Below are 56,154 nucleotides of genomic sequence, written 5' to 3'. Positions count from 1 at the left end.
TGGGTGATCTCCTGCGATTGCGCAAGGCTCGCGGCATGGGCGCGGAAGCGCTCCAGCCCGAACAATTCGGCGCGAATCGGCTGCTCGTCATTCCATGGTTGATCCCAGACGCGCTGCGCCAGCAGCGCGGGCCATAACATCCTCACCAAATCCCTGACCTCTCAGTGAGCCGTTGCTCGCAAATCGTGATGCGCGCACAACGCCTGCGGGCCGGATCGGTTCCACCTTCACTCCTGCCTGTAATGTAGGCAGGCAAAACAAGACCCGGCTCACTTGGAGCCGGGCCGGCAATCACAGGAGATTGCCCGAAGCCGTCACACCGAGAGCAGGCTCTCCAGCTGGTCCATCACCCGGGGGTCGGCGTCCCTGTGCGTGCTGAAGATGCTGGCATACATGGTGATGTCGTCCTGCATGGCGGGATGGGTGGAGCGGGTCAGGCCCAGTTCCGCCATGCGGAAGACGGGCACAGGCACATGCGTGAGGGGTTCGCCGCTGCCGTGGATGGGGCCGGGATAAAGCCCCTCGGACCATTCGCGCACCACCTTGTGGCGGAGCTTGCGCGCGGTGAGGTAGCGGAGGGCCGCCTCGCCGATCGGCGTGTGCGGGCACGGCAGGTCCACCAGCAGCGGCACATCGCTGCGGGGCGGTGCGCCATCGCCGCCATAGGTGCCCCAGGCGAAGGGAATGGCGGAGGCCTTGGGCGCATTCTCCTCATAGTCGAAGAGGAAGCGCGCCACCGTTGGGAGTTCCCGCGTCTCGAAGCGCAGCTTCAGATTGTCGGAGGAGTCGACAACCGAATAGCGGTTCTCCAGCACCCTGCCCGCTTCGCCACTTTGGTCCTGCAGGAAGATGGCAAGATCGGGCGCAAGCCCGATCGCCTCCCGCCGGTCTGCGGGCGTGAGGCGGATGCGCCCCATTTCCTCCAGCATGGCGAGCGCCGACTCGCAAAGCTGCAGGGCCTGCTTGCCGGCCTCGGTCAGCACCATGCGGTTGCCGACGCGCTTGATCAGGTCGATGCCGACGATGTCCTCGAACTTGTTCACCTGCAGGCTCACCGCCGGCTGGGTGATGCCATGGGCGCGCGCCACGTCGGTGAAGTTGAGGGTGCGCAGGACATCGGTGACGATGCTCAGCGTGCGGAAGTTGATATTGCTTGCAACCATGGCATCTCCTTTGAGATGGAACAGAAGTGAAAACTGGACGCAGGTACACCTGATAGAAAGTTGGAACGAAACACAGGCAGACGGGCAGTTGGGGGGGGGGGAAGGTGCGCTGGGCTTATCGCGTCACAGCGCCATCCGGCAGGTCATTGAGCGGCCGGGAAGCATCGTCACTCGCGTCGGGGAAATGCCGGGCGTAGGACGGACAAAGGGATCGGATGGCACTCATCAGGACGGCGCCGAGGGCATCCACGTCGGAAGCGGCAAAGAATTCGCGGTGGCTGAAGACACCGCCGTGCACCAGCAGGGGTTCCTGCAGCTGCGGATGGGTGGTGGGTACGAGCTTGAGGCGCTCGAGCTGGAACTCCGGCACAAGCGCATGGACGGGGCCTGCCTCTGCATTGGCATGGACCGGCAGGTACACGCCTTCCGGCTGCTCCCGCATGATCGTGAAAGGAACGTTCGCCTTGCGGAGCAGTGCAACCGCAGCCCGGTGAATAGGGTGACCTTTGGGCGGAAGATCGACCTGGACGACATCCTGACGCTTCTGCGGGCGCAACCGGCTTGACTGGCTGATCGCCCAGACGAGCGGCATTGTGACGTGTTCCACGTCCGCCGCTTCGTAGTCATGGATATAGCGCACCGCCAGCCCGAGCAGCTTCTCTTCGAAGCGGTTCCTCAGGTTGGCGGACGTATCAAGCACGATGCGGCGCTGCTGCACCGGAGGCTTCCGGCCGGCGAAGTGGATCTGCAGCACCGCGAAGAAATCCGGCGCAAGGCCGATCACTTCCCGCGATGTGAGCATGTCCGTCTTGAGATTTTCAATGCGCTCCAGCAGGCCGATGATGTCACGGGCCAAGGTCATTGCCTTGCGGCCCGGCTCGGTCAGACCGAGCTTGCCATCGACCCTGGAGAGGAGATCGATCCCCAGCGCCTTCTGGAGCTTTTCAAACTGCTGCCGGACAGAATGAGGATCGGCGCTGTTCTTGCGCGCGGTTTCGGCAACGTCCAGGTTACCCAGGACGTCCGTTGCAATCATGAGTGTCCGCGCACTTATACTTTTCAGAGAGTCATTCACTTTGCATTGGCCTCGCAAGTTGATTTCTCTCTGCGGTATTTATGAGAATTTGTCCTAGTGACGCGCACGAGAAAATAGCCGGCATCGGCATAGGCCTTTTCCAAAGCTGCTGCCGCATCGAACAGAGCCGCCACGGACTGGTTCCTGCCGACGACCGCCTTGCGGGCTGCGGCATTCGCATCGGCCAGTTCGTCGAAGGCGCCGTCGATCCGGAGATCGGACGGGGTCAGGAACACCTTCTCTGCCCCGGGCGGGGCCTTGAGCGCGGCAGCGGAGCTCAGTTCATAGGTCGAAGGCCTGGTCGACGTCTCGGGTGCGAAGGTCTTGGGAATGTCGAGCTTCGGAACCTTTTCCGCAGCGCGGACCGGACCCATCACGATGCCCACGGCGAAGAACGCAGCAAGGGTCAGGATGAACAGCCCATAGCCGAACGTGGACAAGAAGGAACCGGAGCGCCGCAACAGACCGTCAACACGCGCGGCCGCGCAGTCCCGATTCGAAGGGCGGAGAAAGCCGCTCGAATTCAAGCAACGGTCAAGACCACGGCCTTTCCGATTGACGTTCAACGCACGACCTCCACACTCGCCCCGCACGGCGATTAGAGTCCTGCTTGCCGAGACAATCGCTAATCCGCAAATGACCCGCGATAGAAATTCACTGGTGAAGTCGCAGAGGTAAACTGCTGGTAAATAACCCGATCTCGGCAAAGTGGAGGCGGACGGCATGGCACGCGCTCCATCAGCCGGACGAGAGCATCAGGGGGGCATTGTCCGTGGGCTTTGCGGCCTGTTCCCGGGTCTGGTTCTTCTGCTGCCAGACCTTGAAGCGCTGCAGGGTGGGCGCGCCACTGAATTCGGCATGGATTCGCCGGAGCAGGTTCTCCGGGACCGGCCGGCCGAAGTTGAAGCCCTGGATTTCCTGGCAGCCGGAGGTCTTGGCAAATTCGAGCTGGGCGTCGGTTTCCACACCCTCGGCCAGGACGGGAACGCTGAGCGCCGCACCCAGGCCAACAACCGCCTTGAAAATGGCATCGGCGCGCTGGTTGCTGCCGGTGAGCTGGATAAAGGAGCCGTCGACCTTGATGCGGTCGAAGGGGAAGGTGTTGAGCAACGACAGCGAGGAATAGCCTGTGCCGAAGTCGTCCATGGCAATCGAGATGCCGAGCGCCTTCAACTGGCGGAGATTGTGAAGCGCGCGGTTGAGGTCGTGCACGAGGGCGGTTTCCGTCACCTCAAGCTCGAGGCGGGCGGGCGAGATGCCGATTTCGAGCAGCGTCTTTCGCACCTGCGTCACCACCTGCGGCAGGCAGATGGCGCGGGCCGAGATGTTCACGGCGAGGCGCGGCAGCCAGGCATTCTCCGCGAGCAGTTCGCAGGCGCGGCGCAGCACCCACTTGTCGATTTCGATGACGAGGCCGTTTTCCTCGGCAACCGGGATGAAGTGTGCGGGCGAAACCAGGCCGCGCTTCGGGCTGTTCCAGCGGAGCAGCGCCTCGAAGCCGGTGAGCGCACCCGAGCTGCAGATGAACTGCGGCTGCAGGTCGAGGCTCATTTCGCTGTTGTGGATGGCGTGGCGCACATCATGGGCCAGCGTGCGGCGGTCGCGCACGTATTCATCCATGCTGGCGTCGAAGAAGCAGATCGACATCTCCTGCTCCGACTTGCCGCGGTACATGGCGAGGTCGGCGTTGGCGAGGAGTTCCTGGCGGCTGCTGCCGTGGTCGGGGTAAAGTGCCACGCCGAGCGTCACGCTCGCCTCGATCACCTTGTCGTCCCAACGGAGCGTCATGTTGAGGCTGGTGACCACGCGCTGGGCCAGTTCATGGGCCTTCTCGCGGGTGCTGTTGAGCTGCACCAGAACGAATTCGTCACCGCCGAGACGGGCGCCGAATTCGCCTTCCTTCAGCACGTCCTTGATATTGGCCGCAGCCTGGCGGAGGATGTGGTCGCCGGCGGCATGGCCGAAGAGGTCGTTCACTTCCTTGAAGCGGTTGAAGTCGAAGAGCAGCAGGGCAACCTGGCTCTTGTCGCGTCGCGCGCCTTCCAGGCATTCGTCGAGATAGGTGTTGAACGACAGGCGGTTGGGGAGACCGGTGAGGCCGTCCTGCATGGCGATGGCGCGGATCCGCTCTTCGGCGCGCTCGCGTTCGCGCAGGTCGTTGACGCGGTCGGTCACATCATGGAGTGTCAGGATCGAGCCGCCATCGTGCAGCGGCGTGATGTGGGATTCGAGGACCACCGAACCCACCACAATGTCCGTCTGCTTCGAGGCGTAGGCAAGATCGATGAGCTGCTGGCGCGCACCCGGATGATCGCCGATCGCCATCTTGGCGAAATTGGCCATCTGGCCGTTCCACAGTGTTTCGGCACCGGCAGCGTCGCGGACGCTGATCCCTGACTTGGTATTCTTCAGGATCGTCTGAAGCAGGCGCTGGCGGTCGGCATGCGCCATGGCATAGCGGACCGAGCGGTCGAGAACGTCCGCCGTGATGGCGGTCTTCGGAATGAAGTCCGACGAGCCGGCCTGGAGGGCGGCGTTGTCGACGAGATGATCCGAGATGCCGGTCAGGAGGATGATCGGCGTATCGATGCCGGCGGCGCGCACGCTCTTGATGAAGTCGACACCGGTGACGACACCCAGCCGATAGTCGCTGAAGATCACGTCGAAGGTGTTGTTCGACAGCTCGACAAGGGCCTGCAGCGACGACGACGCCGTGGTGATCGCGTAACGTGTACGCGTCACTTCTTGCAGCGCTTCGGTGATGAGGTAGATGTCGTCCTCATCATCGTCCACGATCAGCAATTTCACGGTCGTGACTGGAAGCATGCCGGTTGCCTCGCCTCTCCTCCCCTAGGGAAGGATCAGGCAATCTTCCGTTCAGCCGGGGCTTCGCCAAGATTGACGTTCTTGGCAAGAAGCAGTTTGCGGATGTCGCCGAGCTTACGAAGCCCTGAGATTTCCGGCATGGTGAAACGCACGTGATAGGCGCTTTCCATGGCGAAGATCACCTCGATGTGGCGGAGCGAATCCCACTTGGGGGTGTTCTGCGCATTCGATTCCTCATTCAAGGTCGAGGGATCGACGCCGAGAACCTTTCCGATCAGGTCATAGAGTTGCATGGTGTGGTCCTTCCTTCAAAAACGCGGGATCAGCGGAAAATGATGTTGCGGACGGCTTCGGGCCAGCGCTTCTCGTCGAAGCCGTGCTGGGTGAAGGCCGCAAGCACCCAGCGCTCGATGCCGAGGCCGACGCAGCCCGTCTGGGCCGGCTCGCCGTTGGCGGTGGTGAAGCCGAAACGCTTGCCGAAGAAGTTGCCGTGCAGGTTGATCGAGCCGCAGGCCAGCATCTTTTGGCTGCCGTCGTTCGAGAGCGCCGGGATCTTGATCTCGTTCTTCACTTCCTGGGCGGCCTGCCAGAACTTCTTGGCGGCGGAAACAGTGGCGAAGAACGGGTCGGTGGCGGTCTGCACCTGGCAGTCGATGTCGATGAAGGAAGCAAGCTCCTCGACGATCGGCAGCGACTTCTTGCGCACGTCGCGGACGAAGTCCTCATCACCCACGAAGACGAGTTCGCGGACGTTGAATTCATAGAGGCGGTCGAGGCCGTTGATGTTGCGCGATTCATAGCGGAAGACGCGGCCGAGCCAGGTGAAGCACTGGCCTTCCTTGAAGCTCTGGCCCGTAAGTGTGGGATAGGCCGGGAAGCAGGCCGCCGGATTGAGGCACATGCCGTCGATGTGGATGTGATCCTGCTTGGGGAGCAGTGCCCCTTCCGAGCAGGAATTGGCGAGGCGGAATTCCTCGATCGCGTCGAAGTCCTCGATCACGTTGCCGACGAAGGTCACGGCATTGGGGTGCGAGTCGAAGTAGCCGCACTTGTGCAGCGTGTCGGCGTCGATCATCGCCGGGAAATGGGCATCCTTGGCGCCCAGCGCCGAAGCGTAGAGTTCGCCGGCCTTGTCGTTGATCAGCTTGGCAAGCTTGAGGACCGGACCCGAATAGGCCACCTGCCCCTTGCCGTAGTCATGCATCCAGCCGCGCTTGACGAGTTCGTCATTGACGCCGCGGAAGTAAGGGCCCGTATCCTTGCGCTTGGTGTCGACGAAGACCTTGATCTCGAAGCCCGACACCTGCTTCACCATCACTTCGAGGAAGCGCTTGGCCTTGGCTTCGACCTCGGCGAGATCGGCACCGGCCTTGCAGAGCACGCGGGCGGTCTTGCCGTCCTGCACGAAGATGCGGTCGATGAACGGCGAGACGAAGACCGATTCCTTTTCGATGTCACCGGCGATTTCGCTGTCGACTTCGCGCGGGAGCGGAACCGAGATCTCGTTGAAGGCGTGGTTATGCGTGTTCATGACGTGCCGTCCTTGTTAGAATTTGTAGTAGAGGAAGCCCGAGCTCGACCCGATCGACGTGATGCCGATGGTGAAGACGCAGGCGGTGATGAGGGAGACGCTGAACGAGGGGCGCCAGGCGACGAGGCCGGCAGCCTGTTCGGCATCTTCCGGTTTGGTATCCACGACAGGCCACTCGTGATGGAGGATCTGCTGGGTGTTGGGCAGCAGCAGGGTCACGGCACCCATGATGACGATCATGGACATGGCGGTTGCCGTATCGATGGAGATCAGCTCCGCGCCGGGCACGACGTGGAAAATGCCCCACATCTGGCCAAGCATGGCGATTGCGGTGGGAACGTCGGGGGCACGGAACATGACGAGGCCCGAGACGACCATCGCCATGGTGATGAGCCAGGCCAGCGGCGTGGGCAGCTTGACCTTGGAGAATTCGCGCCAGCCCAGGAAGGTGGCGATGGCGAGGCCGTGCATCACGCCGTAGACCACGTAGGTCCAGCCCGAGCCGTGCCAGACGCCGGCGACCAGGAAGGTGCCGATCGACGGAATGGCGGCGACGAGCAGATAGCGGCCGAACTTGCCGACGCGGGAGGCCATGCTCTTGCGCATGCCCCACATGGCGAGGCCTGAATAGACATAGGCCGTGAAGAAGCGCGTCATGGTCATGTGCCAGCGGCGCCAGAAATCGGAAATGTTGGTCGCCTTGAACGGCGAGTCGAAGTTGAGCGGCAGCTTGATGCCGAAGATGGTGGCAAGGCCGATCGCCATGTCGGAATAGCCCGAGAAGTCGAAGTAGAGCTGGAGCGCATAGCAGAGCGCACCGATCCAGGCGGTGCCCGCATCCACGGCCATGCCGGAATGCACGCTGCCGAACACCTTGTCGGCGAAGGGGGCGATGGCATCGGCCATCACGACCTTCTTGAAAAGGCCCATGGCGAACATGGTGAGGCCGATCAGCACGCGCTTGGGATCAAAGGCGCGGGGGCCCGGGCCGGAGAGCTGTTCCATCATTTCCCGCTGCATGACGAGCGGGCCTGCCGTCACCGCCGGGAAGAAGGCCGTGAAGACGAGGTAGCGGGCGAAATCATGCTTGATGAGCTGGCCGTTGTAGCTGTCGATCAGGTAGCCGATCTGCACGAAGGTGAAGAACGAGACGCCGAGCGGAACGGCGATGTCCATATGGCCGATGGAGGTATGGGCCGCCTGGTTGAGGACATCGATGAAGAAGTTGGTGTACTTCAGGTAGCCCAGCATGCCGAGGTTGGCGATGATGGCGCCCAGCAGCAGGTTGCGCGACACCTTGGGGTGGGCGGTGAGGCAGGACAGCACATTGCCCACCGTGAAGTTGAAGATCATCGAGATCAGCAATACCAGCAGCAGCTGGGCGCCGAACATCGCGTAGAAGACCAGCGACGACACACCAAGCACGGTGATCGCCCACTGGCGGCCGCCGATGCGGCTGGCCAGCACATAGACCGCGTAGACGGCCGGCAAGAAGACGAAGATGAACTGCAGCGAGGTGAAGGACATCAGTGCTGGCCCTCCCGGGCTTCAAGCGCAATGAACTGGTCCCAGACGTGCTGCAGGCACTTCGGATTGGAATGTTCGGCATCGATGTATTCGTCGGCGGTGCAGCCCACCTCATGGGGATTGAAGCTGCCGAAGACCGGGATGCCGCGTTCGGCGGCGATGCGGCGCGTGAGGTCGTCGAGGCGCTTCAGACCCTTCATGTAGTCGGTATCCTGCACGCGATCGTAGAAGACCGGGTTGAAGGGCGGCTGCACGAAGTAGACCTTGACGTCCTTCTGCTGCAGGAAGTCGAGCACCTTGCCGAAGGCGGCGACGCCCTGGGCGTCGATCTTTGGCGGATCGTTGATGGCGGCCTCGGCGAACTTGTTGGCTTCGCGGCGGGCGCGCTCGGGCGTGAAGATGTTCTTGTGGTCCTGCGACCAGAGAATGGAGCCATCGGGCAGAAGCACGTCGAGTGACTGGAAGTGGCTCTCGTCGGTGGCGTGCGGGTGTTCCACCGCATTGTGCCAGCGGGTGACATTGTCGAAGAGCATGGGCAGAGAGATCAGGGCCCGGGTGCGGTCATAGGGCGCCGTCTTCAGGTAGCTTTCGGGCTCAAGGCCAAGGCGCTTTGCCATGGCGCGGTAGGCCGGAATGCCTGGCTCCCACAGATAGTCCTTGCGGGCGTCCACTGGCGTGAACTGCTTGTCGCGGATGCTGAAGATGAGCTTGTGGGGCAGCTTGTCATGCTTGACCAGGAGCTCGACCATGCCGAGCAGGTCCTCCCAGTAGTCACGATGGATATGTGCGTTGAAGATGTCCCTGCCCTTCAGCAGCTCCTTGTGGGACTCCTGCCAGTGGCTGGCGCCAATGATGATGATGTCGGGCGTCTTGGTCATTCGCGCGAGCTGGGCGTCGCGGAGCGCACGGATGTTCAGGTTGAGATCGAAGACCGCATAGTTGAGGCCCTTGGCGTGGGCATCGGCGGCGGGAAGCATGCCGCCGGTGGCGTACATCTCGGGCGCATAGGCCTTGTTGGCGACGCTGGTTGCAAAGAGACCTGCCAGGGTTGCGGCTACAAAGGCGATGGCATAGCGGAGCGAACCCGCCTTGCGTGCAATTGCCGAACGCCGTTCCGGCACATCAGCAGCCGGCATTTCAATGGCTGCAGCAGCCGCGGCAATTACCTGTTCCGACTCGGGTTTTTGACCCTCGGCCGCCACGTTGCCACTGCGGAAAGCACGAATGAGGTCCTGTCCGGATTGGGCCCCATTTCCAAAACCTGCCGTTACGCCACTCACAATTAATCCCCTAGTCCTGTCGCTAAGGTCGTAACACCGGGCTTTCTAAACAACTGTAAAGCGCAAGGATTTTAGGCATTTGCACTCGCAGGTTTCGGAATCACGGTTTACAAAAGCCTACTTAAACCTGGGGTAGACGGAAGCACCGAGGGCACCGCCGGCCGTCCCTCAGGACGCTGGCGATGCCCTCGAAAACGATGAGCTGTGCGTGGTGTCAGGCGGCGGGCGCGAGCGCTGGTGCCGCCTTGGGCTGGCGGCCAAGCAGCAGGCTGAAGGCCAGCGGCGCCAGGAAGATCGGGATCTGGGAGACACCGACATATTCAGACGTCGCGTGCCCGGCCATGCCGGAGAGGAGCACGAAGCCCAGGCCGACGTTGCGGAAGCCGCTGACGATGCTGGCGGTGAGGCTGTCGTTCATGCCCTGGCGGAACATGACCACGGCGGTGAGATAGGCCATGCCGGCGCCGAGCAACGTGACGATCACCAGATACATCACGAAACGCTGGGGATCATGCCAGAGCAGATCGCGGGCGGGGCCGACAATGCCAAGCCCGAAGATGATGAGGGCAGCAATGGTGGTGCGGCGCGAGGCGCTTTCGACCGAATTCACGACCTTCGCAGGCAGCTTGTGCACCACGCCCATGTAGACAAGGAAAAGGCCGAGCGGCAGCACCAGGAAGTGCATGCAGCGGGCGACGAACTCCATCACGTCGATATCGACGTCAGCATGGAGCACCAGGGTGAAGAAGATGAAGTAGGAGACCGGCATCAGGAAGGTGGAGAGCACCATGCACTGCAGGGCCTTCTGCTTGTTCACCTGAAGCAGCTCGGCAAAGGTGGGCGAGGCAAAGAGCGAGCCGGCCGATGCCGTGGTCACCAGCAACAGGGTAATATTGCTGTCGATGCGGGCAAGGTGCGCCGCCGAGACGATGAGTGCCGGCAGAACCAGCAACTGCCAGAGCACGATCTGCCAGACCTTGGCATCCAGGCTGAACACCTCTTCGCCTTCCATGCGGCCCATGGGCAGGAGGGACATGATGATGAGGATGAGAAGGCTGGGTGACGTGAAGGGGGCCATTTTTTCCGAAAGGCCCGGCACCGTGAAACCTGCGAGAATGGTGATCGCCAAAAGCCAGCAGGCGATGGTTCTTTCCCGTTGCGACAGCATCTTGTTCTTCCAACTCAACTGAACGGGGGAGACGGCTGCGCCACGTTGCACGCGTTCGCCCCCGCGATACAAACTTTCTGCTTTATCGGTGAAAATCGTTAAAGTTCGAGAAACAAATCAAAATCATCTCAGGTTGCAATTTTTCACGGTTCATTCACGGCTTAGCTGTATCAGTTGCCGGACTTATGGGGGACTGACGTGCAGCAAGACATTACCGCCTTGCACAAGAATGCGGACGAAAATAGCGGTCTTTTTCGGGCCGTACAGCAACAGAACGGCAACGAGATTGCCGATCTCTTCGCTGGGGCCGACGTCGGCCTGGCGCTGTTTGACGCCAACCTCCACTTGCTGGCCTGCAACGAATTGTACCGCACGCTTTGCGGCTACCTCAGCAACGACCTGAAATCGGGCGTTGAGCTGCAGCAGCTCATGGCCACCACCTTCCGCCGCCTCAACGTGCCGGCGGACGAAATTCCCGGCAAGGTGTCGCGCATCATCGAGCGCCTGGTTCCGGGCACGGCCTACAGCTTCCGCTACACCGCGCCGAGCGGCAGCATCGTCGAAATCCGCCGCCGCCGCCTGCCCAACGGCACGGTGGTCGAAACGGCCCGCCAGATCGACGCGCCCGCGTCGGACATGGACATCAACACGCAGTATGAGATGATTGCCGAGCAGTCGCGCTCGCGCCTCATGCATGCCCTTGACGTGATGGCCGACGGCTTCGCGCTCTATGACGCGAACGACCGCATCGTTCTCTACAACCGCAAGTATGTGGACTACAGCCCCTTCGCCGCCGACATCATCATGCCGGGCGTGCCGAAGGAGGAAATCCTCCGCGTCTCCACCATGCGCGGCGCCTTCGTGCTCAACGGCATGTCGCCCGATGAATACATCAAGTGGCGCCTCGAGAAGCATCGCAATCCGAACGAGCCGATCGAAGTGCAGCTTTCGGACGGCCGCTGGCTGCTGATCACCGAAAAGCGCACCAATGACGGCGGCGTGGTCGGCACCCGCTCCGATATCACCGAACTCAAGCAGCGCGAAATGGAGATGCTCCGCATTTCCCAGCAGCTGCATGCCCGCAACCTGCAGTTCGACACCGCCCTCACCAACATGGTGCAGGGCCTCTGCATGTTCGACCGGAACCAGAAGCTGATCGTCGTCAACAAGCGCTATCTCGAAATGTACGGCTTCTCCGCCGACGTGGTGAAGCCCGGCATCTCGCTCCGCGAACTGATGCAGTACTCGGTGAGCCTCGGCAACTACACCGCCGAAGAAGCCGAACGCGCACTTGCCGAACGGAATGACCCCAACCAGTTGAGCCGCCGCAGCGTCATCAAGCAGCGCCTGAAGGACGGCCGCGTCATCGCGGTGCTGAACGAGCCGATGGCCGACGGCGGCACCATCGCCACCTACCAGGACATCACCGAAATCGAGCGCAGCGCGTCAATGATGCTGGAATACACGCGCAAGCTCGAACATTCGAACCGCGAACTCGTCGACTTTGCCTATGTCGCCTCGCACGACCTGCAGGAACCGCTGCGCAAGATCGAGGCCTTCGGTGAACGTCTCGTCAGCCGCTACGCCAACCTCCTGCCCGACGACGGCCGCATGTTCATTGACCGCATGCAGAATGCCGCCGGCCGCATGCGCAAGCTGATCAACGACCTGCTCTCCTATTCGCGCGTCACCACCGACGCCAAGGGCTTCCAGAAGGCCTCGCTCTCCAAGATCCTCACGGAAGTGGTTTCCGACCTGCAGATCCGAATCGAGGAAACGGACGCGACCGTGGAGTTCGGCGATCTGCCGGTGATCGATTGCGAACCGATGCAGATGCGCCAGCTCATGCAGAACCTGCTGGGCAATGCGCTGAAGTTCCGCAAGCCCGATGTGAAGCCGGTGATCCGCGTCTCGGCCGAAAGCCACACCGAGGTGGAGAAGCCCTATATCGTCCTCAGCATCGCGGACAACGGCATCGGTTTCGACAACCAGTTCCGCGAGCAGATCTTCACCATCTTCCAGCGGCTGCACAGCCGCAACGAATACGAAGGCACGGGCATCGGCCTCGCCACCGTGCGCAAGATCGTGGAACGCCATGGGGGTTCCATCATTGCCGACGGCCAGCCCGGTGTCGGCTCAACGTTCAACGTCACTCTCCCGATCGAACAAGGCAATAGCAAGGAACGCGCAGCATGAGCCGCAGCAATTTCACAGTCCGCATCGTCGTCGCCGATGACGACGCCGACGACCGCATGATGATCCAGGACGCGTTCACCGAATCCAAGCTCGGCAACCCCGTCGACTTCGTGGAAGACGGCGTGCAGCTTCTCGAGTACCTGCGCCGCGAAGGCCAATATGCCAAGTACGCGGGCCAGCCCTACCCCGGCTTCATTCTTCTCGACCTCAACATGCCGCGCAAGGATGGCCGCACGGTGCTGAAGGAAATCAAGAACGATCCCGAGCTTCACCGCATTCCGATCGTGATCCTCACGACCTCGAAGGCCGAAGAGGACATCATCAAGACCTATAACCTCGGGGTAAACTCGTTCATCTGCAAGCCGGTCTCCTTCGACAAGCTCGTCGACATCGTCAAGACTGTCGGCCACTACTGGATCGAGATCGTGGCGCTGCCGCCCGAGTGCCAGCGCAACGCTGCCTGATCCCTCAGGCCACCGCCCATCAAGAAGCTCCCGCGTTCCGGGAGCTTTTTTGTTGGGGCATGACCTCTCCTTTCCACTTCCCACCAGACAACAAAAAAACCCCGGCATCTCTGCCGGGGTTCGATGTGCAACGTCCTGCAGGGATCAGTTGCGGAATGTCTTGAGTACCGTGGCCCCTGCGTCGCCGGCGCGCTTGGCCCATTCATCGGCCATGGTGGCACCGATCTGGGTGAGTTCACCCGAAAGCTTGGACGACGGATCCAGCACCTTCATGCCGTTAGCCTTGAGGGCTGCGAGCGCCTCTTCGTTGGCGGCCTTCGACTTGGCGATGCCGGCCTCTTCGGCCTTGGCGGCGCAATCATCGAAGACCTTCTGCTTGTCGGGCGAGAGGCCGTCCCAGACGGTCTTGTTGACGATCACGGCATTGCGCGGCATCCAGGCGTTGACCACGTAGAAGTGATCGAGCTGTTCCCAGACCTTGCTGTCCTGGCCGGTGACGGCCGAGGTGATGAGGGAGTTGATGACGCCGGCTGCCATCGCCTGGCTGATTTCAGCCGCCTCGATGGAGATCGGCACCATGCTGGTGAGTTCGGCGAGACGCGCGGTGGCCTTGTTGTAGGAACGCACCTTGACGCCGGCCATGTCGGCGACCGCGTTCACGTCCTTGTTGAAGAAGAGGCCCTGCGGCGGCCACGGCACGGAATAAACGAGCTTGAGGTTCTGGTCCTCGAGGAGCTTCTCCAGTTCCGGCTTGGCGGCGTGATAGAGCTTCACCGAGTCGTCGTAGGACGTGGCGATGAAGGGAATGGAGTCGGTGCCGAAAAGCGCATTCTCGTTTTCATGCGAGGACAGCAGGCGCTCGCCGATCTGCGTCTGTCCGGTCTGGACGGCGCGCTTGATGTCGTTGCCCTTGAAGAGCGATCCATTGGGATGGATGATGATGCTGATGTCGCCCTTGGTGCCGTCGGCGACGCACTTGCTGAAGTCCTGCGCATTCACCGTCTGGAAGTTCGAGGCCGGGTAAGCGGTGGGCATGTCCCAGGTCTCGGCAGCGCACGAGAGGGATGTTGAGGCAGCCAGCAGGGCGCCAGCCGGCAAGAGAGACTTGTAGAGTTTCATGTGTTCCAACTCGTCCTTCGAAATCCCCAACCAGCACGCGCGAACGCCATGCGGGTTTTTCCATCATTTCTACAACTGCTATACGGTGTGACTTGTTAAAATGCCGTTGGCGGACATGAGTTGAGTTCAATCCGGCAGAAGAAATTCGGGCAGAATGGAACGATTGGTTTATGAAGGGTAAGAAGAACGTCAGTGAACTGATCGATCGCTTGAGGCATTCATTCACCTTGCTTCAGGTGCCTCTCCCGCAGGTTCGGATCGCGGCGGCGACGGACGACGGGACGATGGATCCCGGCGCCCTGCTCACGCTTTTGACAGACGAGGAACGTGCCAGCGCCGAGGCCCGCAATGACGAGAGCGAGCGACGCCATCTCGTCTTCCGGCGTGCCTTCCAGCGCGCGTTCGTGGGGGACCTCATTGGTTGGACAGGCACGCTGCCGGATCTCACGCTCCGTCACGCCACCGACACGCCGCCCAACTGCGACCAGGCGCCCGGGCTGACGTTGTCCTTCTCGTCAAGCGGCACCACCTGCCTTGCAGCCGCGGCACCTGACGCCCTGCTCGGCATCGACATCGAAGCGCGGCGGGACATCGCGGATGCCAGCGGAATCGCGGCGCGCTTTTTCACCCCGGCCGAAGCGGATCTGGTGACAGAGACTCCGCCCGACCACCGCAGCGAAGCCTTTCAGACCATCTGGTGCGCCAAGGAAGCAGGGCTGAAAGCCAAGGGCCGGGGCATCGTCAGCGGCCTCAATGCCTTCACAATTGAACGCGACGAAACGGAATGGACTGCGCGTGATTCGGAAGATGCCGGATCGCGCCCTTGGCAGCTGTGGTACCCCTCCGGACTGCCCCGGCACATTGTTGCAGTTATGCACAGGTCGCGCGCAAATTCACGCCCGCGTTGAAGTTGCAACTTCTGTCATTTACCAATTCTTAATCAATTGGGTTTGGACAGATGATTCGCGTTGTTATTGCAGTGTTGGCGTGTGGAGTGTGGCTCGGCTCGCCTGCTGGAGCCGCGGACATCCCGGATTCGTCAGTATACCGTACGCCCAAGGTGGCTTTCCTGAAGCCGCTGCGTGCAAAGAAGAGCGTGCAACCCGTTGTGGCGGTTGCAAAACCCGTTCAGCCTGCGCCTGCCAAGGTTGCTGAACCCGACAGCACAATCGAACCGCCCTCGGTGGCAAGCACGGGCGAACCCGATCAGGTTGTCGCGGGCGTTTCGCCCAGCGAGCGCCTGCTGAGCTGGTCGCCCGGCCCCCTCATTGCCAATGCCGACGGTCCCAAGAACGAACTGGGCGTGAGCGTGGAAGGCAATCTTGTGGTGGACGAGCCCGGCACCGTGACCTCGCCCTACATGGTGATCGAACTCACCGGCCACATCGTGAAGACCCAGAATTCCACCGTCCGCATCGACGTGAAGGTGGGGAACGCACACCGCAGCGTCACCTGGCCGTCGGATGACGTGCACACCGGCAAGTTCAAGGAACAGATGACGGTGCAGATTCCGGAAGGGGCGCTTCCCCCCTACTATCCGGTGACGGCGCTGGCCTTCGTCAGCAAGACCGGATCCGACGCCGTCGCCATGGTGTCGCTGGAAAAGATCGCGGTGCGCATCGGCAAGGTGAAGGGCACCGCGCCCGCCACGGCAAACAGCCAGTAAAACAAGCCCTCAAACGAAAAACGGCGGCCCCTGCGGACCGCCGTCTGAATTCCTTGAACCTGTTGCGATCAGGTGGGCAGCTTGAAGGCCTGACGCAGGAACAGGCGCCAGCGGCCATCTTCCTTGCGCCACACCTGGACGATCTTGAGCAGGAAGTCCTGATCCTTGCCCTGATAGAAGATGTTGGCGTCGAAGGTGTGACGGGCTATGGCGAGATCACCTGAGACCTTGATGCTATGATCGTAGAGCTTGATGGTGTGGAAGACTTCTTCCTTGTCGACCACCGTCTTGACGAACTCGACCTTGGTCTGGACGACGCCGCCGGCGTGGCCGAACGACATGTCGTCGGAGGAGAGTTCGAGGAGGCGGGCGCCGTTGCCGTCGACCATCGCCTTGCGGAAATCTTCAATTGCGTCGAGGACTTCGCCGGTCGCGTCTGCAAGCGCCGCGGTTGATCCCATAGTGCCGGCGGCAACCGCAATCGCTGCCAGTGCACTGCCCCAAGCCATGTCACGTCTATTCATCGCGCCCAATCCTTTTGATTCGCAGCTCTAGAAATATCTGCGCATCTCTTAAGTTGTGGTAAATTACAGCCTTATTTGCCACGGAACCTTGAGTGAACTTGGAGGCTGCCCGCCCAGGTTTCATCGGTGAAAGCGGTGGCAGTTCCTGAAACCATTGGCAGGATTGGAAAAACCCTATGGCGGTGGTTCAGCAGGGATCGGCCGGGCTGCGCCAACCCGCCACAACCGGAAGGCTCAGCCGCCGGCGGGTGCAGCCAAACCCACCCACAACCTGGGGCCGAAGCGGCGTTCGCCGAAGGGGCTCATGTGATCGGCATCGGCCCAGAAGGTGCCGTCGCAATCATAGAGGTCGTGGGACCAGTCGATGTTCATCAGCTTGACGGCCGAGACATAGGCGATGTCGGGATCGCCCTGCAGCAGCGTGGCAATCGCCCGATCGAGGCGGGCAAAGGTTTCGCCTGACGTGGCGGGGATGGGCGGCGGCACCTGCTCGCAGGCAATGGCGAGGCGGAGCAGCGCCCGGGCATTGAGATGCGGCTCGGCCCAGGGGCCAAGCCAGGTGACCTTGGCATGCTTGGCCACAGACTTGAGGTAGTCTCGCACCTTCGCGATGTTCTCGTCATGCGGCGCGAAGACCGGCAGGTTCGACGTCTTGAACATCTCGCGCGTGCCCTGCCCGCCCTTTTCGTTGCGGAGCAGATAGAAGCCCGCCTGATTGAAGATCACCGAGGAGACTTGCGCCTCGTGGCCTGCGATGAAGCCGAGGAAAGCATCGTAGTGACATTCGGGAAGTGGCGTATGCGGACGGCAGCCGCCGCGTGACAGCCCGAGAATGAAGGGCCGCTTCGATGTTTCGGTGACCGCATTGAAGAGGTTCATGGCGTGAGAGTCGCCCAGGACAACAAGCGCCGGGCCGAACCTTGCGGCACACTCCTCGAAGCGGGAGACAACCACAGGCGTGAGCGCGTCGGCATAGATGCGGCAGGCACCATCATCGCGCATGGGACTGTGGAAGTTATCGACGATCTGCCGTTCACGGGGATCGAGGCGATCGGCAAACCCGTTCGTGAGGCGCCCCGCCGTCGCAAGGCCCACGAAGATGAAGACGCCTGCAAGCGCCATGCGCAACACGGCCTGCCGGGAGAACAGGCTGCCGAAGCGGAAGTTGCGTTCGACAAAGCGCCACGAGAGATAGGCCAATGCAAACGACGCCAGCACAAGCCCGGTCTTCACGAAGGGAGAAGGCTCGGCCAGCGACCAGTAGCGCGTGAAGGCAAAGACAGGCTGATGCCAGAGATAGGCGCTGTAGCTCACAAGCCCGATGGCAACGAGCGGCCGCCACGCCAGCACACGGCCGGTGACACTCTCCGGCGTTGCGGCAAGGATCACGGCCGCGGTGCCAAGCGTCGGCAGCAGGGCATAGAGCGATGGCACAGGGGTAAGATCATCGAAGAGAACAATCGCGGCGGCGATGGCAAAGAGCCCGGTGAGGGCGAGCCCATCCCGCGCCGGCTTCGAGAGCGCCTGCGAGAGGCGCTTCGCGCCATCGAGTGCAAGACCGCTGCCGACCGCGAGTTCCCAGAAGCGGGTGGGCAGGAGGAAGAAGTTCGCGGACGGAGCGGCCACCGACAGCCATTGCGAGAGCAGCAGGCTCGCGGCACCGACGATCAGGAACACCCAAGCGAGCGGCCAGTGCCTCCATCGCACCATGGCGGCGAGGAAGATGGGAAAGAGGAAATAGTACTGCTCTTCCACCGCGAGGCTCCAGGTGTGGAGCATCGGTTTCAGATCAACATCCACGTCGAAGTAGCCGCTTTCGCTCCAGAACTGGACGTTGGAGGAGAAGACGGCAATCGAACCGAGGCTGGAGAGGAAGCTCTTGAGGTCGGTGGGGTAGAGCAACAGGAGCCCAGCAGGCAGGCTCACCGCCATGACGAGATAGAGCGCAGGCAGGATGCGCCGGGCCCGCCGCTCGTAGAAGCGCGCGAAGCTGAAGCTGCCATCCTGGAATTCGGCGAGGATGATCGAGGTGATGAGATAGCCGCTGATGACGAAGAAGACATCGACGCCGACATAGCCGCCGCTGAAGAAGGGCGCGCCTGCATGAAACAGGATAACGGACACCACAGCCACGGCCCGGAGGCCGTCGATTTCGGGGCGGTAGGCAATCGTCATGAAGCCTGCATTCTCAGCCGTTCGGTGCCATCAGCACCCTATGGCATGATTCCCGCCGCAACGCCTACGGGAGGCGGGATCAGTCGATCAGGCGGCGGAGATCGGCGAGCGAGACGACCTTCCCCGGCGGATCGCCCAGATCCGGCACGATGCGGTCGGCCAGGGAAAAATCCTCGTCCGCCGTATAGGACGAGATCGTCACGATGCAGTTCATGTGGGCGGCCTTGGCGGCGCGGAGGCCGTTGTTCGAATCCTCCACCACCACGCACTGCTTCGGGTCGAGAGAGAGTTCCTGGGCAGCGAGATTGTAGATGGCGGGATCGGGCTTCTTCTTCGGCACGACATCGCCCGCGAAGACGCGGATATGGGGCGCGCGTTTCGGGCCCAGCATGGTATCGACCACGGCCTGCACCGAGCGCTCGTTCGAAGTCGAGCATACGGCCACCTTCACGCCGGCGGCAATGGCCTCGTCGACGATGCGCTTGATGCCGGGGCGGAGCGGCAGCTTGCCGCTTTCGATGAGCTGCATGAAGAGATCGGTCTTCAGCTTGTGAAGTTTGGCAATCGCGGCATCGCGTTCTGATTCCGGCACCGGCCAGCCGGTTTCATCGAAATGGCGGCGCATGCGTTCCTTGCCGCCCGCTGTGGTGAGGAGTTCGCCATAGCGTTCCACCGACCATTCGGTGCTCCAGCCGATCTGGCGGAAGGCTTCATTGAAGGCGACGCGATGGCCGTCCCGTTCGGTATCGACCAGCACGCCGTCGCAATCGAAGATCAGGGCCTGCATGTCACACCGCTCCTGCTGCGTGCGGGGCGCGGCCTTCGCTGCCGAAAATGCGGATCATGTCGCGCACGTCGCCGAGCATGGCCTCGTACTGGCCCTTGATGAAGGGCAGCGGCTCCGCCTCCTTCGGCTTCTGCTGGCGCACGTTGAGGAAGCCCTCAATGAAGCGGTGCTTGTGCATGGTGGAGATGTTGACCTTGGCGCAACCCGAGCCGATGCAGCGGTGGAACTGCTCTTCCGAAAGCCCCGTGCCACCGTGAAGCGCAATCGGAATGTCGACGACGGAGGTGATGCGGTCGAGGAGATCGTAGGCGATCTTGGGTTCACCGGCATAGAAGCCGTGAGCCGTGCCGATGGCGGGTGCAAAGACGGCAAGCTTCGGCATTTCCTTGCAGAAGGCCACGCACTCATCGAAGTTGGCGAGGATGGACTTGTCCTCGGCCACGAACTTGTCGTCCTCGACACCGCCGATGGCGCCGATTTCGGCTTCCAGGCCCACGCCTGCGGCGGTGGCGATGTCGTAGGCTTCCCTGCTCTTCTTCACGTTCTCGGCGAAGGGCAGCGACGAACCGTCGAACATCACCGAGGTCCAGCCCGCGTCGATGCAGCCCTTGATGATGTTGAGGTCGGAACAGTGATCGAGATGAAGCGCCACGGGAACGGCCGTATCTCCGGCAAGCTGGCGCACCCAGCCGGCGATGGGCTTGTAGCCCCAGTGCTTGATGGTCTTGGTCGAGACCTGGACGATGATCGGGGCGTTGAGCGCCGTGGCGCCGTCGACGATGGAGCGCACCGAATTGTAGTCGATCATGTTGAAGGCGGCGATGCCGTAACGCTCCTTCTGGGCGCGCTTCAGCATGGGTCCCATCGTCACGAGCGGCATTGGCAGTCTCCCTTTCGAAAAGTGGCCGCGCGGCGAAACCACCACGCGGCCGAGTTCAGGGAGGATCAGGTACGCACGAACGCCAGACCGAAGCTGGACGATGACTGGTCTCGCTGCCTCCCGCGCCACGCAAGACCTGATGTATGACGGCAGTTTAGAAAATTCTTTTCAGAACACAAGCAGATTCTGCTGCAGGCGATTTATACCAATAATTTCAATGTATTTTTGAGATGGGTCGTTGGCAGAATCTGGCTGGCGCGGTTCTGCTGCGATCAAGCCGTGCAAATTTGCCAGGCGAGCGAAGTCAAATCTGAAAATAATCTTCACGCGCCGCCCCGCGCAACGGAAAGGGGCGCTGCGAAGCCCGGCAGCGCCCCATCGTGACCCTGACGCGGAGCGGCAGTCAAGGTCACACTTCGATGCTCATTCCGCCCGGATCACTTCGGCAGGATGACCTTGTTGATGACGTGAATGACGCCGTTCGACTGCTTGAGGTCGGCGGCGGTGACGCGCGCGGTGCGGCCGTTCTCATCGGTGATGTGAACGCGGCCATTGCCGACGCGGAAGGTGAGCTTGCAGCCGCCCACGGTGCGCACCGTGGCCTTGCCGTGGCCCTTCTTGACGAGCGAGATCACGTCACGCGCCATCACCTTGCCGGAGACGACGTGGCAGGTGAGCACCTTGGTGAGTGCGCGCTTGTTGCGCGGCTTGAGCAGCGTGTTCACCGTGCCATCGGGCAACGCGGCGAAGGCCGCGTTGGTGGGCGCAAAGACGGTGAAGGGCCCGCGGCTGTTGAGCGTGCCCACGAGGCCCGCAGCCTTCACGGCCGTGACCAGCGTGGAGAAGTTCTTGTTGCCCGCAGCGGTCTGGACGATCGTTGCAGCAGAGGACCCGGTGACCATAAGGCACAGCAGGGCCGTGGCGGCGAAAAGCTTCCGCATGTTGTTTCCCTCAGTTGTTGTTTGACCACGATGGTGTGGTTCTGGCGTTACGCCCGGTTGTGGGGGGCGGTTCGTTCCACCACTTTTCACCTTCTGGTGAACATGCGTGAAGACCATTCATCAAACGGATTGAACAAATGCCGGAAAGTCGTGGGCTTTTGTCCAGTTCGGAGCAAGTCGCGCTCCCTAGAAACGTCCGTACACCGAGCGAATCGCAACACCACCGGCAGCGTTGACTGAACATTGGACAATCAGAACATCATAGGGACCATCCTACCCATGGTCGCTGTCACGCTGCTGAGTGCGCTCTCCCTTCTTGGCATTCTGCTGTCCGGCAAGGCCACCGGCACGGAAGCTTTGCTCTTCCCGCCCTGGTGGGACGCGGACACGAGCTTTCTCGCCGCAGCCGAAACGGGCCCCGTGCTGAGCACGGGCGGCCTGCCCTTCGTGGTGCTGGTGCCAAGCAACATCAACCGGAACCGCGCGCGGGGAGAGTGGTTGCGTTTCCACGCCGCCGCAAGCCGCGGTTGTTTTCCTGCAGGAGTTTGAGATGATCCACGGCATTGAAGATCAAAGGGTCAGGTCAGACCGCATCGTTCTGGCGTTTCTCTGGGCCCATGTTCCGCTGCTGTTCGGCGTGTGCCTGCTGCTCGGGAAGAACGCCTTGCTGCTGGCGGCGCCGGCCCTTGCCGGTGCCGTGCTCGCAAGTCTCGTGCTGCTGACCTCGAAAGACCGTGCGGGCGGCCGCATTGTGGCCGCCGCGGTGCTGATGATCCAGATTTCGCTTGGCGTCGCAGCACTTGAAGGCCACCCCTGGCAGACCGACCTGCACATGTACTACTTCGCCATGCTGGCCGTGCTGGTGAGCTACATCGATTGGCGCGTGATCCTGGCTGCCACGGCCACGGTGGCGGTGCATCACCTCGGCCTCAACTTCTTCTATGCCACGGCGCTCTACCCCGGCGGAGCGGATTTCGGCCGGGTTGTCATGCACGCCGTCATCCTCGTGGTCGAGGCGGTGGCCCTCGGCGCCATCGGCCTGATGATCTGCAAGCTACTCGCCAGCCTCAACCTCACGATCGCACGGGCTCAGGAGGCGGAACGGGACAGCAAGCAAAGCCACGAAGAAAGCCAGCAGCTTCTCACACAGCTTTCGCAGGCTCTGGAACGGCTGGCGCGCAAGGACCTTTCCTACCGCATGCCCGAAAACCTGCCGGGCGCCTTCCAGTCCGTGGCGAAGGATTTCAACACCGCCGTCCACCAGTTGCAGAGCGTGGTGAACACCGTGGCGGAATCAACCGGCACCATCTCGAGCGGCGCCCATGAAATCTCCGCTGCCTCGGACGATCTTTCACGGCGCACGGAATCCCAGGCGGCAAGCCTCGAGGAGACAACCGCCGCGCTCACCGAAATCACCCGCACGGTGAACGACACAGCCGCCGAAGCCCGCAACGCCCGCGATGCGGTGGAACTGGCACAGGCCGAAGCCGACAGCGGCAGCGCCGTGGTGGCGCAGACCATCGAAGCCATCCGCCGCATCGAAAGGGTATCCTCGCAGATCACCCAGATCATCTCGGTGATCGAGGAGATCTCCTTCCAGACCAATCTGCTGGCGCTCAATGCCGGCGTCGAGGCGGCCCGTGCCGGTGACAGCGGCCGCGGCTTCGCCGTGGTGGCCTCGGAAGTGCGCGCCCTGGCGCAGCGCTCCTCGAGTGCGGCCCATGACATCAAGCAGCTCATCTCCACCTCGTCCAACGAGGTGATGCAGGGCGTGCAACTTGTCGAGGCAACGGGAGCAGCCCTTGCCAAGATCGTGACGCGCGTGACCGAGGTGAGCGAGCGTATCCGGCAGATTGCCGTCGTCGCCGAGAACCAGGCAGGCAGCCTCACCGAGATCAACACCGCGGTGAGCCAGATCGACCTCACCACCCAGCAGAACGCCGCCATGGTGGAAGAGGCAACCGCCGCCACGCAGAACCTCAACCAGCAGTCGGAAATGCTGCGCTCGCTTATCCGGCAGTTCCAGCTCGGCAACGGCAAGGAGCGTGGCAGCCAGGCGGCCTAGGCTGCGGCGGGTGCCGCGCTATTTGCCCTTTTCATGCGGCACTTCGAAGACGGTATGGAAAATGCGGCCGTCGAACATCTTCACGAGTTCAGCGGTTTCCTCGCGGCTCCTGAAACGCACATCAGACTTCAGCGCCTGCTCGATCGCCGCGAGGCTGGGATAGCGGATGGAGAGCACCATCGCATAATGCGGGTTCTCGGTGTCTGACTCCTTCTGGCGCAGGACGCGAACCTCGTCCGCCCCCGGAAACTGCGTCCAGAGCGGCACGAGCCTGTCCTTCACGAAGGCGGCGAAGGCCTCGTCACAGCCGGGCTTGACCTTGCCTTCGAAGAAGGCACAGCGAATGTACATGGTGGCGATCCCAATGGTTGCGGGCGCAGCCGAAGCTGCGCCCGGTCTTTGTTACTTGCCCCAGATCTTGGCGTAGGCGTCGCGGTAGCCGTTCTGCGGATCGAACTGGTTGCTGTCGCCAGCCGCCTTCAGGCCCTCTTCCGTCACCAGCGCAGGCGCGGTGATGTAGCCCGAGCAGGGCTGGCCCTGCACCGCGCGGTTCAGTTCGTCGACGAGCTGCCAGCCCTGAAGGTTGAGCGGCTCGGCCACGGTCACGGCCTGATACTGGCCGGTGCGGATGCGCTGGAAGGCAGCTTCCGAACCGTCACCCGCCGAACCGTTCTTGGGGTTGGCGCGGCCATCGATGCCGGCAGCAGCCAGCGACGGGCCCATGAAGTCGAAATAGAGATCGTTGATGGCGAGCGAGTGCGTCCACTTCGCACCATACTGCTGCAGCAGCGTGGTGGTGAGCGGGCCCATGCGCGTCGAGGTTTCGGCGATGGGCGTATCCACCCACTGCAGCACCGTGCCGCCGTTTGCTTCGATGATCTCCTTCATCTTCGCCGCCTTGAGAATGGCGATGGTGTAGGTGGAGTCGGTGAAGATGATCACGCCCGGCTTGCCGCCCGCATCCTTCAGCGCCCATTCGGCCGCCTTCTTGGACACGTCCATGGCATCGGTCGAGACGTTGGCGAAAATCCCGCCCGGTGCATCGCAGCCGATCTTCGGGCCGGAATGCCAGGAGACCATCGGGATCTTGGCGGAGACCACGCCTTCAAGCGCGGCCTGCTGTTCGGCAGCGTCGAAGCCGTTGATGACGATGCCATCGGGCTTCAGTGCCAGGGCCTGGCCCACGGCGGCAGAGCGGCTCTGTACCGAGCCCGCGCCATCCAGCACCTTCACGGTCCAACCGATCTTCTTGGCCGCTTCCTCGATGCCGTTGGTGACGCCGAGAATGCCGCCGTTCTTCATGTCGGCGGCGAGCACCACAATGGTCTTGCCTTCGGCGGCCTTGGGGCCCGAGGTCGGTCCGTCGAAATCCTCGGCCGATGCGGCGAGCCCGAGGCCCATCAGCATCGAGCCTGCCAGCAGGCCCTTCATTACGTAACGTCTCAGCATGGTCTTCCTCCCGTTTGCTGTTTGGTTATTTGCGTGCGGCGCCCTTGCGGCGTTGCGCATATCCGGCGATGCCGATGGCAATGAGCAAGGTGACACCGTTGAACATGGGCTCGACCCAGAACGAGCCGCCGAATTGCTGGATGCCGGAAATGCCGACGGCCAGGATGACGATGCCGATCATCGTTCCCCAGACGTTGACGCGGCCCGGCTTGATGGTGGTGGAGCCGAGGAATGCGCCGACCAATGCCGGCAGCAGGTATTCGAGGCCGACGCTGGCTTGGCCAATGCGGAGCTTCGCGGCGAGCAGGACGCCGGCAAGGGCGGTGAAGAGACCCGAGGCAATGAAGGAGCCCATCACGTATTTGCGGACGGGAATGCCGTTGAGGGCGGCGGCCTTGGGACTGGCGCCGATGGCATAGAGATAGCGCCCGACCGGCAGGTATTCGTAGACGAACCACATGATGAGGGCGATGACGACGACATAGTAGCCGGTGATCGGCAGGCCAAACACCATGGTGGTGTTGAGGGCATAGAAGCTCTCGGGCAAGGCGCCCACGATCTGGCGGCCGCCCGAATGCCACAGGGCCAGCGCGTAAAGAATGGTGCCGGTGCCGAGCGTTGCGATGAAGCTGTCGATCTTCGCCACCTCGACAAGCAGGCCGTTCAGCATGCCCATGAAGCCTCCGAGCACGAGGACGGTGAGCACCGCCAGCGGCCAGGAGAAGCCGAACATGGTTTGCAGCGAGATCGCGAGAATGTGCCAGAGCACGATGCCGTAACCCACCGTGAGGTCGATGCGGCCCGCCGACATGGGGATCATCACACCCAGCGACAGGATCAGGATGATCGCCTTGTCGGAGATGATCGAGCGCAGGTTGAGAACGGTCGGGAAGGTGTTGGGCAGCAGAATGGAAAAGAGAACGATCAGGAAGACGGTGAGAATGACGAGGCCGTAAACGGGAATGAGCCGGGCCAGCTTCTGCGGGCCGCTCAGTTCCTTCAATTCGCTGCGCGTCGGCTCAAGGGCGTTTGACTGGATGGAGTTCATGGGTCAGGCGGCCTCTGATGCCGATGCGGCGTGGATGAGGGATTCCGTCGTGAGGCCGCGCTCGGCGATTTCGGCGACAATCACGCCGCGGGAAAAAACCAGCGCTCGGTGGCAGATATGGGCGACTTCTTCGAAATCGGTTGAGACGACGATGACGGTGAGGCCCGCCTCGAGGGCGCGCGCCACGAGGCGGTAGATTTCCGATTTCGCGCCGACATCGACTCCCGCGGTCGGATCTTCAGCGACGAGGAGCTTGCGGCCTGTGGCCAGCCAGCGGCCGACGATCACCTTCTGCTGGTTGCCGCCCGAGAGCGCTTCGACGGCGAGCGTGGGGTCATTCGGACGAAGGCCCACCTCTTCGCCGATGCCAAGCGCCCGCTGCGCTTCCGCCGAGGGCGAGAGAATGCTCATCAGGCTCCGGCCAATGGCGAGCGGATTGAGGAACATGTTCTCGCGGATGGAGAGTGCTGGCGCGATGCTTTCCTCGGTGCGGTCGCGGGCGATGAGGCCGACGCCCTGGCGGAGGGTCACTTCGGGCGAGGTCATATCGAGTGCTTTGCCATCCAGCATGACACTGCCGCTCGAGGGCTCGGCACCGAAGAGGGCGCGCGCCACCGCCTCCTGCCCTGCCCCGCGCAAGCCGACGAGGCCCAGCACTTCGCCCTCGTAGGCCGAGAAGCTGACGGGGCCTGCGGACTCGGTGGCGAGGTTGCTCACCCGCAGCGTTTCGCGGCCCCGCTTCAGGGGGGCGCGGATGTAAAGGTCCTTCACCTCGCGGCCGACGATCATGTTGACGAGTTCGGAGGGTGTCGTGTCCTTCACCGCCTTGGCGCCCACGAGGCGACCGTCGCGCAGCACCGCAACCCGGTCGGCGATGCGGAAGATTTCATCGAGGCGGTGCGAGACATAGATCATGCCGACGCCGCGCGCCTTGAGATCGCGCAGCACCACGAACATGCGCTCCACCTCGTCGGCGGGAAGGCTGGCGGTGGGCTCGTCCAGCACCAGCACGTCGGCCTCGGTGGCGAGCGCCCGGGCGATGGCGACAAGGGATTTCTCGGTGCGGCTCAGGCTCTGCACCCGGCGCGAGGGATCGAAATCGCAACCCACCTTCTGCAAGGCCGCGACGGCGCGCTTCTCGGTGTTGCGCCAGTCGATGGCGCCGCCCCGCATGGAATAGCCCTGGGCCAGTCCCACATTCTCGGTGACCGACATCCATTCCACGAGGCCAAGGTCCTGGTGGATGAAGGCGACGCGCTGCTTTTCATTGGGTTTGGGCGGGCGGTGCACATAGTCCTCGCCCTTGAAACGGATGCGGCCTTCGTCGGGTGTGTGGATTCCGGCGAGGCTCTTGATCAGGGTGGACTTGCCGGCGCCGTTTTCACCCAGCAGCGCCAGCACTTCGCCGGCATCGAGATGCACGCTCACGTCGCGCAAGGCGGTGGTGCCGCCGAAGCGCTTGGTCACGTTCTCGAAGCTGAGAAGACGCTCGCTCAACCGTTTCTCCCATTGCCGGAGACCTTCGTGGTCCCTCTTGAATGTTATCGATAACATCGTAGGCCCGGCGCGGAAGCCAAGTCAATACGATTTTCACTGTCCGTCGAGGAGGCGCATCACTTCGGCGTTGTCCTTGCTGCCCAATCCCATGGCAATGAGAATGCGGTGCAGGTCGGTGACCGCACTGGTGAGCGGCAGTGGCGTCTTGGTCTTCAATGCAAAGGCCTGAATGGAATCGAGGTCTTTCAGCATGTTGCCGAGGCTGCCCGTGGGGGCGAAGTCACGTGCTGCAAACTTCGCCATGAATTCCTGCATGATCCGCCCATCCGCGCGGCCACCGGCCAAGGCCGCCGGAATGCTGGCGGGATCGACACCACCCGCTTCCGCAAGCTTCACCGCTTCGGCCACAGCCTGGAAGGCGAGTGCGCAGAAGAGCTGGTTGACGAGCTTGGTCGTTTGCCCGGCACCGGAGCCGCCCATCAATGTGTAGTTGGCGGCGAGATCCTTCATGACGGCACGGGCGCGTTCGAAGTCTGCGGCCTCGCCGCCCGCCATGATGGTGAGCTTGCCCGCAAGCGCACCGGGCACGCCACCCGACAAGGGACAATCGACCCAGGCCATGCCGGTTTGCGATTTCAGGCGCGCCGCCATCTCCGCCGTGGCGGCTGGATCGATGGACGACATGTCGATCAGAAGTTTTGCAGGCGTTGCCACAGAGGCGATGCCGTCCCCGCCGAACACAGCCTTGGAAACGATGTCCGCGTGGTTGAGGCTGAGGATCACGTAATCGGCCTCACGTGCGGCGGCGGCAGGGCTGGAGGCCGCCTTTGCGCCCTTCTGCACGAGTGCGGCCACCTTGTCCTTGTCGATGTCGAAGACCGCGAGGGCGTGGCCGCAGGAGAGAAGCCGCGTGGCAATCGCCTGCCCCATGATGCCCGCGCCGATCAATGCAACCGTCTCTGCCATCTCACACCTGCTGCTGCAAAAGCCAGGCCGCGGCCTGGTCCACAATCGTTTCCACCGGCTGGTCGATATCGAAGCGCCCGGCCCTCTCCTGCTTCGTAGGCCGCTCCAGCGTGGCGAGTTGGCTCGCGAGCAGCGAAGGAGGCATGAAGTGGCCCTTGCGCTCACCGATGCGACGCTCCAGCAGTTCGCGGCTGCCATTAAGAAAGACGAAGAACACCGGCCGCTTTGCAGCGGCGGTGATATGCTCGCGGTAGACGCGCTTCAGGGCCGAGCAGGAGGCGATCACGCCATCATCTCCGCGCAGGGATGCGCCCACTTCGGCGAGCCACGGCCAACGGTCCTCGTCGGTCAACGGTGTTCCCGACGACATCTTCGCCACATTCGCCGCAGGGTGCAGCCTGTCGCCTTCGACGAAGCGGACGCCGAGGCGCTGCGCGAGGCCTTCGCCCACCACGGTCTTGCCGCAGCTTGCAACGCCCATCACCACGGCAGCGCCCCTGAACATCTAGAGGACGGCCGTGATGCCGCCGTCCACATAGAGCATGTGGCCGTTGACGAAGGAGGAGGCCGGCGAGGCAAGAAACACGGCGGCGCCGATCAGTTCATCCACGGTGCCCCAGCGCCCGGCGGGCGTGCGCTTTTCGAGCCACGACGAGAATTCCGGATTGTCGACCAGTGCCTGGTTCAGCGGCGTCTTGAAATAGCCAGGGCCGATGGCGTTCACCTGGATGCCGTGCTTCGCCCAGTCGGCGCACATGCCCCGGGTGAGCATCTTGATTGCGCCCTTCGTCGCCGTGTAGGGCGCGATGGTGGGCCGCCCGAGTTCGCTCTGCACCGAACCGATGTTGATGATCTTGCCGGCCTTGCGGGCGATCATGCCCTTCGCCACCGCCTTGCCGACGATGAAGGCGCTTTCGACATTGACGCGCATGAGCTCGCGCCACTTCTCCAGCGGGTAGTCTTCGAGCGGCGTGCGGAACTGCATGCCCGCGTTGTTGACGAGGATGGCAATGGGGCCGGCATCCTTTTCGATGGCGGCGATGCCGGCCGTCACGGCGGCTTCATCCGTCACATCAAAGCCGGCCACCGAGACCTTGAAATTCCTTGCAGAAAGGGCAGCCTGCGCCTGCTCCAGCTTTCCCGCATCGCGGCCATTGAGGACGACATGCGCGCCCGCCTCGGCCAGCCCTTCGGCAATGGCGAGGCCGATGCCCTGGCTCGATCCGGTGACGAGGGCGATCTTGCCCGCGAGTGAAAACCTGTTGTTGCTCATGGCGTGCCCTGCCTCATGCGAATGCGATCTGGACCTTCATGGCCCTGCTCCGGTCGTTCGCCAGTTCAAAACCTTTCTGCGCATCCTGCAAGGCCACGGTTTCGGAGATGAGCGGCTTCACGTCGATCAGCTTCTTCTGCATGAGGCTGATCGCCGTTGCATATTCCGGATGGAAGCGGAACGAGCCCTTGAGCACCAGCTCCTTGGCGGTGATCTGCATCATCGGCAAGGTCATGTCGCCACCCAGACCCAGTTGCAGGATGGTGGCGCCGGGCCGCATGGCCGGAATGGCACCGGTGAGCGCCACCTGCGCGCCCGAGCATTCATAGAGAACATCGAAGGTGCCCTTGTCGGGCTTGTAGGCATCGAGCGCCTGCGCGCTCTCCGCCATATTGAGCGTGACGTCGGCACCCGCTTTCTTCGCCATCGCAAGGGTGTAGTCGCTGAGGTCGGTCGCAACCACGAGATCGGCACCCGCCCTCCGGGCCGCAAGGATCGAAAGGATGCCAATGGGCCCGCAGCCGGTGACGAGCACCGACTTCCCCAGCATGTCGCCCGCACGGCGCGTGGCATGAAGCGTGACGGCGAGCGGTTCCGCCATCGCCGCCTCACCCGCCGAGAGGCCGTCCGCCGCCACGCACTGGCTGGCATCGACGACGAGGTGTTCGCGGAAGGCGCCCTGGATGTGGGGGAACGGCATGGCCGAGCCATAGAAGCGCATGTTGAGGCACTGGTTCATCATGCCTTCGCGGCAATACTTGCAGGTGCCGCAGGGCCGCGATGGCGAGATGCCGACAAGCTGGCCGACGCGGAAGCCCTGCACGCCCTCCCCGAGCTTGGTGATATGGCCCGCCACCTCATGGCCGAGGATCATCGGCTCCTTCAGGCGGATGGCACCGAAGCCGCCGTGATTGAAGTAATGCAGGTCCGAGCCGCAGATGCCGCCGGTGGCGAGCTTCACCGAGAGTTGCCCGGGCCCGGGCGTTTCGGCTTCACGTTCCTCGATGCGGAGATCCTTCGCCGCGTGGATGACGATTGCTTTCATGCTCTGCTCACAACACCGGCGTGGGCAATGGCCTGCCGGCAAAATGGGCCATCAGGTTGTCACGCAGAAGCTGGCCCATGGCCTTGCGGGTTTCGAATGTGCCGGAGCCGTGATGCGGCTGCAACAGCACGTTGGGAAGCGCGAGGAAGCGCGGATTGAGCTTCGGCTCGCCCTCGAACACATCGAGTGCCGCACCACCGAGCCTGCCCTGCTCCAAGGCATCCAGCAGAGCGTTCTCGTCGATGTTGGCGGCGCGCGAGACATTGATCAGCATGCCGCCGGGACCGAGGGCCTCGATCACACCGGCATTGACGATGTGGCGTGTTGCGGCGTTGGCCGCGAGCGTGACGAAGAGGAAATCCGAATGGCCCGCGAGTGCGACAGGGTCCGCGATGAATGTCCACTGCGCGGCGGAAGATTTGGGCGTGCGGCTGGAATAGGCGATCTCCATGCCGAAGCCCTGCAGGCGGTCCGCGACCGCGCGGCCGATACGGCCAAGGCCGAGCACGCCGGCCTTCTTGCCCCACACGCGCTGCTGCAAGGGAAAGCCGCCCTTGCTGACCCAACTGCCATGCCGCGCCCAGCGTTCCGCAGCGATCATGCCGCGCGACAGGCCGAGCATCATGGCGACAGCAAGGTCGGCCACGTCTTCGGTGAGGACATCGGGCGTGTTGGTGACGCGGATGTTGCGGGCCTTCGCTGCAGAGAGGTCTACGGCGTCGTAGCCCACGCCATAGACGGAAATGATCTCGAGATTGGGACAGGCGGCGATCAACTCGGCATTGGCGCCGAGTTCACCGCGGGTGGCGATGGCGCGGATGGATGGACCATGCTTCTTCAGGAACGCCTGCCGATCAGACGCTTCAAAAAGCTTGTGCAGCGTGAAGGTCGCTGCGAGAGGCTCCTCATCCCACGCGGGATAAGGCCCCACTTGCAGAACATCGGGCAAGGCATCAGGCTTGCTCACCACAGGCTCCCATTGCGTTTCTTATGTTATCGATAACATGAAACGGTGACCACGGCTTGTCCAGCGGAAAAATCGCGTGGCGCGTCAGGCGCTGTCGCGGGGAATGACGGCGTAGGGCGTGATGATGGTCTCGGCACCGATGGGCTTGCTGGCGCGCTCGCCCTCGATCGCCCGCAGCAGAAGTTCGCCCGAGCGCTTGCCGATCTCGTAGCAGTTGACACCCACAGTGGTGATGGTGGGATGACTGCAACTGGAAATCTCGAAATCGCCAAAGCCCGCGATGGCGATGCGCTTCGGCACCGGCCACTTGCGGCGCTGGCATTCGGAGAGTGCGCCGAAGGCCGAAAGGTCGGAAACGCAGATCGCCGCCTCCACATCGGGCCACTGCTCCACAAGACGTGCAAGTGCCTCGCCACCCTGGCGCATGGAGATGGGCGGCGTGCCAAAGGAGATGATGCGCGTGTCCTTGAGGCCGAGTGCCGCCATGGCGCGCTCGTAGCCCAGTCGGCGGTCGGCGCCGCGGGTGTCGCGGTTGCTGGTGCCGCCGATGAAGCCGATCTTCCGGTAGCCCCTTTGATAAAGGTATTTCACCAGTGCCTCGGCGGCCTCGGCATTGGAGAAGCCGACCACATGGCGCACCGGCTTGGGCGGCAGGTCCCAGGTTTCGATCACCGGGATGCCGGCGTTCTCGAGCAGCTTGCGTCCGCGCACCGTGTGCTTGCCGCCTGTCACCACGATCGCTTCGGGCCTGCGCCGCAGCATGGACTCGATCAGCTCTTCTTCCTTCTCGATGGAATAATCGGTGTAGCCGAGGAGAAGCTGGAGCCCGGCACCCTGCAAGACATCGGTAAGGCCGCGCGCCGTGTCAGCGAAGTTGGAGTTGTTGAGCGAGGGAACAAGGGCCGCGACGAAGCCCGTGCGCTTGGAGGACAGGCTGCCCGCTGATTGATCGAGGACATAGCCCAGATCATTCACGGCCTTCATGATCCTTTCGCGGGTGTCGCTCGCAATCGATGCGCCATCGCGCAGCGCGCGCGACACGGTCATGGTGGATACGCCGGCTCGCCGCGCCACGTCCGACATGGTGGGGGCCGACGCCCGGATCACCTTCGCGCTGCCACCGCGTGCCGCCAACGCTCGTCCCTCCCCACCCATTTCTTGTTATCGCTAACATAGCAGGACGACGCCGCGAGGGAAGGGAAAACATTGCGCCGCTGGTCAACTCACGGATTGCAGGCAGGGCATTCGGCCGGAGAGGCATGCGGCCTGTCGGCAACGGGCGACTGGATTTCGAAGGCGCAGACCGTGCATTGCCGCACGGCAGCGCGCGTGAGGTCCGTCGCCGTGCCGCAATCGCTGCAGGGCAGGCCACGCTCATGGCGGACGATGCCGAAGCCCGCCGCGCCGCAGGCCGGGCACGGCGTCGAGAGGCGCTCGGCCAAGCGGTTGGCGAGACGCCCGATCATCCGCATGCGGCGGCGGTTGCAATGGGCCCGCATGTCGGTCTGGACAAGAACAGAGCTGCTGCCCGCGCGCGCCAACGCCTTCTCGACGGCGGCCAGAACCTCCGCTCGCTCGCGCAGGCCCTTCGCCACCGATGCAGGCTTCGCGCCCCGCAGGGCAACCGCAACGGCGGTGGCCGACAGGTCGATGCGGTTGAGGAAGGCCTCGGCCGCGCCAACGGTGTTGACCTCCACCTGATCGAAGTCGGGCTCTTCATCGGCGATGACCTCGACGATTTCCTGCCCCGTCGTCGTGTCGAGCCAGAGCAGCAGTTCGCGGCCAAAGGGAACAAAGGGCAACACCGGATGAGGGCCATAGGCGCCTTCGGTGGCGACACCAACCGGAATGCCGGAGACGTGGATGGCCGCACGCGCCTTGGCTCTTGCCGCCTCCAGCATGGTTCCCTTGCGCGGAACCTCGCCGGTGAAGGTGCCGAAGCCATCGGTGTCGAGCGCCGGCACCACGAGCGAAACGCCAAGCTGCAACAGCGGCGGCGCAATCGCATCCGCCTTGCCGTGCATGGTGCCGAGAACCGCGATGGCGGGAAGCTTCATGCCGCCTCCTGCACGTCATCGGAGCGGTCCCAACGCAGGCCGGGACGATAGCGCGCCGCGACTTGCCCCTGCTCCAAGGCCACAAGATGGAGCCAGCCCTTGTCAAAGAGTTCGCGCACCTGATCGTGCCGCGAGAGAATGCGCGAGATGGCGCCGACCGGTGCCTCGATGAAGACGGTGAGGCGCAGCGGATCATGGATCAGCTTTTCGCCGTCATGCACCGCCTGCCACGGCAGGCCGGGCCGCAGCACGCCACCATTGCCCTCGATCACGCCGATGCCGCCCACCACATTGTGGATCAGCTTGTTGCCACCGCCATACACCGCGGGTGCCACGCTGGAGCCGTAGTACTGCAGGCTGATCCAGCTTGCCACGACGACGGGTGCGGTGAGGATGAGTTCGAGTGTGGCGAAGTCGGCGTCGGCCTGCCAGTCATAGCTGTGCAGGAAGGCGCGGCCCTTGAGGTTGCTGCCCACCGTGATGGCACGCGGTGCGGCGATGAAGGCAGAACATCCGGCAAGCCCCCACTCCGGCCGCACCTCGGCCCAGTTGGCGGCGCGACCCGCAATCGACTTTGCGCGTGCCCGCGGCAGGCGTTGCGCCCGCTCCTGCCGGGCGAGATCCCCTGCCCTTTGCAGCCACTCCTTCGCCTGATCAAGGTCGAAGCCGTGCGCGGCAGGTGCCGCGTCCTCGAACAGCGTCACGCGATCAGTCGTGGTGTCGTGCAGTCCGGCAACGAAGAACGTGTCCTCTGGAATGTGCATGCCATCGGCGGCAAGGCCGCTGCGGGTTTCGGGATCATTCAGCAGCGCGGCGAGGAGACGGGCCGAGACTTCGCCGGTCTCACCGCCGCAGGCGCCGCAGTGATAGGCGCTGTGATGGGGGTTGTTGGTCATGGCGGCACCATGGCCGACGAGCAGCACAAGCCGCGCGAAGACCTTGCCCATTCCCATAGCCTTCAGGATCGCCTTGGCATTTGCCAGCTTGTCGGCGGGAGAGAGCGGCGGCTCGAAGCGCGGCATCGCTTCGGCCTTGTGCGCAACAGGCGACAGGCCGAGCGCATCGCGCACCAGCTTCAGGCCATAGAAGGGACCGGCCGATTCCACGAAGGCGAAGGACGAGACGGCCGCCTGCCGGAAGCGGTGCCAGGCGCGGTGGGCGCGTGCCGTGATCCGCGTCTGCTCTTCGGCCAGCGGATCGCTGGTGGGCACCGCGTTGAACCTGGCCTTGAGCAGAACCGGAAGATGCTGCCGCCGTTCCACCGAGCCGTGTGGCCGGTGCGCCACGGGAAGCCCGAAGAAGCCGGCAAAGCCGATGGTCTCGATACCGGGCGACTGCGCTTCCAGCGCGCGGCGCAGGATTTCCGAGCGCACGTCGATGCAGAAGGCGGCTTGCAGGAGGGGCCGGTTGTCCTGCGTTTGCCGCGGCATCAGCAAGGCGGCGGTCTGGCGCTGCTGGCTGCGCTCTGCGGCGTCCTGCAGGATCGCGTCGATGACGTCATCGCCGGAGGGCACGACCGGCAGCGCGTAAGCGTCGGCGGCCTCGCCCCAGTCTGCGTGGAGCGCGGGCACGTGACGGAACAGCGCTTCCTCCCACACGAGGCGGATGGCGAGCAGGTCGGTGACGGTGTGATCGGTCTCGCCCCGCATCTCGGCCTGCCACATCACGTAGCGCGCATGCTGGGCCCAGCCGCCCACATCAAGCAGCAGGCGGTGGAAGAACAGCGGCAGGGCCTCGGCATCGAGACCGAGGGTTTCAACGGCGCGCAGGATCATGCGCTCGGGCGTGTCGGGGGCCGCCGCCACATGGGTGCAGAAGCCACGCAGTCCCGCGATCTCGGGCGACAGATCGTGGGTGGCCCATTCGCGCCAGGCAGCATAGGTGCTCTTGCCGGGCGTGGGCGACCACAGCGCCTGCCCGCGATCGAAGTGACCCGCCGCCCAGAGGCCGAGCGACTTGCGGATCAGCATCGGCCAGTCCGTGCCCGAAGCCCGCGCCGCGAGATCGGCAACGGTCGGCAGCACATCTGCCTTGGCGGGTGCCTGATCGAGTGCAGCCATGAGGTGGGCGACATCGGCGGGCTTCTGCCGGTGCGGGCATTCGGCGAGGGCCGCGGCGAGATCGTCAGCGGTGATCTCGCCGCTCCGGATCTTCATGGCAAAATCGCTCCGTTGACGGATCAAGGCCGTGCCGGCGAGGCGTTGCAGGCGGGCGGAGGCAGTGGCGAGGTCATCACCCGTGTGACCGAGGAAGGGATTGACCGCCACCGTGGCATCGAGCGGGAAGGCAGGCGGCACCTGGCGGGCGGCGGCGCTTGCCGCCTCGAGGATCTTCATGGCCTTGTCGGGGAGCGGGTGGACGAGATGCGGCGACATGCGGGATCTCCTGCGGGTTCAGTTGGACGTGGATTGCGGCTGGGACAGCTTGAAGCCGCCGATCAGCCGGTCGAGGATGGCGTTGAGGTAGAGGCCGTTGGCGAAGTGCACCCGCCATCCTGCCGTGGCCGGATGATGAGCCCAGAGCGGGAAGAGCGACTGCGCGAAGGCGACGAGCCCGAAGGAGAAGATGGCGAGCGCCAGCAGGCACCATTCCAGCGGGCCCGCCAGCGGTGCCTGCGGCAGTGCGCTGCCCCACAGGGCGCCAGCAAGGATGTGGAAGCTGAAGTAGGACACGGCCGCAGCCGCAGACGCCGTGACCGTGCGGATCATCAAGGCCTTCGGCGCTGCACCGGCCAAGCCCTGCGCCACCAGGTAGGCGACACCGAAGACGAGGATGGTGCCGAGCGCCAGCGCCTGCGGGGACTTGGGGCCCACCGCGAGCGTGAAGGCAAGCGCCACGAGGCCATAGAGGCAGAGGGCAAGACCGAAGGACTTCACCACCGCCATCAGGCTGGGGACCGCGACCGGGCCCGGCCGCCTGGTCTGCTGCACGGCGGCGACCGCCCCACCCGAGGACAGGAAGGCGTGTGCCTTGTAGAGCGAGTGGGCAATGATGTGGAGCAGCGCCAGCGCCCAGAGGCCGAGGCCGCACTGGAGCAGCATGAAGCCCATCTGCGAGATGGTGGACCAGGCGAGTGCGGTCTTCACCGCGCTCTGGGTGAGCATCACCATGGCGCCGAAGAGCGCGGTGAAGCCGCCGGCCAGCACCAGCACCGCCATGGCGATGGGCGAGGCCTGCACCACATCGGCCATGCGGATCAACACGAAGCCGCCGGCATTGATGATGCCCGCATGCAGCAGGGCCGAAACCGGCGTCGGCGCCTCCATCACTTCGGTGAGCCAGCCGTGGAGCGGGAAGGCGGCCGTCTTGAGCAGCACGGCGACCACGAGCAGCAGCACGGCCGTGTGGGCGGTGAAGGATGTTTCGTTTGCGGCTGCCGTTGACATCGCAGTGAAACCGACGGTGTCGAACGTCACCCAGAAGAGGATGGCGGCGATGACAAGAAGGCCATCGGCAGCACCCCAGATGAGCGAGAACTTGGTGGCCGCACGTTGTGCTTCAGCCCGGCCCGGATAGAAGAGCAGCAGCTTGCCGAGACCATGCCCGACAGCGGCGAAGGCGATCACGAGCGTGACCATGTTGCCCGCCTTCACCAGCAGCATGACGGTGGCGAGCGTGAACAGGATGTAACCGTGAAAGGCGCCTTCGCGCTCTTCCCCATCCACATAGGTGCGGCTGTAGCGCACCACCACCCAGCCCACGAAACTCACCAGCAGCAGCATGGTGGCGCTGAGAACGTCTTGCTGCAAGGCGAACGGACCGAAGGAGACGATGGTGTCCGTCGCTCCGACGGCAACCGTCTGCCACAGGCCGAGGACCGCCAGCAGCAGAGAGACAATCGTGGACGCCTCCGCCACCGCGGGCAGAAAACCAGGCCGGCGGCCGGGGCGCAGCGCTGCCAGCGCGGCGGTGGCCAGAAGCGGTGCGGGGGCGAGCAGTGAGAGCGCGGAGAGAAGGGTCATGCGGGCAGGCTCCGGAAGGCGTGTGATGGAGCCGCATTAGCCGTTGCAATACTTTCAGAAAATTACATATTATAGGAACTATTGTTTGAGAAAATAGAACAATGCACCTGAACCTCCATCACCTCCGGCTGTTCCGCGCCGTGGCCCGCAATGGCACCCTGACGGGGGCGGCGCAAAGCCTGAATCTCTCCCAGTCGGCCCTCTCCACTCAATTGAAATCGCTAGAGGAATCCCTCGGACACGACCTGTTCGAGCGGCGTGGCCGCGGCCTCGTGCTGACCGAGGCGGGGCGCATCGCGCTCGACCATGCCGAGGCGATTTTCCGTACCGCCGACGACCTGGCCGCCACATTGAAGGAAGCGACCCGTAGCCGCCGGGCGCTCCGCGTCGGGGCCCTCTCGACACTGTCGCGCAACTTCCAGATTCAGTTCCTCCGGCCGCTGATCGGGCGCCCGGATGTGGAGGTGGTACTCCGCTCGGGCTCCCAGTCGGAACTGCTGCGGGGTCTCGAGTCGCTGGCGCTCGATGTGGTGCTCACCAACATTCATCCGCCGCGCGATGCCAGCAGCCAGTGGCTCATCACCAAACTGGATGAGCAGCCGGTGAGCCTGATCGGCACGGCGAAGCGCCTTGGCCGCAAGAAGCTGAAACTGGCGGAGCTGATCGCGGCTCATCCCTTGGTGCTGCCCACGCCCGAGACATCGCTGCGTGCTGCCTTCGATGCGCTTGTGGCAACGCTCGATGTGGCGCCGCAGATTGCCGCCGAGGCCGACGACATGGCCATGCTCCGACTCTTGACCCGCGAAGATGCAGGGCTGTGCGTGATCCCGCCCATCGTCGTGCGTGACGAACTGGCGAGCGGCAAGCTGGTGGAAGCCACGCGGCTCGATGGCATTCAGGAAACCTTCCTCGCCGTCACCCTCTCGCGGCGCTTTCCCAATCCGCTTCTGCGCAGCGTGCTCACCTGAGTTCATCACACTCACGCAGTCTCACGAATTTGTGATGCTGCCCCGGGACAATCCGGAATCGGAATCGCCTCGTTTGCGACTGTGCGGGGTGCGGACAGTCACTTCACCAAGACGCCGCCCGACACACAACTCAGACGGAGACACCGATGAAGAAGATTCTGATGATGACCGCTGCGATCTGCTTTGGCGCAGCCCATGCCTCTGCCGCCAACGTGGTCGAAACGGCCGCCCAGGCCGGCACGTTCAAGACGCTGCTGGCCGCGGCCCAGGCCGCTGGCCTTGCGGATGCGCTGGCCACCACCAAGAACATCACAGTGTTCGCGCCCACCGACGAAGCCTTCGCGAAGCTTCCGGCTGGCACGGTCGAGAGCCTGCTCAAGCCCGAGAACAAGGACAAGCTCGTCGCCATCCTGACCTATCACGTGCTGCCGCGCGAACTCGCCGCGAACCAGATGCTTGCGGGCCCCTTCCACGTGCGCACGCTCAAGTCCACCGGTGACCGCACGCTGGCGATCAGCAAGGGTGCAGGCGGCGTCACCATCGACAACGCCAAGGTCGTCAAGGCCGACATCGTCACCGACAACGGCATCATTCACGTGATCGACACGGTGCTGCTGCCCAGCAAGTAAAAAACTGGCGTCGATTGCAAAGCGCAGGGCGCAGAGGGAGCGCGCACTCCTTCTGCGCCCTGTTGCCCGCATCCTGACGTGCATCTTGCGCAGCCACGCGAATGCAGCAAAGTGAGGGTCTTTCGTGTAAGGACCTTCAATGATCGTTCAGGCCTGCATCAATGGCGCGCGCCCAGCGGAGTATCACGCCGCACTTCCTCTCTCGGTTGCGGAGATGGCGCGTGACAGCGCGCTCTGCCTCGCGGCCGGAGCAGCCGAGATCCACGTCCACCCGCGCAAGCCGGACAGTCGGGAGAGCCTTGCCTCCATCGATGATGTGATGCCGGCGCTGCGAACGCACTGCCCCGGCACCTTGATCGGCGTCTCGACCGGCGCGTGGATCGAGAATGATGTCGAGGCCACCCGGCACTGCATCAGGAATTGGGCGAACTTGCCCGACTATGCCTCTGTCAATCTTTCGGAATCCGATGCGCCGATGGTGATGTTCCTGCTCCGCCAGCGCAACGTCGGTATCGAAGCCGGTCTCGCGTCCGTTGAGGATGCGAAGCGCTTCGTGACGCTGCCCGAAGCGGCAACAGTGCTCCGCGTGCTGATCGAAATCGGGGAGCAGGATATCGAAGCCGCAGACCGCGCCACCGAAGGCATTCTCGACGTTCTGAAAGCGGCGGGTGTGCAGCGTCCCATCCTGCTGCACGGCTTCGATGCCACGGTCTGGCACTTCGTGCGGCGCGCACGGCGGCAGGGTTTTTCAACCCGCGTCGGACTTGAAGACGGAAAGCTGCTGCCGGATGGCCGCACAGCGCGGAACAACACCGATCTGGTGGCTGCGGCGGTCAGCATCTACCGGCAGGGTGCCGCGTGACCGGGGCGCGCTAGACCATCCGCATCGACATGCCGCCATCGATCACCAGCGTCTCGCCGGTGATGAAGGGATTGGTGAGAAGTTCAAGCGCGGCGGATGCGACGTCCTCCGGACGGCCGAAGCGGCGCAAGGGAATGCGGTTGTCGAGATTGTTCTTCTCGGCCTCGGGCGTCATCGCTGCATGGAAGCGGGTGCGGATGATGCCGGGCTCGATCACATTGACGCGGATGCCCTCGTGCGCGTGATCGCGCGCCAGTGCCCGGGCGAACTGCGGCAGTGCGCCCTTCACCGTCTGGTAGGCGACCGTGCCCGGGCAGCCTCTCTCGCCCGCCACTGAGCCGATCAGGAGCACGCCCCCACCCCGCACCGAAAGCGCGGGATGGCAGGCGCGGAAGAGATGAAACACCGCGTGCACATGCACATGGAAGGCCGCGAGCCATTGCTCCACCGTGAGGTCGGTGACCTTGCCGGGATTGGGGCCGCCCGCTGCGGGAATGACGTAGTCGATGCGGCCGTAGGTGTCGGTGGCGGTGGATGCCAGACGTTGCGCCGTTGCCGGATCAGCGGCATCGCCCTCCACGAAGGTGACGTCGGTCAGGCCCGAAAGCTCGGCAAGTTCTTCTTCCACGTCGGCGTCACGGTGCCGGCCATTGAGCACGAGGCGGACCTTGCGCCTTGCGAGCACACCGGCGATGGCAGCGCCAATGCCGCGCGTTCCTCCGGTGATGATGGCAACGTCCGACATGTCAGGGCCTCCCTTGCTGCGTGCAGTTGAGCAATCATAGGCATGGGCCGCGCCCTGCGTAAATGCATGCGATCATGCGGGGCATGCGGCTTGCCCGGCCTGGGGCTGGCAGCTAGCATTTCCGCATCTTTCCCAACTCCGGTTCAGGCCATGCCCCTTCTCAACAGCGCGCAAGAAATGTTCGACGAGATCAAGGCCTGGCGGCAAGAACTGCACCGGAACCCCGAACTGCTTTTCGACGTATTCAAGACGGCCACCTTCGTCGAAACCAAGCTGAAGGACTTCGGCTGTGACGAGGTGGTGACCGGCCTCGGGCGAACAGGTGTTGTCGGCGTCATCCACGGGCGTCACGGTCCCGGCCCCGCCATCGGGCTGCGCGCCGACATGGACGCGCTTCCCATTCATGAAATGACCGGACGACCCTACGCCTCCACCGTCGATGGCGTGATGCATGCCTGCGGCCATGACGGCCACACCGCCATGCTGCTGGGGGCTGCGCGCAATCTCTGCGAGACGCGGAACTTTCGTGGCCGCGTGGTGGTGATCTTCCAACCGGCGGAGGAAGGCGGCGGCGGCGGCCTTGCCATGATGAAGGACGGTCTCGCCGAACATTTCGCCATCGACCGCTTCTATGCCCTGCACAATCTTCCGGGTCTGCCCGTCGGCCACTTCGCCACGCGGAAGGGTGGCCTGCAGGCGGCCATGGATGTCTTCACCATCACCATCACCGGAAGCGGCGGCCATGCGGCTGCACCTCACACGACAATCGATCCCATCCTGATCGGGGCGCAGATCGTGACGGCGCTGCAAGCGATTGCCAGCCGCAATGCCAATCCGGTCGAGTCCGTCGTCGTCTCGGTGACGCAGTTCCAGGCGGGCGATACGCATAATGTCATTCCGGATACGGCGAAGCTCACGGGCACCATACGATCATTGAAGCGCGAGCTGCGCGACCTTGCGCTTGCCAACCTGAAGCGCACGGCAGAAGGCATCGCCACGGCACTTGGCGGACGCGCGGAGGTGACGGACGGCGGTATCCTTCCCTACCCCGTGACCTTCAATCACTCGCGCGAGACAGGCGTGATTGCCGAGGCGGCACGGCGCGTCGCGGGCGCGCAGAATGTCGACGATGACTGCCAGCCCGACATGGGCGCGGAAGACTTCGCCTTCATGCTGGAGGCCAGACCCGGCGCCATGATCAACATGGGGAACGGCAACACGGCGCCGCTTCATAACGCGCAGTATGATTTTGCCGATGAGGCCATTCCCCATGGCGTGAGCTTCTGGGTGGCGCTTGCGGAAATGGAATTGGCCCCAGAGCCGTAACGCAGATCTTCTGCTTTATTGAATCGGCAGGCCCGACACATGAGGCCCGCTCATTCATCATGATGAAATGCTGATCCTCACGGATCATTCCGAAAAAAACCGCCGCCTCCTGTGCAGAAAGGAATGGCACCGCACGTCGCAGTTGTTATTCTTTCCAGCAATCTTGGACACACATGGAATGATGGAGTGACAGGAATCATGGAACCCGTTTCCTTCGGTCAGCGCACCCGCATCGGTCTTTCGGCGATTGCCTGGTTCGTGCTCCTCATCCTCTTCCTGCTCGCCATCCCCGTCATCGCGCAGTTCCCGCTCTGGGTCATCGCGATCCCCGTCGCGGCTGCCGTGCTGCTGGCCGGCATCTATACCGTGCTGAAGCTCATCATCGTCAGGCGGAATGTGGGCAGTGGTTTCCTCCGGTCATGCGCAGTCCTGCTCATGACCTTCGGAACACTGCTGGCGGCACCGTTCTACTATGCCGCCTATATGGTGGATGCGGCACCGACTGTCCTTCCCCTCGTGCGCCTCACCGACGGGAAGAAGGACGTCGTCTTCCAGGGCATGCAGCACATCGGCTCCGAAAGCTTCTACAAGTCCGTGGTCTTCGATCTCGAGAATGCGCTCGCCGAAGGTTATGTGCTGTTCTACGAAGGCATCATGCCCTCACCGGACGTGCCGGGCGCAGACGAATGGTTCGGCACCTTCATGGGCATGAAGGGCGGCCTCAGCGCCAGCTATTCCAGCATGGCGCAATCCTGCGGGATCACGTTCCAGCTCGATTACTTCAAGCCCCTTGTGGCGGATGCGGCAGCCCACCCCGAACGGAACATCACCGCCGACGTCACCCATGCCGACATGAAGGCGGAATACGACCGCCTCGTTGCCTCGGATCCGCAGTTTGCCGCGGCGATCGCCGGGGAACTGAAGCAGCAGGAAAAGGCCGGCGACTTCGACATCTTTGCGCTGTTCGCAAAGCTGCATGAGGCCGGAACGGCGGGCCAGCAGCAACTCGCCGGCATCATCTGCCGCGGCATCCTGAACTATGTCGTCTCCAAGGATGAAGCGCCCTCCGCCAAGGGCAGGATCATTCTCGACTATCGCAATGCGCACCTCGCGAAGGCGATTGCCGACTCGCCCGCACAAAAGATCTACGTGACCTATGGCGCCGGCCACCTGCCCGGCCTCGTCACGGAACTGCAGAAGCTCGACCCCGCCTGGAAGATCACGTCGGTGCGCTGGGTGCGCGCCATGTCGAACCCGGAGGACCTGAAAGGCAAGCTTGCGGGCGGGCTGGTGCCGCCGTAGGCCGCTCGCGTCAACGCCAGATACGGTCACGCTCTCCCACATCTGTTTCGCGATGCAGCCCAAGGTCCGCGAGCGCCTGATCGTTCAGGTGCGAAAGGATGCGGGCATCGCGCCAGCCCAGCTTCATGTTGCTGAGGGCGGTGCCAAAGCCAGGCTGGTGCAGACGCTTCCAGAGATGCGAGATGTAAAGGGCGGGATTGATGGACATGGGCGTTCTCCTCTGGCTGCGAGAGTGGCCGGGGCCCGCCTGAAAGTCCTTGGGTGAAACCTGAAATTACCTGAAGCCCGCGGGTTTGGCGTTCCGGCCTCCCGAAAACCCCGCTATTGAGGAGGTCATTGAAAGGCTTGGCATTCGCCCATGAGATTTGCCGGTTACGAATTGCGGGAACGGGAACGCCAGCTCATCGGGCCGCGCGGACCCGTGCAACTGAGCGGCCGGTCCTTTGACATTCTCACCCTCCTTCTCGCGAATCCCAACGAGATCGTTGACAAGACAACAATTTTCGATGCCGTCTGGCCCGGCGTCGTGGTCGGCGAAAACACCCTTCAGGTCCACGTGTCCTCGCTGCGGAAGCTTCTCGGCACGGAGCTGATCGCCACGGTGCATGGCCGCGGCTACAAGTATGTGGGTCCCCTGCCCGAGAGATCGCCCTCGTTGCGGCCCGTGCAACTTGCCGCACCGGGAAACGCCCAGAGTTTCCGCAGCGATTGCATCCGGCGCGACGCGGAGATTGCAGCGGTATCGACTCTCCTCGACGAGAACCGGCTGGTCAGCATCGTGGGGCCCGGCGGCGTGGGCAAGACGACGCTCGCGGTTGAGGTTGCCGCCCGCATGTCCGAGCAGGCGCAGCGCGGCGCGTGGGTTGTCGACCTTGCGCCCATTGCCGACCCGCAGCACATCCTGCCCGCAATCATCGCCACCTTCGGCCTGCAACCCAGCACCTCGCTGCCGGCCATCGAGATCCTCGTGCAGCACATTCAGACCCAGGACGGCCTGATCGTTCTCGACAATTGCGAGCACGTGCTGGAAGCGGCTGCATCGGTTTCGTCTTCCATCCTGCAGCGGGCGCCGCGCATGCGCGTGCTCTGTACCTCGCAGATTCCGTTGGGCTTGGGTCTCGAGCATATCTACAAGCTTCATGCCTTCGGAACGGCGGATGACACCGCAAGGGACGCGGCATCGGTCGCCTTCTTCCGCCACTGCTATGAAGCGCTGGGCGAGCGCATTGAAGACGCTGAACTTCCCGTCGTCGCGCGCCTCTGTGAAAGTCTGTCGGGTGTGGCGCTGGCCCTGAAAATGGCGGCGGCGCGCGCCGCGGCCCTCGGCATTCCCGAAGTGGCGCGGCAGATCGAGGCGGAACTCACAAGCCTTGCAGCGCCCTGGTCCACGGGCCTCCCGCGCCACCGTTCGCTCACGGCTGCGCTGAGCTGGAGCTATGGTCTCCTCAGCGAACGGGAGCGGCAGGTGTTCCGATCGCTGGGCGTGTTCAACGGCGGATTCTCGCTAGATGGCGCCACTGCGGTGGGCGGCGACCGGGAGATCATTCTCGAACTGCTGCGCAAGTCCCTTCTGGTGCGCGAGTCCGGCAGTGCCTCCCGCTACCGCCTGTTGGAATCCGCCCGGCACTTCGCACTTGAACACCTGAAACGCGAAAACGAGTTGGGCGAGGCCAGCGCCCGTCACGCCCGCTACATGACCGACCTGCTCGCAAAAAGCATGGCGCAATGGGAAGACATGCCGGATCGCGATTGGCTGCTGCTCTACCAGCGCGAGATGGAGAACCTGCGCGCCGCCGTCGCCTGGCTTGGCGAGCAGCGGCAGCCGGTCGGGCTTGCCAAACTGTGCGCCGTGGCCTGGCGCCTCTGGCTCGAGGCGGGCCATGGTGAGGAAGGTCTGCATCACTGCCGCAAGGCACTCGATGCCTGCCGTGGCGCGGATGTGCCGGGGGTCGAAGCCGAATTGCGATTGGGCGCGACCGAACTCTGCCGCGCCACCGCACAGGACACACTCGGTGCCGAATTGATCGCCAAGGCTGTGGAATACTTCCGCCACGCCGGCGACACGCGCAAGCTGGCCCATGCGCTCTCCATGACGATCAGGGTCTGGCAGGTGAAGGCGGACACCGCCATCTCGCGCGCTGCTGCATCAGAGCTGTCAACTCTCGTGCGCAACATCGAAGACTTCGAAACTCAACGGCAACCTTCTGACCGCGCTCGCTCTCGACCTGATCAAGAACGGGCAAACCGGCGATGGACTTGCCCGAGGCGAGGCCGGCATCGCCATGCTCTGGGCCAAGGGCAGCACCCGAAGCGCGCTCCGCTCCGGCATGTTCATCGGTGAATGGGTTTTCCTCGCCGGCAATCCGCGCAAGGCCGCAACCATCGTGCGCGACCTGCTGTTGCGCGGGCGCGAACCGCGCTTCCGGATCGAATGCGGCGTTCTTCTTGCCAATCTGGCGTCCTACCACATCGCGCTTGCGGAGTTCGATGTCGCCCGCGAACTGATCCTGGAAGCAGCCGAATACCTGACGCGCAGGTCGCGCTTCTGGTACATCGCCCTGATCCAGTGCGCAGCCGCGATCGAAGCTGAAACCGGCGATGCCATCCGGGCCGCGCGCATCCTGGGCTATACCGATCAGGTCTACGCCACCTTCGCGGAGGGCCGGCAGGTGAACGAAACGAACCAGAGAGCGGCGATCATTGCGCGCCTGACGGCGGTGTTGTCCGTCGCCGAACTCGAGAAGGCGATTGAAGACGGCAGCATGCTGAGCCCCTTCGAGGCCGACATCCTCGCGGGCATTCCCGTGCTGGAGGCTGGCGGCTGAGGTTTGGCTACGCCGTGAGCAACTCGTCCAGTTGCGCGAACTGCTCCGGCAATGCTTCTTCCGCCCCGAGCGAAGCTTCAAGCGCCTCCTTGCTCGGATAGAGTTCACGCAGGACGAGACGTGTCCGGGTTCCTTCCGCTGCAAAGGTGACGGTGGTCACGGCACCATCAGGGCCTTCATCATTGGTCCACACAATCCGCTCGGGCGGCACGACGTCGAGATACGTGCCGAAAAACGCCATCGTCTGATCAGGGCCAGGTTGGCCGAAGGTCAAGCGATAGCTGCCGCCAGTGCGCACATCCATCTCGCAGGCGACAAGGTTCATGCCGGCGGATTTGGGCACCCACCACTGCCGAAACAGCTCCGGCCTCGTCCACGCTGCGAAAAGGATCTCAGGCGCGGCATCGAAGAGGCGCGTCACCACCAGTTCGCGATCCAGCTTCTCGACCTTTGTCTCGTTCCGGCGCTCAGCCTTTCCGTTTTCCATCCAACTCACCTTTTCTTTTGAGGTCTTCAACAACCTTGTCCAGCGCGTCGAAGCGGGCCGCCCAGAGCTGGCGGTAACGTTCGATCCACGCGGCTTCTTCCTCCAGCCTGCGCCAGCCAAGCCTGCAGGTTCGGATACGGCCCACCTTCTCGGTGGTGACGAGCCCTGCCTCTTCCAGCACGCTGACATGCTTCTTCATGCCTGTGAGCGTCATGTGGAAGCGGCGCGCAAGCTCGCTAACGGAAGCATCGGAACGCCCGAGTTGTTCCAGCACGCCACGCCGCGTGGCGTCCGAAAGGGCGTTAAACGAGGTGTCGATGCGGGCGGGTTGATACTGAACCATATGGTTCAGTGTTAGCAGCAGCCACAACACTGCGCAAGGTCGATGGCCTTCGAGACTGAGGCCCGGAGTGACGATGATTGGGATATGTCGAGGAGAAAAATGGTGGGTGGTACAGGGATCGAACCTGTGACCCCTACCATGTCAAGGTAGTGCTCTACCGCTGAGCTAACCACCCACTTTGACGTGCGGTGCGCTGCCTATAGGGGGCAAAGGCGGGGCTGGCAAGAGGCAATGAAACAGCCCCGAGAGGCTGAGGATTTCGCCGTCCTCAGGCCGTCCTCAGGCCGCCATCAGGCGGTTCACTTCATTCACGAGGTCGCGCAGGTGGAAGGGCTTGGAGAGCACCTTCGCTTCCTTGGGCGCCTTGGAATCCGGGTTCAGCGCCACGGCCGCGAAGCCGGTGATGAACATGATCTTCAACGCCGGGTCGAGTTCGGCGGCGCGGCGCGCCAGCTCGATCCCGTCCATTTCCGGCATCACGATATCGGTCAGCAGCAGGTCGAAAGTCTCCTGCTTGATCTCTTCATAGGCGCTGGCACCCTCACCGAAGGAGGTGACGGCGTGACCGGCCTTTTCCAGCGCACTCACCAGAAAGCGCCTCAGGTCCTCGTCGTCTTCTGCCAGAAGGATGCGTGCCATTTTCTTGTCTTGCATGTTCACCTGGTCGTGCCGCCGCGGGGCGACTATGCCCGCCGCGCCACTTCAAATCAATCTCCAGTTCCATAGCGGCTCACGGGTAAACAGGCCGTGAACTGCGGGCACACAGGCATCAGGGGCGCAGGTTTGGGGCATGCTCCGCCATGGACAAATCGGGCGCACTTGCCCATAGTTACATCAGATGCCAGCGCGGCAGGCCCCGCCCGGCAGAAAGGGAACCTCGCCGACATGCCGGCAGACGATGTTCTGGAAATCATCGCACCGCCCGAGTGGACCGTTCCCATGGTCTACAACTCGCCGCACAGCGGCACCATTCTGCCCGACGATTTTCTTGCGCAGGTCCGCCTCGACAGCCGCACCCTGCGCCTCTCCCAGGATTGCTTCGTCGACGAGCTATTCGACGGCTGCATAACGGCCGGGGCGCCCATGCTGCGCGCCCTCCACTCGCGCAGCTACATCGACCTCAACCGCGAACCCTATGAACTTGATCCGCGCATGTTCACGGATCCCCTGCCCGGCCACTTCAACACCGGGTCGCCGCGCGTGGCCTGCGGCCTCGGCACCCTGCCCCGCATCGTTGCCGAAGGTCAGGACATTTACCTCGGGCGCCTGCGTCTCGACGATGCGCTGAAGCGCATCGAAACCGTCTACCGGCCCTATCACCGGGCCCTCGCCACGCTGCTCAACGAAGCCCATCAGGCCACCGGCCAGGTGCTGCTGGTGGATTGCCATTCCATGCCTTCGAGCGCCGTCGACGACATCCAGGGTCCTCACGAACGCCGCATCGACGTGGTGCTGGGCGACAGGTTCGCCGCCTCCTGCGCGCCCGAGGTGACGGCGACGGCCGAGCGCTGCCTCACCGCTGCGGGACTGAACGTGGTCCGCAACCGTCCCTATGCAGGTGGCTTCTTCACCGAGAACCACGGCCGCCCGCGCCTTGGCCGCCACGCCCTGCAGATCGAGATCAACCGCAGTCTCTATATGGATGAGGCCCGGCAGATCAAAACGGCGGGCTTTGCGGCCATCAAGGCCGTGCTCGATGCTTTGTCCCACGACTTCGCCGGGGTTTTGTCGGCGATGGGCAGGAGCGGAGAAATGCCGATGGCGGCAGAGTAAAGCCGACGGAAGCGGGAAGTATCGGCACAATAAAAAAGGGCCGATACGAGATCGGCCCAAGTCTAGGGAGGAAACGCCCAAAAGGGCTGCAAGAGACAGCCGCGGGGGCCGTGTCTTGTGAGCCCGATATGGCACTGCAACATTTGCCTTTCAAGAGGCACGGGTGCATCAGAATTGCTCAGCGTTTTGATCGTTTGGACAAAGAATCAATAAGAACAGGAGTTTGTTGGAAAATCCGCTGATCAAGATAAGAGCCATGCGGATTTTGCATGACTTTCCAACCATGTTGCGATGCAAACCATGCGGCAATCCATGGCCGGAAAACGACAATATGCCCGTCGCTTTGCGGCTTTCCCGGCCATTCCCATTGCGTCTTCCGGGCTTTCGTCGCACAGAGAAACCTCATCATGCTGTCCAGTGAAATCACCGAACTCACGGGCTTTGCCCTGACCCTCGCCGAGCGGGCCGCCGCCGAAATCCTCCCCCACTTCCGCGCCAATGTGCCGATCGACATCAAGGCGGCAGAAACCTGGGACCCTGTGACCGAGGGCGACCGGGCGGGCGAACGGGTCATGCGCCACCTCATCGAGAAGCACTATCCGGCCCATGGCATCATCGGCGAGGAATACGGCAGGCGCGACGGCACCTCGGGCCTCACCTGGATCCTCGATCCGGTCGATGGCACCCGCTCCTTCGTCATCGGCCTGCCGACCTGGGCCACGCTGATCGCGCTCTATGCTAATGGCCGACCGCTGCTCGGCGTCATGTGCCAGCCCTTCGTGGGCGATACCTTCTTCGGCAATCCGGGCGGCGCCTGGCACCGGCGGGGCGGCGAAGAGCGGCAATTGCGGGTCACGCCAGGACGCAATCTCGCCGACAGCATGGGCGGCACGACCTCGCCCCACCTCTACAAGGACGAGCACGCCCAGGCCTTCGACCGCCTGCGCGGGTCAATGAAGTCGATGCGCTATGGCCTCGACAGCTATTCCTTCTGTCTGATGGCGTCAGGCCACCTCGACATCGCCATGGATCCGGTGCTGCAGATCTATGATATCGCCGCGCTCATTCCGATCATGACCGGAGCAGGTGGCATAGTGACCTCGTGGACGGACAATGACCCGAGTCAGGGCGGCAACGTCATCGCCGCTGCATCGCAACGGCTGATGGATCAGGCTCTCGCGGCGATGCAGGGCTAAGGCGGCTCACGCCAGCAGGCGGCGCAGCAGCCAGACGGTCAGGAACGACACCGCCGCCGAGACGAAGGTTCCCCACGCCATGTCGACCAGGGCGACCTTGTTGGTGAAACCCTTGACGGTCGCAAGGTTGGTGAGGTCGTAGGTGGCATAGGCCACAAGACCGAAAATCGCGCCCTTCACGGCGACAAGGCTCAAGGGTTCGCCCTGCATGCCGGGATGGATCACGAACATCACCAGGCCTGCGACGAAGAGAAGATAAAAGGCGAGCGCAATCCCAAGCTGAGGCTCATCGCGCAGCAGGCCACCGAGCTCAGGCGTGTAGAATGCCGGCCCCATGTTGCGGAGCCATACAAAATCGGCGGCCAGGAAAATGACCGCCGCGGTGATGTATTCGATCAGGAGTTGCCGCATCATGATACCTCGGGGCTGCTCAAACCTTTACGGGACGCACGCGACACGGGATCACACGTGCGCGATCAATCGTCCCGGTAGACGCGCTCGCGGCGCTCGTGGCGTTCCTGGGCCTCGATCGACAGCGTGGCGATCGGGCGGGCATCGAGCCGCTTGAGGCTGATGGGATCGCCGGTTTCCTCGCAGTAGCCGTAGGAGCCGTCCTCGATCCGCTTCAGCGCCGCATCGATCTTCGAGATCAGCTTGCGCTGGCGGTCGCGGGTGCGCAGTTCGAGCGACCGGTCGGTCTCCGAAGAGGCGCGGTCGGCGATGTCCGGCAACACATGATTTTCGTCCTGAAGGTGTGACAAGGTCTCCTTGCTCTCCTTCAGAATGTCGTCCTTCCAGGCCAGCAGCTTCTGCCGGAAATACTCCAGCTGCCGCTCGTTCATGAACGGCTCGTCGTCGCTCGGCTTGTAAGTGGCGTCCAGCACGTCAGACATTTTGCGTTTCTCTCCACCCGATTTTGGGCGGCTTATAGCGAGATGAATGGAGGGCCACAAGCCTTGCCAAGCGCCTGTAAGCCTGACGTGATTCGGCCTTGAATCAGGCGCTTTTCGCCTCTTCCCAGCGGTCCTGAGCCTGCATCCACCAGTACGAGCCCTGGACCCCGAGGCGGCCCAACTGGCCAAAAGCCCAGCGTGGCGCAAAGGGGGTGAAGCGGCGCCAGGCGTCATCTTCCCTGGCAATGCCGCGCGCCACCAGAACGCCACCCATGGCGGTGGTGTTGACCCCATGGCCACCGAAGGCGGTGGCGTACCATTGCCCTTCGGCGTCCCGGCCGATGAGCGGCATCTTGTGGATGGCGTAGCCCATCAGGCCCGCCCAGGCGTAGTCGATGCGAGGCGTGCCAAGCCCCGGATAAACTGACAGCATGTCACCTAGCATCAGCGCGGCAAGCCGCTGCGGCTCCGACACGCGGGTGGTGATGCGCCCGCCCCACAGCAGGCGGCCGTCCTTCACCAAGCGGTAGTAGTCCCCGGCGCGGCGCGTATCGGCGATGGCCGCACCCGTCCTGATCACGTCCTGCTGCAGTGCATTGGTGACGGCCACATAGGTAGCGACCGGAAGCATCGCCTGCCCCGAGGGCCGGTGCAGGTCGGGCGAGAGCGACGAGACACAGTGCACCACATGTTTTGCCCGCACCTGCCCTCCTCCCGCAGTCACAACAAATGATGAGCCTTCCTTCCGGCAAGAGGTCGCGCGCGAATTCTCATGGATCGCAACTCCCGCGTCCGTCGCGAGGCGTGCCAGCAGCAGGCCATAGGCCAGCGGATGAATGTGGAACGCATTCTCGGAAACGACGCTCTCGAAATAGCGCGGCGAGACGAGATGAAGCCGCGTCTCTTCTGCCGTCGAATAGCGGAGCGTCTCTCCGAAATCGGCACGCATCATGTCGGCGTAGGATTTGAGGCCGCCCGTGTCGCGGTGGCGAAGCGCCACGCGCATGCCGCTGCCATGAATGAGCGACGGCTCATGGGCGGTGATCACAGTGCGCACATATTCCGTGCCGTCCCGCGACAATTGATAAAGCGCCTGCGCGGCCTGCTTGCCGACCTTGGCCATCACGCCGTCCACGCCGAGCGCAAAGCCGCTCGACACGAAGCCGCCATTGCGACCCGATGCGCCACAAGCGACTCGGCCACCTTCGAGCAGAACAGTTTGCAGTCCGCGCTTCTGGCATTCGAGCGCCGTCACCAGCCCGGCGAAGCCGCCACCCACAACGCAGACATCTGCATCGATCGAGGCTCGCAGTGCCGGATACTCTTCACGCGTCACCGTCGCTTCGTACCAGCTTTCCGCCGGTTTAATTTCCTGTCGCAATTTAGGACACTCACCACTTGTTATCCTTAACGGAAATTTAGCGGAACCCGTGCATTTTGAGGAGACAGTTTTGTATGGGTCGGTAACATGCGTCGTTTGTCGTTGTTCTCAGTTCTTGTTGCGTCAGTCTCACTGGCAGGTTGTGCCGGTGGCAGTGGCTCCTCCAGCGCACTCCTTCTTGCGAGTGATCTCAGCGTCTGCGGCTTGAGCTGCGACACAACCGGCTCGGGCAGTGGAGGCTCGGGTAGCGGAACAGGTGGCAGCACGGGCGGCACCGGTGGAGGCACCGGCGTCGATACCAGCGGCGGTTCGCCCGGCGCCGACAACGGCAACGGCGGCAACACCACCAACCTCAACACCGGCGACCCCGTGATCGCCCTTGAAGCAGGCACCGTGGTCTCGTCAAAGACCAGCCCGTCTCTCGGCAAACTCACCATCATCTCCGGCAGCCCCAATAAGGCAAAGCTCGAGGTCGACACCAACACGTCCAACAACAACAAGTGGGCCGTTCCCAAGACGATGGATGAATATCTCGTCGGTACCAACGCCAGCAGCGGCCTTGGCATGGGTGCGGCGGGCGGCAGCGGCACCACGGGTGGCGTGAGCTACAACGAATACCGCGCCTACCAGAACTCGGCCACCGACTCCTATGACGAGGTGCTTCAGGTCTGGACCTTCGGCGACAGCTACGCCGCTCAGTACCGCGATGAAACAAGCGGCTCCGAAACCGCTGACAAGCAGGCCTGGGCCTTCGGCGGCATGAATGCCGGCGTGACGCCGGGCACCAAGGCGTCGGGCAGCGCCATCTACAATGGCCGCTTCGGCTCCACCGCCATCACCCGCAACTGGATCAACTCGCAGGATTCGAACCAGCAGGCGGACTGGAACAACTCCTGGCGCGTGAACGGCAGCTCTCAGACAACTGTGAACTTCAACACCAACACCGTGAATGCCCGCCTTTCGCCGGAAACCTGGCAGACGGAAGCCGACTTCAACAACTGGAGCGGCTTCGTCGTGACCGTGAATACCTCGAACACGGCCGACCCCAACTATGCAGGCTACATGAGCAGCGACATCACGCTCTCCGGCACCCTCACCAAGACCGCGACCGGCAACAAGATCGCCGGCGGCGCCAGCATGGACTCGGCCGACGGCTGGCTCTCGGATGGTTCGAACAATCCCTTCTATGGCGCGGTCTATGGCGCCAACGGACAGGACGTGACCGGCGTCTTCGCCACCACGGCCGTGAACCCCTCGCCGATCGGCGGCACCACGCCGCTCAACAATCCGGCCCGCGGTTACATCAACCACTCGGGTGCGTTCAACGGCGAATGCACGGCGACATGCCCGACCATCGCACCCTGATCCGCTTTGCAGCAAGCGTCGGCAAGCGCGCCATTCCCGGCGCGCTTGTTGCGTTGCTGGCCATTCCCCATGCCGAGGCGGCGCACCCCGTGGCGCCCAGCGCGCAACAGATTTCCGAATATGAAAGCGTCGATGAAACGCAGCGCATCAAGCTGCTGATCCATCTCGCCCGCTCCGGCCAGCAGGATCTCGCAGCGGAACTTTTGCGCCGCTATCCGCTGAGCGGCCCGCACGCGCAGAACCGCACCTACTTCATCCAGGGCCTGATCATGAAGGCGGACGGCAACCTGACGGGGGCCGTCAAGGTTTTCCGCGCTGCGCTCGCCAACGACCCGCGCCTCACACTCGTGCGCGCCGAACTGGCCCAGACCCTTGTCGCCCTCGATGAAGACGACAGCGCCAAGCATCACCTTGAACTGCTTGCGTCGGAAGCGCCGACCCAGGCCGAAGCCGACGGCATCCGCTCCTATGTCGACAAGATCGACGAGAAGAGCCCCTACAAGTTCAGCTTCTATGTGGCGGCGGCACCGTCCACCAACGTCAACAACGGCTCGGGCCATTCCACCGTCTATTCACCGCTCTTCGGCAGCAACCTGACGATCAGCGATAACGGCCGCAAGCAATCGGGCGTCGGCGTGCTGGCCGGTGTCAACGGCGCTTTCCAGCGCCGCCTCGGCAATGACTTCTCTTTCGTCGCCGCCGGCAATGCCGAGGCCCGCGTCTACAATGACAGCACCTACAACACGCTCTCCTTCAGCCAGTCGGCGGAGCTGCGCTATCTCCTGAAGCGCGGTTATCTCGGCGGCGGTGCGGTCTCGAGCCAGCTCGTCGACGATGACACGCTGGACATGAGCTACATCAGCTACGGCCCGCGCGTCTCTGCCCGCCTCAATCTCTCCGGCAAGGATGTCGTCACGGGCTCCTCCACCTATGAATGGCGCGACTACTCCGGCGGCACCTCGAGCGACGGCACGGCCTGGCTCAACGATGCGGCTTGGACCCATTCCTTCAACTCCGCGCTGAGTGTCACGCTCTCCGGCGGTTATGACGACGTGAAGCTTGAACTCGCCCAGAACTCCTACGACTCCTGGTCGGTGGGCGGCGGCATCTACTCGGAACTGCCGCACGGCATCACCGCCAACCTCAACGGCGAAGTGAAGTTCTCGGAATTCGACGACACCAACCTTCTGGCTGGCATTGTCCGCAAGGATACCCGCTATGTGGCGGGGATCGGGCTTACCAAGCGTGACGTCAACCTCTTCGGCTTCGCCCCGGAGATCGCCTACACCTATGTCCGGAATGCCAGCAATATCAGCATGTTCGACTATGACAGCCACGCGGTGGACGTCCGCCTCACCAAGGACTTCTGAGCGAGTTGCAGCCGGGCGTGCGCCTCGCTAAAGCACCTTCCATGCGCTTTTCATCCGGCAAGGACTTCCAGAACTGGCCCCACAAGGCCGTCACCGTCTTCGGCATGTCCGGGGTCGGAAAGACCACCTTTGCCCAGCTCCTGCAGGAGCACCACTGGTTCCACTACTCGGTCGATTACCGGATCGGCACCAAGTACATGGATGAGCACATCGCCGACAACTACAAGCGTGAGGCGATGAAGAACCCCTTCCTGCGCGACCTGCTGCGCTCGGACTCGATCTACATCCGCTCCAACATCACCTTCGACAATCTGGCGCCACTCTCCACCTATCTCGGCAAGCCCGGCAATCCTGCCAAGGGCGGCATTCCCTTTGCCGAGTACAAGCGCCGCCAGGCCGAGCACCGTGAAGCCGAGATCCGCTCGCTCCAGGACGTGCCGGACTTCATCCGCCGGGCCCGCGAGGTCTACCAGTACGAACACTTCATCTGCGACAGCGGCGGATCGCTCTGCGAGGTGGTCGATCCGGACGACGCGAACGATCCGGTTGTGAAGACGCTCGCGGCCAACACGCTGCTCCTCTATATCGAGGGCACGCCGGAACACACCGCCATGCTGGTGGACCGCTTCCGCAAATATCCCAAGCCCATGTACTACCAGCCCGCCTTCCTCGATGCGAAGTGGGCCGAGTACAAGGACCTGAACAAGATCAGGAACGATGATGATGTCGATCCCAACGGCTTCGCCGTCTGGGGCTTCGAGCAGCTTCTGCATCACCGGATCCCGCTCTACGCGAAGATTGCGAAGAACTTCGGCTACATGGTTCGAATGCGTGACGTGCCCACCGTCACCTCCGACGAGGATTTCGTACGCCTCATCTCCCGAACCATCGATCAGAAGTAAATCCCATGCCCATCCGTATTCCGAACGACTTGCCCGCCCGCAAAATCCTTGAGCGCGAGGGCGTCAGCCTCATGACCGAGGCCACCGCCGCGCGGCAGGACATCCGCCCGCTCAAGATCGGCCTCCTCAACCTGAT

57 protein-coding genes and 1 tRNA gene (2 of these 58 running past the window's edge) are annotated in these 56,154 nt (G+C 63.2%); 19 read left to right on the top strand and 39 right to left on the bottom strand.

Features of this window, described 5'->3' with window-relative positions:
* The 10 genes from QM801_RS02310 to QM801_RS02265 all read right to left on the bottom strand — a co-directional run.
* A protein-coding gene (locus QM801_RS02310) for a GH36-type glycosyl hydrolase domain-containing protein (protein WP_415017595.1) crosses the window boundary here: on the bottom strand, positions 1-140 show its 5' end (the start). 8,350 nt of this gene lie to the left of the window's left edge; only the first 140 of its 8,490 coding nucleotides appear in the window; it begins with the start codon at positions 138-140; its stop codon lies beyond the left edge, outside the window.
* A 174-nt stretch (positions 141-314) separates the two neighbouring features.
* Positions 315-1,163, bottom strand: a complete 849-nt coding sequence (locus tag QM801_RS02305) for a LysR family transcriptional regulator (RefSeq protein WP_415017594.1) — start codon at positions 1,161-1,163, stop codon at positions 315-317.
* A gap of 115 nt (positions 1,164-1,278) precedes the next feature.
* Positions 1,279-2,199, bottom strand: coding sequence for a hypothetical protein (locus tag QM801_RS02300; RefSeq protein WP_415017593.1), 921 nt, complete (start codon positions 2,197-2,199; stop codon positions 1,279-1,281).
* Between the two features lie 35 nt (positions 2,200-2,234).
* Positions 2,235-2,678, bottom strand: a complete 444-nt coding sequence (locus tag QM801_RS02295; protein ID WP_415017592.1) for a hypothetical protein — start codon at positions 2,676-2,678, stop codon at positions 2,235-2,237.
* Between the two features lie 298 nt (positions 2,679-2,976).
* On the bottom strand, positions 2,977-5,064 hold the full coding sequence (locus tag QM801_RS02290) for an EAL domain-containing protein (RefSeq protein ID WP_415017591.1): 2,088 nt from the start codon (positions 5,062-5,064) through the stop codon (positions 2,977-2,979).
* A gap of 35 nt (positions 5,065-5,099) precedes the next feature.
* Positions 5,100-5,357 (bottom strand): acyl carrier protein, encoded by a 258-nt coding sequence (locus QM801_RS02285; RefSeq protein WP_415017590.1) that lies wholly within the window; start codon positions 5,355-5,357, stop codon positions 5,100-5,102.
* Between the two features lie 29 nt (positions 5,358-5,386).
* Positions 5,387-6,595, bottom strand: a complete 1,209-nt coding sequence (locus tag QM801_RS02280; protein WP_415017589.1) for an aminoacyl--tRNA ligase-related protein — start codon at positions 6,593-6,595, stop codon at positions 5,387-5,389.
* A 15-nt stretch (positions 6,596-6,610) separates the two neighbouring features.
* Positions 6,611-8,122, bottom strand: coding sequence for an MBOAT family O-acyltransferase (locus QM801_RS02275; RefSeq protein ID WP_415017588.1), 1,512 nt, complete (start codon positions 8,120-8,122; stop codon positions 6,611-6,613).
* Positions 8,122-9,258, bottom strand: a complete 1,137-nt coding sequence (locus QM801_RS02270) for a hypothetical protein (RefSeq protein ID WP_415017587.1) — start codon at positions 9,256-9,258, stop codon at positions 8,122-8,124. Before QM801_RS02270 ends, QM801_RS02275 begins: the two co-directional genes overlap by 1 nt.
* 358 nt (positions 9,259-9,616) lie before the next feature.
* Positions 9,617-10,570 (bottom strand): hypothetical protein, encoded by a 954-nt coding sequence (locus QM801_RS02265; protein ID WP_415017586.1) that lies wholly within the window; start codon positions 10,568-10,570, stop codon positions 9,617-9,619.
* A gap of 198 nt (positions 10,571-10,768) precedes the next feature.
* On the opposite strand from QM801_RS02265, the gene QM801_RS02260 reads away from it, so the two are divergent.
* Both QM801_RS02260 and QM801_RS02255 read left to right on the top strand, forming a co-directional pair.
* Positions 10,769-12,766 carry a PAS-domain containing protein gene (locus QM801_RS02260; protein ID WP_415017585.1) on the top strand — a complete coding sequence of 666 codons (1,998 nt, stop codon included), beginning with the start codon at positions 10,769-10,771 and terminating at the stop codon, positions 12,764-12,766.
* Positions 12,763-13,230 (top strand): response regulator, encoded by a 468-nt coding sequence (locus QM801_RS02255; RefSeq protein WP_415017584.1) that lies wholly within the window; start codon positions 12,763-12,765, stop codon positions 13,228-13,230. Before QM801_RS02260 ends, QM801_RS02255 begins: the two co-directional genes overlap by 4 nt.
* Positions 13,231-13,374: 144 nt before the next feature.
* On the opposite strand, the gene QM801_RS02250 is transcribed toward QM801_RS02255, so the two are convergent.
* Positions 13,375-14,349 (bottom strand): TRAP transporter substrate-binding protein, encoded by a 975-nt coding sequence (locus tag QM801_RS02250; protein ID WP_415017583.1) that lies wholly within the window; start codon positions 14,347-14,349, stop codon positions 13,375-13,377.
* Between the two features lie 170 nt (positions 14,350-14,519).
* Between QM801_RS02250 and QM801_RS02245 the strand changes: the two genes are divergently transcribed.
* Positions 14,520-15,257, top strand: coding sequence for a 4'-phosphopantetheinyl transferase family protein (locus QM801_RS02245; RefSeq protein WP_415017582.1), 738 nt, complete (start codon positions 14,520-14,522; stop codon positions 15,255-15,257).
* A 50-nt stretch (positions 15,258-15,307) separates the two neighbouring features.
* Positions 15,308-16,015: a hypothetical protein gene (locus tag QM801_RS02240; protein WP_415017581.1), complete on the top strand. Its 708-nt coding sequence runs from the start codon at positions 15,308-15,310 to the stop codon at positions 16,013-16,015.
* A gap of 68 nt (positions 16,016-16,083) precedes the next feature.
* Here the strand turns inward: QM801_RS02240 and QM801_RS02235 are convergent, their stop codons facing one another.
* The 6 genes from QM801_RS02235 to QM801_RS02210 all read right to left on the bottom strand — a co-directional run bounded on the left by QM801_RS02235 (position 16,084) and on the right by QM801_RS02210 (position 21,283).
* On the bottom strand, positions 16,084-16,539 hold the full coding sequence (locus tag QM801_RS02235) for a nuclear transport factor 2 family protein (protein ID WP_415017580.1): 456 nt from the start codon (positions 16,537-16,539) through the stop codon (positions 16,084-16,086).
* A 234-nt stretch (positions 16,540-16,773) separates the two neighbouring features.
* Positions 16,774-18,714 carry an acyltransferase family protein gene (locus QM801_RS02230; protein WP_415017579.1) on the bottom strand — a complete coding sequence of 647 codons (1,941 nt, stop codon included), beginning with the start codon at positions 18,712-18,714 and terminating at the stop codon, positions 16,774-16,776.
* A 79-nt stretch (positions 18,715-18,793) separates the two neighbouring features.
* Positions 18,794-19,501 (bottom strand): HAD family hydrolase, encoded by a 708-nt coding sequence (locus QM801_RS02225; RefSeq protein WP_415017578.1) that lies wholly within the window; start codon positions 19,499-19,501, stop codon positions 18,794-18,796.
* A 1-nt stretch (position 19,502) separates the two neighbouring features.
* Complete coding sequence (locus tag QM801_RS02220; protein ID WP_415017577.1) at positions 19,503-20,381, bottom strand: class II fructose-bisphosphate aldolase; 879 nt, start codon at positions 20,379-20,381, stop codon at positions 19,503-19,505.
* Positions 20,382-20,549: 168 nt separating this feature from the next.
* The gene (locus QM801_RS02215) at positions 20,550-20,708 is read right to left on the bottom strand and encodes a hypothetical protein (RefSeq protein ID WP_415017576.1); all 159 of its coding nucleotides are present in this window, start codon (positions 20,706-20,708) and stop codon (positions 20,550-20,552) included.
* Positions 20,709-20,818: 110 nt separating this feature from the next.
* Complete coding sequence (locus tag QM801_RS02210) at positions 20,819-21,283, bottom strand: fasciclin domain-containing protein (protein WP_415020882.1); 465 nt, start codon at positions 21,281-21,283, stop codon at positions 20,819-20,821.
* 318 nt (positions 21,284-21,601) lie between these two features.
* On the opposite strand from QM801_RS02210, the gene QM801_RS02205 reads away from it, so the two are divergent.
* Together QM801_RS02205 and QM801_RS02200 are read left to right on the top strand one after the other, a co-directional pair.
* Positions 21,602-21,871 carry a hypothetical protein gene (locus tag QM801_RS02205; RefSeq protein ID WP_415017575.1) on the top strand — a complete coding sequence of 90 codons (270 nt, stop codon included), beginning with the start codon at positions 21,602-21,604 and terminating at the stop codon, positions 21,869-21,871.
* A gap of 1 nt (position 21,872) precedes the next feature.
* Positions 21,873-23,387 carry a methyl-accepting chemotaxis protein gene (locus QM801_RS02200; protein WP_415017574.1) on the top strand — a complete coding sequence of 505 codons (1,515 nt, stop codon included), beginning with the start codon at positions 21,873-21,875 and terminating at the stop codon, positions 23,385-23,387.
* 18 nt (positions 23,388-23,405) lie between these two features.
* Here QM801_RS02200 and QM801_RS02195 read toward each other — a convergent pair whose 3' ends face one another.
* The 13 genes from QM801_RS02195 to QM801_RS02135 form a co-directional block, all read right to left on the bottom strand.
* On the bottom strand, positions 23,406-23,738 hold the full coding sequence (locus tag QM801_RS02195) for a hypothetical protein (RefSeq protein ID WP_415017573.1): 333 nt from the start codon (positions 23,736-23,738) through the stop codon (positions 23,406-23,408).
* Between the two features lie 51 nt (positions 23,739-23,789).
* Positions 23,790-24,794, bottom strand: coding sequence for a substrate-binding domain-containing protein (locus QM801_RS02190; RefSeq protein ID WP_415020881.1), 1,005 nt, complete (start codon positions 24,792-24,794; stop codon positions 23,790-23,792).
* 67 nt (positions 24,795-24,861) lie between these two features.
* Positions 24,862-25,884, bottom strand: coding sequence for an ABC transporter permease (locus tag QM801_RS02185; protein WP_415017572.1), 1,023 nt, complete (start codon positions 25,882-25,884; stop codon positions 24,862-24,864).
* Positions 25,885-25,887: 3 nt separating this feature from the next.
* Entirely contained in the window at positions 25,888-27,438 is a 1,551-nt protein-coding gene (locus QM801_RS02180; protein ID WP_415017571.1) for a sugar ABC transporter ATP-binding protein, read from the bottom strand.
* Positions 27,439-27,474: 36 nt separating this feature from the next.
* Positions 27,475-28,347, bottom strand: coding sequence for an NAD(P)-dependent oxidoreductase (locus QM801_RS02175; protein ID WP_415017570.1), 873 nt, complete (start codon positions 28,345-28,347; stop codon positions 27,475-27,477).
* A gap of 1 nt (position 28,348) precedes the next feature.
* Positions 28,349-28,852, bottom strand: a complete 504-nt coding sequence (locus tag QM801_RS02170; protein ID WP_415017569.1) for a gluconokinase — start codon at positions 28,850-28,852, stop codon at positions 28,349-28,351.
* A complete protein-coding gene (locus QM801_RS02165; protein WP_415017568.1) occupies positions 28,853-29,620 on the bottom strand; it encodes an SDR family oxidoreductase in 768 nt (255 codons plus the stop codon).
* A 13-nt stretch (positions 29,621-29,633) separates the two neighbouring features.
* Positions 29,634-30,665, bottom strand: coding sequence for an L-idonate 5-dehydrogenase (locus QM801_RS02160; RefSeq protein WP_415017567.1), 1,032 nt, complete (start codon positions 30,663-30,665; stop codon positions 29,634-29,636).
* Positions 30,666-30,672: 7 nt separating this feature from the next.
* Complete coding sequence (locus tag QM801_RS02155; RefSeq protein WP_415017566.1) at positions 30,673-31,632, bottom strand: 2-hydroxyacid dehydrogenase; 960 nt, start codon at positions 31,630-31,632, stop codon at positions 30,673-30,675.
* Positions 31,633-31,716: 84 nt separating this feature from the next.
* Positions 31,717-32,715, bottom strand: a complete 999-nt coding sequence (locus tag QM801_RS02150) for a LacI family DNA-binding transcriptional regulator (RefSeq protein ID WP_415020880.1) — start codon at positions 32,713-32,715, stop codon at positions 31,717-31,719.
* 140 nt (positions 32,716-32,855) lie between these two features.
* Positions 32,856-33,689: a DUF6671 family protein gene (locus QM801_RS02145; RefSeq protein ID WP_415017565.1), complete on the bottom strand. Its 834-nt coding sequence runs from the start codon at positions 33,687-33,689 to the stop codon at positions 32,856-32,858.
* On the bottom strand, positions 33,686-36,064 hold the full coding sequence (locus QM801_RS02140) for a YbcC family protein (protein ID WP_415017564.1): 2,379 nt from the start codon (positions 36,062-36,064) through the stop codon (positions 33,686-33,688). Before QM801_RS02140 ends, QM801_RS02145 begins: the two co-directional genes overlap by 4 nt.
* Positions 36,065-36,082: 18 nt before the next feature.
* Complete coding sequence (locus QM801_RS02135; protein ID WP_415017563.1) at positions 36,083-37,651, bottom strand: proton-conducting transporter membrane subunit; 1,569 nt, start codon at positions 37,649-37,651, stop codon at positions 36,083-36,085.
* A gap of 101 nt (positions 37,652-37,752) precedes the next feature.
* On the opposite strand from QM801_RS02135, the gene QM801_RS02130 reads away from it, so the two are divergent.
* From QM801_RS02130 to QM801_RS02120, 3 genes are all read left to right on the top strand, one after another.
* Positions 37,753-38,619 (top strand): LysR family transcriptional regulator, encoded by an 867-nt coding sequence (locus QM801_RS02130; RefSeq protein ID WP_415017562.1) that lies wholly within the window; start codon positions 37,753-37,755, stop codon positions 38,617-38,619.
* Between the two features lie 146 nt (positions 38,620-38,765).
* Positions 38,766-39,248, top strand: a complete 483-nt coding sequence (locus tag QM801_RS02125; protein ID WP_415017561.1) for a fasciclin domain-containing protein — start codon at positions 38,766-38,768, stop codon at positions 39,246-39,248.
* Between the two features lie 139 nt (positions 39,249-39,387).
* Complete coding sequence (locus QM801_RS02120) at positions 39,388-40,110, top strand: 3-keto-5-aminohexanoate cleavage protein (RefSeq protein ID WP_415017560.1); 723 nt, start codon at positions 39,388-39,390, stop codon at positions 40,108-40,110.
* A 10-nt stretch (positions 40,111-40,120) separates the two neighbouring features.
* Here the strand turns inward: QM801_RS02120 and QM801_RS02115 are convergent, their stop codons facing one another.
* Positions 40,121-40,855: an SDR family NAD(P)-dependent oxidoreductase gene (locus QM801_RS02115; protein WP_415017559.1), complete on the bottom strand. Its 735-nt coding sequence runs from the start codon at positions 40,853-40,855 to the stop codon at positions 40,121-40,123.
* Between the two features lie 150 nt (positions 40,856-41,005).
* Between QM801_RS02115 and QM801_RS02110 the strand changes: the two genes are divergently transcribed.
* Positions 41,006-42,181 carry a M20 aminoacylase family protein gene (locus QM801_RS02110; RefSeq protein ID WP_415017558.1) on the top strand — a complete coding sequence of 392 codons (1,176 nt, stop codon included), beginning with the start codon at positions 41,006-41,008 and terminating at the stop codon, positions 42,179-42,181.
* A 198-nt stretch (positions 42,182-42,379) separates the two neighbouring features.
* Entirely contained in the window at positions 42,380-43,483 is a 1,104-nt protein-coding gene (locus QM801_RS02105; protein ID WP_415017557.1) for a hypothetical protein, read from the top strand.
* Positions 43,484-43,493: 10 nt separating this feature from the next.
* Here QM801_RS02105 and QM801_RS02100 read toward each other — a convergent pair whose 3' ends face one another.
* On the bottom strand, positions 43,494-43,691 hold the full coding sequence (locus QM801_RS02100; RefSeq protein ID WP_415017556.1) for a DUF1127 domain-containing protein: 198 nt from the start codon (positions 43,689-43,691) through the stop codon (positions 43,494-43,496).
* Between the two features lie 150 nt (positions 43,692-43,841).
* Here QM801_RS02100 and QM801_RS02095 point away from each other — a divergent pair, with 150 nt between their 5' ends.
* Together QM801_RS02095 and QM801_RS02090 are read left to right on the top strand one after the other, a co-directional pair.
* Complete coding sequence (locus QM801_RS02095) at positions 43,842-45,824, top strand: winged helix-turn-helix domain-containing protein (protein WP_415017555.1); 1,983 nt, start codon at positions 43,842-43,844, stop codon at positions 45,822-45,824.
* Positions 45,766-46,308 carry a hypothetical protein gene (locus QM801_RS02090; RefSeq protein WP_415017554.1) on the top strand — a complete coding sequence of 181 codons (543 nt, stop codon included), beginning with the start codon at positions 45,766-45,768 and terminating at the stop codon, positions 46,306-46,308. Before QM801_RS02095 ends, QM801_RS02090 begins: the two co-directional genes overlap by 59 nt.
* Positions 46,309-46,315: 7 nt before the next feature.
* Here QM801_RS02090 and QM801_RS02085 read toward each other — a convergent pair whose 3' ends face one another.
* From QM801_RS02085 to cpdR, 4 genes are all read right to left on the bottom strand, one after another.
* Positions 46,316-46,795, bottom strand: a complete 480-nt coding sequence (locus QM801_RS02085) for an SRPBCC family protein (protein WP_415017553.1) — start codon at positions 46,793-46,795, stop codon at positions 46,316-46,318.
* Positions 46,776-47,138, bottom strand: coding sequence for an ArsR/SmtB family transcription factor (locus QM801_RS02080; RefSeq protein WP_415020879.1), 363 nt, complete (start codon positions 47,136-47,138; stop codon positions 46,776-46,778). The genes QM801_RS02085 and QM801_RS02080 overlap by 20 nt, the downstream gene beginning before the upstream one ends.
* A gap of 100 nt (positions 47,139-47,238) precedes the next feature.
* Positions 47,239-47,313 (bottom strand) — tRNA-Val (locus QM801_RS02075).
* A 104-nt stretch (positions 47,314-47,417) separates the two neighbouring features.
* Positions 47,418-47,777, bottom strand: coding sequence for a cell cycle two-component system response regulator CpdR (cpdR, locus tag QM801_RS02070; RefSeq protein ID WP_415017552.1), 360 nt, complete (start codon positions 47,775-47,777; stop codon positions 47,418-47,420).
* Positions 47,778-48,023: 246 nt separating this feature from the next.
* Between cpdR and QM801_RS02065 the strand changes: the two genes are divergently transcribed.
* Together QM801_RS02065 and QM801_RS02060 are read left to right on the top strand one after the other, a co-directional pair.
* Entirely contained in the window at positions 48,024-48,911 is an 888-nt protein-coding gene (locus QM801_RS02065) for an N-formylglutamate amidohydrolase (protein WP_415017551.1), read from the top strand.
* A 407-nt stretch (positions 48,912-49,318) separates the two neighbouring features.
* A complete protein-coding gene (locus QM801_RS02060; RefSeq protein ID WP_415017550.1) occupies positions 49,319-50,107 on the top strand; it encodes an inositol monophosphatase family protein in 789 nt (262 codons plus the stop codon).
* A 6-nt stretch (positions 50,108-50,113) separates the two neighbouring features.
* Here the strand turns inward: QM801_RS02060 and QM801_RS02055 are convergent, their stop codons facing one another.
* From QM801_RS02055 to QM801_RS02045, 3 genes are all read right to left on the bottom strand, one after another.
* A complete protein-coding gene (locus QM801_RS02055; protein WP_415017549.1) occupies positions 50,114-50,521 on the bottom strand; it encodes a DUF2177 family protein in 408 nt (135 codons plus the stop codon).
* A gap of 62 nt (positions 50,522-50,583) precedes the next feature.
* Positions 50,584-51,000, bottom strand: coding sequence for an RNA polymerase-binding protein DksA (dksA, locus tag QM801_RS02050; protein ID WP_415017548.1), 417 nt, complete (start codon positions 50,998-51,000; stop codon positions 50,584-50,586).
* Between the two features lie 103 nt (positions 51,001-51,103).
* A complete protein-coding gene (locus tag QM801_RS02045; RefSeq protein ID WP_415017547.1) occupies positions 51,104-52,381 on the bottom strand; it encodes an NAD(P)/FAD-dependent oxidoreductase in 1,278 nt (425 codons plus the stop codon).
* Positions 52,382-52,585: 204 nt separating this feature from the next.
* On the opposite strand from QM801_RS02045, the gene QM801_RS02040 reads away from it, so the two are divergent.
* The 4 genes in view from QM801_RS02040 to metA are tightly spaced (at most 41 nt apart) and all read left to right on the top strand, a layout consistent with a single transcriptional unit that may run on beyond the window.
* Positions 52,586-53,746, top strand: coding sequence for a hypothetical protein (locus QM801_RS02040; protein WP_415017546.1), 1,161 nt, complete (start codon positions 52,586-52,588; stop codon positions 53,744-53,746).
* Positions 53,725-55,116: a surface lipoprotein assembly modifier gene (locus QM801_RS02035; RefSeq protein ID WP_415017545.1), complete on the top strand. Its 1,392-nt coding sequence runs from the start codon at positions 53,725-53,727 to the stop codon at positions 55,114-55,116. The genes QM801_RS02040 and QM801_RS02035 overlap by 22 nt, the downstream gene beginning before the upstream one ends.
* Before the next feature lie 41 nt (positions 55,117-55,157).
* Positions 55,158-56,018, top strand: coding sequence for an ATPase (locus QM801_RS02030; protein WP_415017544.1), 861 nt, complete (start codon positions 55,158-55,160; stop codon positions 56,016-56,018).
* A 5-nt stretch (positions 56,019-56,023) separates the two neighbouring features.
* On the top strand, positions 56,024-56,154 hold the start of the coding sequence (gene metA, locus QM801_RS02025; protein ID WP_415017543.1) for a homoserine O-acetyltransferase MetA. Its footprint extends 790 nt past the window's final position; 131 of the gene's 921 nt are visible here — the first part of the coding sequence; it begins with the start codon at positions 56,024-56,026; the stop codon falls past the right edge of the window.

The sequence above is a fragment of the Aestuariivirga sp. genome (assembly GCF_047600585.1).
In the GTDB taxonomy this organism is placed as follows: domain Bacteria; phylum Pseudomonadota; class Alphaproteobacteria; order Rhizobiales; family Aestuariivirgaceae; genus Aestuariivirga.
The sequence above is the reverse complement of the archived record's forward strand: the minus strand, read 5'-3'. Positions and strand labels throughout refer to the sequence as shown.

Bases quoted from the DNA above. Each gene is read 5' to 3' on its own strand.
- QM801_RS02055 (WP_415017549.1), bottom strand. From the start codon at position 50,521: ATGATGCGGCAACTCCTGATCGAATACATCACCGCGGCGGTCATTTTC.
- QM801_RS02180 (WP_415017571.1), bottom strand. From the start codon at position 27,438: ATGTTATCGATAACATTCAAGAGGGACCACGAAGGTCTCCGGCAATGG.
- QM801_RS02130 (WP_415017562.1), top strand. From the start codon at position 37,753: ATGCACCTGAACCTCCATCACCTCCGGCTGTTCCGCGCCGTGGCCCGC.
- QM801_RS02140 (WP_415017564.1), bottom strand. From the start codon at position 36,064: ATGTCGCCGCATCTCGTCCACCCGCTCCCCGACAAGGCCATGAAGATC.
- QM801_RS02125 (WP_415017561.1), top strand. From the start codon at position 38,766: ATGAAGAAGATTCTGATGATGACCGCTGCGATCTGCTTTGGCGCAGCC.
- QM801_RS02095 (WP_415017555.1), top strand. From the start codon at position 43,842: ATGAGATTTGCCGGTTACGAATTGCGGGAACGGGAACGCCAGCTCATC.
- QM801_RS02220 (WP_415017577.1), bottom strand. From the start codon at position 20,381: ATGCCGCTCGTGACGATGGGACCCATGCTGAAGCGCGCCCAGAAGGAG.
- QM801_RS02240 (WP_415017581.1), top strand. From the start codon at position 15,308: ATGATTCGCGTTGTTATTGCAGTGTTGGCGTGTGGAGTGTGGCTCGGC.
- QM801_RS02225 (WP_415017578.1), bottom strand. From the start codon at position 19,501: ATGCAGGCCCTGATCTTCGATTGCGACGGCGTGCTGGTCGATACCGAA.
- QM801_RS02080 (WP_415020879.1), bottom strand. From the start codon at position 47,138: ATGGTTCAGTATCAACCCGCCCGCATCGACACCTCGTTTAACGCCCTT.
- QM801_RS02145 (WP_415017565.1), bottom strand. From the start codon at position 33,689: ATGAAGCTTCCCGCCATCGCGGTTCTCGGCACCATGCACGGCAAGGCG.
- QM801_RS02110 (WP_415017558.1), top strand. From the start codon at position 41,006: ATGCCCCTTCTCAACAGCGCGCAAGAAATGTTCGACGAGATCAAGGCC.
- QM801_RS02300 (WP_415017593.1), bottom strand. From the start codon at position 2,199: ATGATTGCAACGGACGTCCTGGGTAACCTGGACGTTGCCGAAACCGCG.
- QM801_RS02270 (WP_415017587.1), bottom strand. From the start codon at position 9,258: ATGCCGGCTGCTGATGTGCCGGAACGGCGTTCGGCAATTGCACGCAAG.
- QM801_RS02175 (WP_415017570.1), bottom strand. From the start codon at position 28,347: ATGGCAGAGACGGTTGCATTGATCGGCGCGGGCATCATGGGGCAGGCG.
- QM801_RS02060 (WP_415017550.1), top strand. From the start codon at position 49,319: ATGCTGTCCAGTGAAATCACCGAACTCACGGGCTTTGCCCTGACCCTC.
- QM801_RS02120 (WP_415017560.1), top strand. From the start codon at position 39,388: ATGATCGTTCAGGCCTGCATCAATGGCGCGCGCCCAGCGGAGTATCAC.
- QM801_RS02190 (WP_415020881.1), bottom strand. From the start codon at position 24,794: ATGCTGATGGGCCTCGGGCTCGCCGCATCGGCCGAGGATTTCGACGGA.
- QM801_RS02290 (WP_415017591.1), bottom strand. From the start codon at position 5,064: ATGCTTCCAGTCACGACCGTGAAATTGCTGATCGTGGACGATGATGAG.
- QM801_RS02210 (WP_415020882.1), bottom strand. From the start codon at position 21,283: ATGGTCACCGGGTCCTCTGCTGCAACGATCGTCCAGACCGCTGCGGGC.
- QM801_RS02030 (WP_415017544.1), top strand. From the start codon at position 55,158: ATGCGCTTTTCATCCGGCAAGGACTTCCAGAACTGGCCCCACAAGGCC.
- QM801_RS02280 (WP_415017589.1), bottom strand. From the start codon at position 6,595: ATGAACACGCATAACCACGCCTTCAACGAGATCTCGGTTCCGCTCCCG.
- QM801_RS02205 (WP_415017575.1), top strand. From the start codon at position 21,602: ATGGTCGCTGTCACGCTGCTGAGTGCGCTCTCCCTTCTTGGCATTCTG.
- QM801_RS02035 (WP_415017545.1), top strand. From the start codon at position 53,725: ATGCCCGACCATCGCACCCTGATCCGCTTTGCAGCAAGCGTCGGCAAG.
- QM801_RS02105 (WP_415017557.1), top strand. From the start codon at position 42,380: ATGGAACCCGTTTCCTTCGGTCAGCGCACCCGCATCGGTCTTTCGGCG.
- QM801_RS02245 (WP_415017582.1), top strand. From the start codon at position 14,520: ATGAAGGGTAAGAAGAACGTCAGTGAACTGATCGATCGCTTGAGGCAT.
- QM801_RS02170 (WP_415017569.1), bottom strand. From the start codon at position 28,852: ATGTTCAGGGGCGCTGCCGTGGTGATGGGCGTTGCAAGCTGCGGCAAG.
- QM801_RS02150 (WP_415020880.1), bottom strand. From the start codon at position 32,715: ATGTCGGACGTGGCGCGGCGAGCCGGCGTATCCACCATGACCGTGTCG.
- QM801_RS02235 (WP_415017580.1), bottom strand. From the start codon at position 16,539: ATGAATAGACGTGACATGGCTTGGGGCAGTGCACTGGCAGCGATTGCG.
- cpdR (WP_415017552.1), bottom strand. From the start codon at position 47,777: ATGGCACGCATCCTTCTGGCAGAAGACGACGAGGACCTGAGGCGCTTT.
- QM801_RS02275 (WP_415017588.1), bottom strand. From the start codon at position 8,122: ATGTCCTTCACCTCGCTGCAGTTCATCTTCGTCTTCTTGCCGGCCGTC.
- QM801_RS02230 (WP_415017579.1), bottom strand. From the start codon at position 18,714: ATGACGATTGCCTACCGCCCCGAAATCGACGGCCTCCGGGCCGTGGCT.
- QM801_RS02285 (WP_415017590.1), bottom strand. From the start codon at position 5,357: ATGCAACTCTATGACCTGATCGGAAAGGTTCTCGGCGTCGATCCCTCG.
- QM801_RS02265 (WP_415017586.1), bottom strand. From the start codon at position 10,570: ATGCTGTCGCAACGGGAAAGAACCATCGCCTGCTGGCTTTTGGCGATC.
- QM801_RS02165 (WP_415017568.1), bottom strand. From the start codon at position 29,620: ATGAGCAACAACAGGTTTTCACTCGCGGGCAAGATCGCCCTCGTCACC.
- QM801_RS02185 (WP_415017572.1), bottom strand. From the start codon at position 25,884: ATGAACTCCATCCAGTCAAACGCCCTTGAGCCGACGCGCAGCGAATTG.
- dksA (WP_415017548.1), bottom strand. From the start codon at position 51,000: ATGTCTGACGTGCTGGACGCCACTTACAAGCCGAGCGACGACGAGCCG.
- QM801_RS02255 (WP_415017584.1), top strand. From the start codon at position 12,763: ATGAGCCGCAGCAATTTCACAGTCCGCATCGTCGTCGCCGATGACGAC.
- QM801_RS02160 (WP_415017567.1), bottom strand. From the start codon at position 30,665: ATGAAAGCAATCGTCATCCACGCGGCGAAGGATCTCCGCATCGAGGAA.
- QM801_RS02200 (WP_415017574.1), top strand. From the start codon at position 21,873: ATGATCCACGGCATTGAAGATCAAAGGGTCAGGTCAGACCGCATCGTT.
- QM801_RS02115 (WP_415017559.1), bottom strand. From the start codon at position 40,855: ATGTCGGACGTTGCCATCATCACCGGAGGAACGCGCGGCATTGGCGCT.
- QM801_RS02195 (WP_415017573.1), bottom strand. From the start codon at position 23,738: ATGTACATTCGCTGTGCCTTCTTCGAAGGCAAGGTCAAGCCCGGCTGT.
- QM801_RS02250 (WP_415017583.1), bottom strand. From the start codon at position 14,349: ATGAAACTCTACAAGTCTCTCTTGCCGGCTGGCGCCCTGCTGGCTGCC.
- QM801_RS02065 (WP_415017551.1), top strand. From the start codon at position 48,024: ATGCCGGCAGACGATGTTCTGGAAATCATCGCACCGCCCGAGTGGACC.
- QM801_RS02100 (WP_415017556.1), bottom strand. From the start codon at position 43,691: ATGTCCATCAATCCCGCCCTTTACATCTCGCATCTCTGGAAGCGTCTG.
- QM801_RS02085 (WP_415017553.1), bottom strand. From the start codon at position 46,795: ATGGAAAACGGAAAGGCTGAGCGCCGGAACGAGACAAAGGTCGAGAAG.
- QM801_RS02305 (WP_415017594.1), bottom strand. From the start codon at position 1,163: ATGGTTGCAAGCAATATCAACTTCCGCACGCTGAGCATCGTCACCGAT.
- QM801_RS02090 (WP_415017554.1), top strand. From the start codon at position 45,766: ATGCTCTGGGCCAAGGGCAGCACCCGAAGCGCGCTCCGCTCCGGCATG.
- QM801_RS02135 (WP_415017563.1), bottom strand. From the start codon at position 37,651: ATGACCCTTCTCTCCGCGCTCTCACTGCTCGCCCCCGCACCGCTTCTG.